Raw genomic sequence first — 54,705 nt, 5'->3', positions numbered from 1 at the left:
ACGCGGTTCGCGCGGCGTCCGGCCGGAAGCGCCGTACGGCGGCGAGAGGCGCCGCACAGGGAGCGAACGCCGACGCGGGCACCGCGCAAGGAGGCGCCCGCCGCCCCGGGCCGGATCCCGCGGGCACGGGCAGAGACGTGCCCAGGGAGCAGGCGGGACGCCGGCCACCCGCCGCTGTGCCGGCACGCTCACCGCGAGCAGTACGAACGCAAGCACAGGACCATGGGGGCGAACGGCCTCGGAGCGGCGTCCGGGACGGCGTCCAGCGCCGGCACGGGCCCGTGGAAACGTGAGCGCCGGAACGGCCTTCGAACGAGCGGGAGCGCGGAAACGGGCGCCCCACGGACGCACACAAAAGGTCAGGCAGCTCAGCTGCCTGACCGCACCGGCCCCGGCCCCGCGCGCTGACCCGGCCCCCCCCGAGCGCCGAGCACCGGCGGGCAGGCGGATACGCACTCCCCCGGCGTGGGCCGCCCTCCCGCCTTGCGCTCCAGGACCGTACAGCTCGGGTACGGGCCCACCTCTCATCCCCCCGGCACGGTCACCTCACGCGCCGAACTCCCCCGGTGTTTCCCCCACTTGCCCCCTACGCCTCCCTGACTTCCCGGCCTTCGCGGACCGGGTGCGCGTCTCCGTCCGGGCACACCGCCGCGCGGCGCTCGGAAGCGCCGCGCATGTGGCGTGGGTCCGGGGTGGCCGCCCGGTGGCATCGGACCCGTCAGGTCGTACAGGCGGTGTGCTCGCGGCTGCGGGCCGCCGGAATGGTGGCCGCGGACCGGGCGACCGCGGGGGCGCCGTGCGGGTCGTCCGCCGGGACGGTGCGCGAGGGTTCGGTCCCGGTGGCGAGGCGGCTGCGGGTGGTGGGTGAGGAGCCGTGCGCCTCGGCGCGGATGCGCTGCTTGAGGGTGGGCGGCAACTGCGGACCTTCGTAGGCGCGCAGCTCCGGTACGCGGGGGCTCGCGATACGGGGCGAGGGGAGGAACGGTGCCGCGGGCAGCAGCCGGGCGCGGGGCGCCGGTGGCGGTTCGGGGAGGAAGTGGTCCTCGGGCGCCCGGCGGGCGGCGGGGGTGACGATGGCGGGCGCGGTGACCGGTGCGGAGGTGGCGCGTACGGCGGGAGCGCATACGGAGGAGGCGCGGACGGAAGCGGTGCGGGCCGTGGGAGCCGTCGGGTGGCCGCCGGGGGCTGGGCCGGGATCGCCCGCCGCGACCGGTACCGCCGCCACCGCCACCCGCGGTGCGTACGCGGTGCGCGGGGCGCCGGGTGCGGTGCGTGGCGCCGGCGTGTACGGAGCGAGGGGGGCGCGCGTGGTGGTGCGGAGCGCCGGGGTGTACGGGGTGGCGCCGTACAGGGAGTCGCCGTACCGGGCGGCGCGGCGGCAGGCGGCCGCACCGGGGGCGGCGTAGCGGAACGTCGCCAGCAGCTTGCCGAGCACGGCAAGGCACACCGCCCAGAACTTCATGACCTTGGACGCAGCCATGGTCCCTCGCTTTCGTTCACGTACCGGCGGTCGGGCGCCGGAATGTCGGTCGGTACGGGATGCACCGCAGCCACCGGACCGGGAACGCGGCGGTGGGCCACCGCTTTTCGTTCTGCCGGTTCTGTGGTGCTTTCTCATGATGAATACGCAATGGGAGGATCGGAGGAGCGACGCACACGCGGTGCCGTTCTTCGGATCAACACCACCCGACCGCAGTAGCCACGGCGCCCGGTGTGCCACGGCGGGCGGCCCGCGGCGGCCTGTCAGCGGTTGCGGAGCGCGCGGGCGTCGCGTAGCCGGGCCGCCCCCGGGCGCTCCGGGCGGTGGGCCTCCGCCCCCTCACCCGGTACGGGCGCGTCGGCCGGCAGCGCCCCGGCGGCGACGCCGGCCAGGACGCGCACGGCCTCGTCCTCGGCGGTACGGGGCGGCAGTACGCGCAGGTCCCAGCGGCCGAGACCGGCGGCCACCAGGCAGAGGGTGGGCGGCCCGGGGCGGTCGGGGAGGCGGCGCAGGCGGATGACGTGCCCGGCGACGAGCGTGAGGGTGGGCAGCGGCGTCCAGAGCGCGCCGTTCGCGGTGACGTGGGTGATACGGGGCCAGTCGAAGGGCAACGCCGGGAGCAGTTCGGGGAGTTCGGCCTCCAGATCGGCCGAGTGCGGCCACCAGACGCCGTCGGTGCGGCGGGCGGTGCCGGTGGCGGGCGCGATGGCGAGCCGGGTGACGGGCGGCGGTGCCAGGTGGGCGGGACGGCGGGTGGTCCCGGTGGCGGCGGGGTTCATGGTGCGGGCGGCGGGTGCCGTGGTCAGGATCCGGCGGGCCGGTCGCCGCCGTGTCCGCCGGGGGTGGGCGGCGGGGGTCCGGCGGCGTGCGGTCCGGGGCGGCTGCCACCGCCGTGCGGCCACTTGCGCATCCGGAGGCGGAAGGAGGGTCGCAGCGTGGCGTACTTGTGGGTCGCCATCCGGCCCGCCCGTTGGGCGTTGACCCGGGCGAGGAACAGCACGCCCAGGGCGATCAGTGCCAGCAGGACGAGGACGCTCACCGCGGTCTGCATCGCGCTCACCTCACTCGGGGCCGGCGCTTCGGGCCTCGTGGCCGCGCGGCCCACCCCGCGGGTGGTGCGCCCGCCCGCGAGGGGCGCGGGCCGGGCTCCGCGCGCCGCCCCGTCTCCCGGAAGGAGGGCCGGGTGCACGCCTCGGCCGGCGCACACGGTCTCCGGTCACTCCACCGTAACCCCAACTTGCCCCGTATGAGACGGAATGTTCCGGGCGGAGACCGGCGCCGACGGGCGACGGGCCGAGGCACCGACAGGCGACGGGCCGAGGCGCGGGCGGCGCGCACCCGGGATGACGCCGGAGCACCCGGAGGCGGTCACCTCCGCCCTTCCCGGACTTTTACGGACCTCCCCGGCCGCGAACTTCTACATGCCTGTAGATTTTACCTACGCATGACCAAACCGGCTGCCGGCCGGCGGGGCGTGACGGTGCCCGCACCAGGGTCCGCGCGGCCCGCCCCAGCCGTCCGCCGGGACACCGGCACACGGAACAACGGACGACGACGACAAGGAGATCCCGATGGCCCTGTGGGACCGGATCAAGGATTCCGCCCAGACGATGCAGACCCAGCTCGTCGCCAAGAAGAACGACCTCAAGAGCGGCGCCTTCCGGGACGCCTCCATGGCGATGTGCGCGCTGGTGGCGGCCGCCGACGGCACGATCGACCCGTCCGAGCGGCGCCGGGTGGCGCAGCTGATCGCCACCAACGAGGTGCTGGCGAACTTCGCGGCGGACGACCTCCAGCGCCGCTTCGACGGCTACCTCGACAAGCTGACCGCCGACTTCGACTTCGGCAAGGTCGCCGTGATGCAGGAGATCGGCAAGGTGAAGAAGAAGCCGGTCGAGGCGCGTGCGGTGATCCAGATCGGCATCGTCATCGGCGGCGCGGACGGCGACTTCGACAAGACCGAGCAGGCCGTGGTCCGCGAGGCGTGCTTCGCCCTGGACATCAACCCGGGCGAGTTCGACCTCTGACGACCCGGACCCCGCCGGAGGGCAGGGCGGCGACCCAGCCGCCGGCCCCGTAGGGGACCGGCCGCCCCAGCCACCGGCCCCCTACGGGATGCGTACGGAAACCGCCCTCGCGTACGCGCCCGCCCGTTCCCGTACGGATTTCCCGTACGGGAACGGGCGTCGGCGGCCGGTTCTCCGGTCAGGCGGTGCGGCGGCGGCTCAGACGTTGACGCCGAAGTCGGCGGCGATACCGGCGAGGCCGGAGGCGTAGCCCTGGCCGACGGCGCGGAACTTCCACTCGCCGCCGTGGCGGTACAGCTCGCCGAAGACCATGGCGGTCTCCGTGGAGGCGTCCTCGCTCAGGTCGTAGCGGGCCAGCTCGGCGCCGTCGAGGCGGTTGATGACGCGGATGAAGGCGTTGCGGACCTGGCCGAAGCTCTGGCCGCGGCTCTCCGCGTCGTGAATGGAGACCGGGAAGACGATCTTCGCGACCTCGGCGGGGACGTCGGTGAGGTTGATGTTGATCGACTCGTCGTCGCCCTCGCCCTCACCGGTGAGGTTGTCGCCGGTGTGCTGGACCGAGCCGTCCGGGCTGGTCAGGTTGTTGTAGAAGACGAAGTGCAGGTCCGAGACGACCTTGCCCGCCTCGGTGCAGAGCAGGGCGCTCGCGTCCAGGTCGTGGTCGGCACCCGTCGTCGTCCGCACGTCCCAGCCGAGGCCGACGGTGACCGCGCTCAGGCCCGGCGCCTCCTTCGACAGCGAGACGTTGCCGCCCTTGGCCAGCGAGACTCCCATGGTTTACCTCCAGTGCTGTGCCGGTCCGCACCCGGGCCGGACGCACACGGCGCCCGGCCGCGCGGGCGCGCCGCGCACGGACCGGCGTATCGGGTTCAGAGCTATGAGGGCTATGAGGTGGGCACGGCGCCGCCCCGCCGGCGCCCAGGTGAACGGGCGGGACAGGTGCGGCACACCGAGTTAAAATCTACAGGACTGTAGAAGTTGCTGCGGCGAGCCGGGGCCGGTCCACCACGGACGTCCCCGCAGGGCCCGACCCGTAGGACCCGCCCCGTAGGGCTCCTCCCTTACGGAAGACCCGTACGGGGCCTGCCCCACGGAGCAGCCCCGGCCCGTACGGCGGAACCGGGCGCCCGGCGCGGGCCGCGGGGCGCGGTCGTAAGATGCCCCGACGTCCCGGCCCCGGGACGCCCGGCACGGCGGGAGGCGACGGCATGGGCGGGAAATCCTTCGGAAGAGCGCTCGGCGCTCCCTCCGGACGCGGCGGATCCGGCGGCGCGGACGCCTCCGGCGGGTACGGCGCGGGCGGCCCGGAGCGCGCCCGCCGCCGCGGTCAGGGTGAGCTGGAGGCGCAGGTGCTGACCGCGCTGCACCACGCGACGGAGCCGGTCTCCGCCGCCTGGGTGCAGGAACGACTCGGCGGCGACCTCGCGTACACGACGGTGATGACGATCCTGTCCCGGCTGCACGCCAAGAAGGCCGTCACCCGGGAGCGCTCGGGCCGCGCGTACCTCTGGACGCCCGCCGCCGACGAGGCGGGGCTCGCGGCGCTGCGGATGCGCCGGGTCCTGGACGGCGAGCCGGACCGCGACGCCGTCCTGACCAGCTTCGTCTCGGCGCTCTCCGCCCACGACGAGCAGGTGCTGCGCGCCCTGCTGGACGGCGCGGGGCCCGGCGGCCCGGCACCCGGCGGGGACTGACCGGTGGGCTTCTTCGTCTTCCTCCCGCTGGTCCTGCCGCTCACCGCGCTGCCGATCGCCAAACTCGCCGGCCAGCACCTCCACCCGCGCGTCACCACCCGCCTGCTGACCCTGCTCGCCGCCGTCCTCGCGGTGTGCAGCACGCTCTGCCTGGGGCTGCTGGTGGTCGTCGGGACGGCGCAGCTGCCCGGCAACCCGCTGCCGGACGGCTGGTCCGACCCGGAGGTCCGCGCGGCGGTGCCGGGCGTGGAGATCGCCGGGAGCACCGCCATCCTCGCGCTGACCGCCGCGGCGGTCGCGGTCGCCGGGGCGCTGCGCCGCCACCGCCGCATCCGGGCACGCGCCCACGACGCGCTGGCCGCGCTGCCCCCGGGGAGCGACCCCGCCGTCCTCCCGGACGCGGCACCGTACGCGTACGCCGTACCGGGCACCCCGGGCCGCCCGGGGCGGAGTGCCCGGCCGGGGCGGATCGTGGTGTCGCAGGGGATGCTGGACAGCCTCGGCGGCGCGGAGCGGCGGGCCCTGTTCGCGCACGAGCGGGCGCATCTGGACTGCCGCCACCACCGCCATCTGCTCGCCGTACGGCTGGCCGGCTGCCTCAATCCGCTGCTGCTGCCGCTCCGTTCGGCGGTGTCGTACGCCACGGAGCGCTGGGCCGACGAGGAGGCCGCGCGGGCCGTCGGCGACCGCCGGGTGACGGCGCACGCGGTCGGTAAGGCGGCGCTCGTGGGCCGGGCGGGCGCCCCCCATCCGCAGCTGGCGCACTTCGCCGCGGCGGAGGCCGGGCCGGTGCCGCGGCGGGTGGCGGCGCTGCTCGCGCCCGTACCGCCGGCCCGTGGCTGGCCGCACGCGCTGACCCCGACCGGCCTCGCCGCGCTCGTCGCCGCCGCCGGGACCGCCACGTCGGCCCTCGCCTCCCTGAACTCCACGATCGCCCTCGTCCTCATCCTCAAGGCCGCGACGCCGCTCTGAGGGGTGCGCTCCCCGGGGCGCGCACCCCGCCGCACCCGGGGGCCGCCCCCGTGAGGCGCGCGCCCGGCCTTCCGGTCCCGCCCCCAGCAAGTTCTACAAAGCTGTAGATACTGGCGGTACGCTGGACCTCCACACAGCGGCAACCGGCTTTTTCGGAGGGGGAGATGGCGACGAGGTGCACGCTCCCGAGCTGGGACTGTCCGCCGCCGGAGGCGGAGGTGCGATGGGTCTACCAGCCCGTCGAGGTGCGGTATCCGGACGGCCGCTGGTCGCTGGGCCGGATCACCGCCTGGTGGACGGACGAGGACGGCGACCGGTGGTGCCGGATGCGGACGACGGCCGGCGGCGGCCCGGCCCGGTGGTTCCGGTACGACCCGGACGCCATCCAGCTCCTCCCCAGCTCCGGCATCTGACCCGGAGGCGCCACGGAACGGCCCCGCGCCAGGGGCGTACGCGCCCCTCGCCGCGCGCCCCCCGCGCGCCGCTGCTCCCGGTGGCCACGGCGGCGCCACCGGGCCGCGAACCCGCGCCGGTGCGCGCCGCCGGGCCCGCCCCCGCCGCGCCGATCGTCCACCGCCCCCGGCCCGTCCGCCGTGGCCGGCACCTCCGCGTCCGGCGCCGTCACCTGCGACGCTCCCCTGAGCCGCGCTCCCCGACGTAGCATCCGCACGACGAGGAGGCCCAACGGCGTGCACGACAGGCAGAGTTCCCGGGGCGGCCCGCCCCTCCGGTCAGGATCCGCGCGCTCCGGCGCCCCGCCCGGCCGGGGTGTCCCCGGGCCCCGGCGCGGCCCCGCGTCCGCGCGCCGGGGCGCTCCGGGCGCGCCCGTCCCCCGGCCCCGTACGGGTGGCCCCTCCCGGGCGCCGCGTCCGCCCGCGCCGCCCGGGAAACTGCGGATGACGCGCCGCGGCCGGATCGTCGTCTGGGCCGGTGCCGTCCTCGCCGCGGTGCTGCTGGGCACCACCGGTGCGGGCGCCTGGGTCTACCAGCACCTCGACGCCAATATCCGCGGCGCCGACATCGACGGGCTCGGCGACCGGCCCGCCAACCTCAGCCCCGGCTCCAAGAACATCCTGGTCGTCGGCTCCGACAGCCGGGCAGGCGCCAACGCCGCTTACGGCAAGGGCCTGACGACGATGCAGTCGGACACGCTGATGCTGCTGCATCTCTCCGCCGACCGGCGCTGGGCGACCGCGCTGTCCTTCCCGCGCGACTCCTGGGTGCGCATCCCCTCCTGCGTCCGCGGCGACGGGTCCTCGTCCGCACCGCACCACTTCAAGATCAACGAGGCGTTCTCGATCGGCGGGGACACCGGCGACACCGGCAAGGCCGCGACCTGCGCGATCAAGACGGTCGAGGGCGCCACCGGGCTGCGCGTCGACCACTTCGCCTCCCTCGACTTCCAGGGCTTCAAGGGCATGGTCAACGCCCTGGGCGGGATCGAGGTCTGCCCGGAGCACGCCATCCACGACACCAAGGCCCGTCTCGACCTGCCGGCGGGCTGCCAGAACGTCCGCGACGAGCAGGCGCTCGGCTACGTCCGCACCCGGTACAGCGTCGGCGACGGCTCCGACCTCGGCCGCATCGGCCGCCAGCAGGAGTTCCTGAAGGCCCTCGGCACGAAGGCCCGCGCCCGGCTGACCAGCCCCGGATCGCTCTACGACTTCCTCGACTCGGCCACCCGGTCCCTGACCACCGACCGCGAACTGGCCGGGATCAAACCGCTCTACGACCTCGCCGCCACGCTCAAGGACATCCCCGCCGACCGGCTCACCTTCCTCACCGTGCCGAATTATCCGCGCGAGGCGGACGTCCCCAGCGACCGCGCCAACGTCATCTGGCAGTACCCGCAGGCCGGTGAGGTCTTCCGGGACCTCGCCCACGACCGGGAGATCGGCGCCGCCGCCAAGCGGCGGCTGGCCGCGGCCGCCACGCACCCCGTCACCGCGTCCGCCGTCCGCGTCCGCGTCCTCAACGGCACCGGCGTCCCCGGCCGGGCCGCCACCGCCGCCGCATCGCTGCGCGCCCTCGGCTTCACCGTCACCACCACCGGCAACGCCCCCGCGGCGGCCACCACGGCCCTCGGCTACCCGGCGGGCCTGCGCGACCACGCCGAGATCCTCGCCGCCCGCCTCCCCGGCCATCTCACACCCCGTCAGGCCGCGGACGCGGCACCGGGCGAGATCACGCTGACGGTCGGGCCGGACTTCCCGTCCGACGGGGGCGGCTGAGGGAGAACCCTTACGGGACGGGGGCGGTCCCGTAAGGGACGGGGCCTCCCTCACGGACCGAAGCGGCGCCCTTACGGGTACGGGGCCCGGCGCCCGTAAGGGACCGGGCCGTCCGGCAGTACCCGATGTCTCTCAGCCCGTGAACACCACACTCGCCAGGAACGTGTGGACGGCCGTGCCGCCGAGGATGCTCAGCAGGGCGTTGCGGCGCCACAGGTGCAGGCCGATGGTGACGGCCAGCGCGGTGAGCGGGGCCAGGGCACTCGCGTGGGTGACGGGCACGTCCCGCAGGGCGTAGACGAGCAGGATCACCATGACGCCGGCGGGCATCCGGGTGGCGAGGTACCGGGCGGTGGAGCTGTTGCGCAGCGGGGTGAGGGCCGCGAAGGGCAGGGCGCGCAGGCCCCAGGTGACGGCGGCGGAGACGAGGATCGCGGCGATCGCGTAGCGCGGGTCAGGCATGGTGCGCCTTCCTGCGGGCCGCGAAGTGGCGGACCAGAACCGCCGCGGTGAACAGTCCGAAGGCGACCGGCAGCATCTCGTCCGGGCAGAGCACCCGGGCGATCAGGGCGCTGAGCAGCGCGAGCACGGGCGTGGGCGGATCGCCGCGCAGATCGCGCACCGCGTCCAGCGCGAGGACGGTGAACAGCGCGGTGAGGGCGAAGTCCAGACCGGTGACGCCCTCCGGGATGAGGGAGCCGAGCAGCGCCCCGGCCACCGCGCTGCCCGCCCAGTACAGGTGCAGGTAGAGCTGGAGGCAGAGGATCCGGCGGCTCGGCCAGCTGCGCGCCTCCTCCCCGGTGGTCAGCGCGTACGCCTCGTCGCACAGGGCGAAGGTGCTGTACGTCTTGCCGAGGCGGCCGGTCACGCGGTGCAGGGGGAAGGACAGCGCGTAGAAGACGTGACGGACGTTCACCATGAAGGCGGAGACGGCGATGGACGCCAGCGGGGTGCAGGCGGTGACCAGGCCGATGAGCAGGAACTCGAACGAGCCGCCGAAGGCGAGCAGCGCGGACAGCCCCGCCCACCACCAGTCGAGACCCGACTGTGTCACCAGCGCCCCGAAGGCGAGGCCGAGCGGGACGAACGCCAGCCCGGCGCCCGCCGAGTCCTTGAACGCCGCACGCGCCGGGGAGGGCTCCGGAGAGGGCTGGGGCGGTATCGGGGAGGGTGGTGCGGGCGTGGCCGAGGGCGCCCGCACCGCGACGGCAGGACGAGTGTGCATGGCGCAATTTTAGGAAAAGGCGTGCCTCATTTGATTGCCGGAAGACCCTGTAATCTCGCGATATGAGCAAGGAAGTGCCACTCGATGCGATCGATCGAGAAATTATCTTTCATCTGCGTCAGGACGGCCGGCTGACCAACGTCGAACTGGCCAAACGCGTCGGTCTGACCGCACCGCCCTGCCTGCGCCGGGTCAAGCGTCTTGAGGAGTCCGGCGTCATCACCGGCTACCGCGCCGTCATCAACCGCGAGGCCATCGGGCGCGGCCTGGAAGTCATGATCGACGTCGAGATCTACGCGCAGGACCGCAAGAGCTTCGAGGAGTTCGAGACCATCGTCGCCTCCTTCGAGGAGGTCGTGGAGTTCCGCCGGATGTACGGCCGCCCCGACTACTTCATCCGCGTCGCCGTCGCCGACCACGCCGCCTACGAGGCATTCCTCACCGACCGGCTCAGCGGCCTGCCCGCCGTCCGCCGCCTCGAATCCCATCTGACGATGAAGGAGATCAAGAGCGTCCCGTAGGGCCGGGGTGCCGTGGGCGCGTGGTCCCGTGGACACGTGGCCCCGTGGTCCCGTAGAGGTGATCCGTACGGGGGCGGGGCCGCCCTCGGGGGCGTCCCGTACGGGGCGGAGCCCGGCCCGTACGGGAGGGGCCCGCGCTCGGGGCGTCCCGTACGGGCGGCCCGGCGCCCCGGCGGCCGTGGCCGCGCCCGGCGGCGGTCCGGCGCCGTGTCCCTTGCCCTGGAGCGCACTCCAGGGCTTAGCGTCGCGCCTGACCAGCGGCGGGCCACTCCGGGCCGCCGCCCGCCGCACCGAAAGGGACACCGTGCGATACACGCTCTTCGGCAGGACCGGTCTGCGGGTGAGTGAGCTGAGCCTCGGCACCATGACCATCGGTGACGACTGGGGCTGGGGCGCGTCCAAGGAGGTCAGCGCCCGGATCGTCGACGCGTACGCGGACGCCGGCGGGAACTTCCTCGACACCGCCAACATCTACACCGACGGCAGCTCCGAGACGATCCTCGGCGAACTGCTCACCGGACGCCGCGACCGCTTCGTCCTCGCCACGAAGTACACCTGCGCCACCCGGCCCGGCGACCCCAACTCGGCGGGCAACCACCGCAAAAGCCTGATCCGCTCCCTGGAGGACAGCCTCACCCGGCTGCGCACCGACCACGTCGACATCCTCTGGGTGCACGCCCGCGACAACTTCACCCCCGTCGAGGAGGTGATGCGCGCCCTGGACGACGTCGTCCGCTCCGGCAAGGTCCTGTACGTCGGCGTCTCCGACTGGCCCGCCTGGGAGATCGCGCAGGCCAACACCCTCGCCGAACTGCGCGGCTGGACGTCGTTCGCCGGCTCCCAGCTCCGCTACAACCTGCTGGAGCGCACCCCCGAACGCGAACTCCTCCCGCAGGCCCGCGCGTTCGACCAGGCCGTCCTGGCGTGGGCGCCGCTCGCCGCCGGAAAACTCACCGGCAAGTACCGGCGCGGCGAGACCGGCCGCCTCACCACGGAGAACGAAGGCACCGTGGCCCACGAGGACGCCGTCCTCGACACCGTCCTCGACATCGCAGGCCAAGGCGGCTGGACCCCCGCCCAGGTAGCCCTAGCCTGGCTCCGCTCCCGCCCCGGCAACGTCATCCCCCTCATCGCCGCCACCAAGGAATCCCAGCTCACCGACAACCTCGCCAGCCTCGACGTCACCCTCGACGCCGACGCCCTCACCCGCCTCGACACCGTCAGCGCCGTCCCCCTCGGCTTCCCCCACGACTTCCTCCGCGACCCCGCCATCACCACGAACGTCTACGGCGACCGCTGGGCCGCGATCGAGGACCGGCGGTCTGCGTACCGGAGGACGGTGCATGAGGTGAGGTAGGGCTCCTCGGAGGGGGCGGGACGTCGGCGGGGCGGGGTGCGGCGACGCGCCCCGCCCCGCCGACGCCCTACTCCTCCGCCGCGACCAACGGCGCCCCGAACTCTTCCTCCCCCTCATCGCCTCTCCCGGTGCAGGCCGCCCCCGCCCCCCTCACCAACCGCAGGAACCGCACCGGTTGCGCCGACCACTCCACCCACGTCGCGCCGCAGTCGAGCGTCAGCCCGCACGCCGCCCCCAGACGCAGCGCGAGCGCCGCCTCGGTCGCCTCCGGCCGGTCCAGCAGCCGCCGCACGCGGTCCCGTTCGTACGGCGCGCATCCGGCGCTCACCTCTCGCGCGTCATCGGTGATCCGGCGTACCGCCGCGGCCGGGGTCCGTACCGCGGCGGACGCCCACGAGGCGACGGCTTCGGCGTCCCCCGAGCGGTACACGTACCGCTCGCACCAGTACCCGGACGAGACGAGCCCCCGCTCCGTCACACGCCGCTCCACACCGACTCCCGCCCCCTCCGTACGCGGAGCCGTTCCCGCTCGGCGGGCCGCTCCGGGCGGACGGCGACCGTGTAGAGGCACCCGTACGCGTCCACCGTCCGCACCGTGACGCCGATGCCCGCCGCCAGCGCCTCCCGCGCCCCGTCCTGCTCGGCGGGGTCCCTCAGCCACGCCCGCACCACCCCGTCGTACGGGGCGCCCACCTGCTGCGCGACCTGCACCGCCCGTCGCCGCATCCAGGCCACCGCGCCTCCCGGCGAGTACGACACCCACCCGCCGAGCGGAATCTCCCCGCCGTCCGGCCGCCGGGCCGTGACCCGCACCCGGTACGCGACGAGTTCCGGCCGTTTCACCGTGCCCGGAGCGTCGGCCCCGGCCCCTCCGCAGGCGGGACGGCAAGCTCCGCCCACACCGTCTTCCCGATGACGTGCCGCACGACGCCCCAGCCCTCGGCCAACGCGTCCACCAGCATCAAGCCACGCCCACATTCCGCTTCCTCCCCTGGACATCCCTCACGCACGGGCAGCTCCGCACTCCCGTCCTGCACCTCCAGCCGCAACCGGCCGTCCCCCGACGCCCCGCACCGGACCCCGACCGCCCCCATCACCGGCGCCCGCGCCTTGACCGCGTTCGTCACCAGCTCGGACACCAGCAGCTCCGCGACTCCGGCCGTGTCCCGGCCGATCCCCGATGCCAGCAGCCGGGCCCGGAGGGCCAGCCGGGCCCGGCGGACACTGCGGGGGTCTGGGGGTAACTGGCAGGTGAGGTACGGGAGTTGGGGCGCCACTGGGACAGCGGTTACGGACACGGGGATCTCCTCGTAGAGGCACAGCAAGACGTCGCACCCCACTCACAGTGGGGCATCCACTGCGGTGAGTGACGTGGCGCAAGCATGCCCACCGCCGAAGGAGAAATGCAAGCATTGCATTCTCCGAGAATGCATTTTCGAGGAATGCATCGTCAGAGGATGCATACGATGAGGCTGCCGACCGAGCTGACACCTCCGACTCGCACCTGCGCGGGCCGCTGAGGTGGTGAAGGGACCGCACTGTGCCGGACAAGCGTCAACCACCCCCAACCGTCAGGCTTCGACGGCTTGCCGCTGAACTACGCAGACTCCGCGCGGCAGCTGGTCTGACGCGAGAAGAGGTCACGGAGAAGAAGGCGATCAACGCGGCGACGCTCTATCGCATCGAGAAGGCGCGGACCCGCCCGCAGAAGCGAACCCTCATCGCGCTACTGGACCTGTACGAGGCCACCGAGGAGGAGCGCACAGATCTCCTGGCGATCCAGAGTGGTTCCGCAGGTCAGGGCTGGCTGCGCCCCTTCCACTCCGAGTTGCCCGAGGAGTACACGGCCTATATCGGCTTCGAGGCCGAAGCCCGCACGGTGCGCAATTACGAATCGCTGTTCATTCCCGGGCTTGCCCAGACCGAGGACTACGCCCGCGCGGTGATCAAGGGCGTGTGGCCCACTGCCAGCCACAAGCAGGTCGAACAGCGTGTCCAAGCACGCATGGAACGGCAGGCACTGCTTCAGAAGGAGCAGCCCATACAGCTCTGGGCCATCATCGACGAAGCTGCCATCCGTCGTACGGTGGGCAGCCGCGAGGTGATGCGTGAACAAGCGCAACATCTGCTCCGGCTCATGGAGGAGCCGCACGTCGTGTTCCAGGTGATCCCCTTCGACAAGGGCGCGCACTCGGGCATGCCCGGCAGCTTCGTCCACATGGATTTCCGGGACCCGGCAGACCCGGAGCTGGTCTACCTGGACACCCCTGCCGGCGATCTCTTCCTTGAGTCCGAAGCGGAGATCCGGCGCTACAAGTCGATGTTCGAGCACCTTCAAGCCGTAGCGGTAGGGCCGAAGGAGAGCGCAGAGGTTGTCGCTAAGGTTGCACGAACGAAGGAGTGAGAGGAGGTGTTTTGGAATGCAGTACACCCTCCCTGAGACCGCGTGGCGGAAGAGCAGCTACAGCAGTGCCAACGGCCAGTGCGTCGAGGTCAACGATGGTCTGCTGACGGCAATATCGGTCCGCGACAGCAAGTCCCCCGCTGGGCCTCACCTCACCTTCGGCGCAACCACTTGGACCTCGTTCGTCCGGACGCTCACGGGCGACAACTTCCCCCGTTGAGGCAACACACTTCTCTTCTCGGAGCCCCTGGCCCTCTTGAAGGCCGGGGGCTCCTTCGTTGCAATGGCCTCATCGGACCGAGCCCCGCGACCCCACTCGGAGCACTGACCATGCAACCTGAGACCACCGCGCCCTTCCGGAAGTCGTCCCACTCGGGCCAGAACGGCGACTGCGTCGAGGTCGCCCACACCTCCACCGGCGGCCGCGCCATCCGCGACAGCAAGCGCTCCGCAGGGCAGCGACTCGCCTTCACCGCAGCCTCCTGGAACACGTTCCTCCAAAACCTCAAAGAAGACGGCGACACGCGTTGCTGAGAAAAGGCATGCCAATCGGCTGGAGGACTCATCGTGAAGTCTGAGATCGCCACCCCCTTCAGAAAGTCGTCGTACTCGGGCCAGAACGGCAACTGCGTCGAGGTCGCCCACACCTCCACCGGCGGCCGCGCCATCCGCGACAGCAAGCGCTCCGCCGGTCCTCGGCTCGCCTTCGGCGGAGTTGCTTGGGCCACGTTCGTCCAGAACCTCAAGGGCGAGGCCGACGCCAGCCGCTGACCAGCCCATTCCTCCCCCAGAGCCCCTGACCCTCTTGAAGGCCGGGGGCTCCATCGTTGAGATGGGTGCAACGGACCGATGCCTGCCGAGCTGACCGGAGGACTGGCCATGCACCCTGAGATCACCACTCCCTTTCGGAAGTCGTCGTACTCCAACCAGGAGGGCAACTGCGTCGAGGTAGCCCGCACCTCGACCGATGGCCGCGCCGTACGCGACAGCAAGCGCGCCGCCGGGCCCCACCTCACCTTCACCGCAGCCACCTGGGACACGTTTGTGCGCAACCTCAAGGGCAGGGGATCCGCCGACTGAGCGCCGTCGCGGAAAGAAGCCCCGGCTGATTTGCTGGGGCTTCGTCGTGTCCGACCAGGCCCCGGCCTTCGTCAGCTCTTCGTGGTTCGTCGTGTCAGACCTGGTACTTGTCGTGCGGCGTTCCGCGTTCCCAGACCGCCTCGAAAGCGGCCGAGGCCATGCGCGCCACGGCCGGCTCCGTCCGGATCTCCCAGCCGGGCTCGGACCAGTTGCCGTCGCCGGTGAAGTGATTGAAGAGCACCGTCTCGCCGTCGAAAATCCAGCAGTCGTTACCGGGCAACGCGATGTCCGAAGCCTGACGGCGTGGCAGCCAACGGACCTGCTCACCGGCGTGAAGATTGACCGGGGTACCGGCGTGCTCGTACCGGATGTACTCCGTGACCGGCTCCGAGACCACGCGTGCGCGACGGACGACAACCCCCCGGGCCACAGTGTCGCCGATCAGCTTCACCCAGGGCTGCCAATAGGCCGATACCGGATCGGCGTCCCGGTGGCCCGTGCGCTTCCAGTTCTCGAAGTCCCCTGCCTCGTCACCCACGCCGTACGCGTCGCGCATCTCCAGATGCACGGCCGAGTGCCGGGCTGCTGCCAGCAGCTCGCGGAAGCTTGGTTCCTTCTGCGACATCGCATGCCTTCCTGAGCATCGGCACCATACGTGCCGATATACGGATCACCGCTTCGTGCGGGGGAATTCCTGGTGCGTGGCCGGGCACCTCGAATGCGGCGCATTCCTCCTCCAGCCGTGCGTCCAGCCTTGGAACACCAGCTACCCCTGTGCCTCAGGCCCAGACCGTATCGGCCACGTCCGGCCCTTCACGAAACGGCGGCGGCCCGCCCCACCCCTCACAGGCGGAACGGGCCGCAACGGCACCCGCGCACGGCGTCAGGAAACCCCGCCGCCGTGCGAGGTCACTCCTCCCCCTCCAGCTCCCCCTCCGTCTCCAAGAACGCCTCGCGGAGTGCGGCGAGGGTTTCCGCGTCCGGCTTTTCCCACATGCCGCGGGACTCCGCCTCCAGGAGGCGTTCGGCGATGCCGTGGAGGGCCCAGGGGTTGGCCTGCTGGAGGAAGGCGCGGTTGTCGGGGTCGAGGACGTAGGTCTGGGCGAGCTTGTCGTACATCCAGTCGGCGACGACGCCGGTGGTCGCGTCGTAGCCGAAGAGGTAGTCGACGGTGGCGGCGAGTTCGAAGGCGCCCTTGTAGCCGTGGCGGCGCATCGCCTCGATCCAGCGCGGGTTGACGACGCGGGCGCGGAAGACGCGGGAGGTCTCCTCGACGAGGGAGCGGGTGCGGACCGTCTCCGGGCGGGTGGAGTCGCCGATGTACGCCTCGGGGGCGGTGCCCTTCAGCGCCTTGACGGTGGCGACCATGCCGCCGTGGTACTGGAAGTAGTCGTCGGAGTCGGCGATGTCGTGTTCGCGGGTGTCGGTGTTCTTCGCGGCGACGGCGATGCGCTTGTACGCGGTCTCCATCTCGTCGCGGGCCGGGCGGCCCTCCAGACCGCGGCCGTACGCGTAGCCGCCCCAGACGGTGTAGACCTCGGCGAGGTCGGCGTCGGTGCGCCAGTCGCGGGAGTCGATGAGCTGGAGCAGGCCCGCGCCGTAGGTGCCGGGGCGGGAGCCGAAGATGCGGGTGGTGGCGCGGCGTTCGTCGCCGTGGGCGGCGAGGTCGGCCTGGGCGTGGGCGCGGATGAAGTTGTCGGCTGCGGGCTCGTCCAGTCCGGCGGCGAGCCGTACCGCGTCGTCGAGCACGCCGATGACGTGCGGGAACGCGTCGCGGAAGAAGCCGGAGATGCGGAGGGTGACGTCGATGCGGGGGCGGCCCAGCTCGGCCAGGGGGATCGGCTCCAGGCCGGTGACGCGGCGGGAGGCGTCGTCCCAGACGGGGCGGACGCCGAGCAGCGCGAGGGCCTCGGCGACGTCGTCGCCGGCGGTGCGCATGGCGCTGGTGCCCCAGAGGGAGAGGCCGACGGAGGTGGGCCACTCGCCGTTGTCGGTGCGGTAGCGCTCCAGGAGGGAGTCGGCGAGCGCCTGACCGGTCTCCCACGCGAGGCGGGAGGGGACGGCCTTGGGGTCGACGGAGTAGAAGTTGCGGCCGGTCGGCAGGACGTTGACGAGGCCGCGCAGCGGGGAGCCGGACGGGCCCGCCGGGACGAAACCGCCGCTGAGGGCGTGGACGGCGTGGTCGATCTCGGCGGTGGTGCCGGCCAGGCGGGGGACGACCTCGCGGGCGGCGAAGTCGAGGATCGCGGCGACCTGTTCCGGCTGTCCGGCGGCGACCGCGGCGACGGCGGAGGGCGCCCAGTCGGCGTCCTCCATCGCCTGGACCAGCTCCCGGGCGCGGTCCTCGGCCTCGTCGGCGGTGGTGCGGGTCGCGGCGGACTCGTCCAGGCCCAGCGCCTCGCGCAGACCGGGCAGCGCGGACGTACCGCCCCAGATCTGGCGGGCGCGGAGGATCGCGAGGACGAGGTTGACGCGTGCCTCGCCCGTCGGGGCGGCGCCCAGGACGTGCAGGCCGTCGCGGATCTGGGCGTCCTTGACCTCACAGAGCCAGCCGTCGACGTGGAGGAGGAAGTCGTCGAAGCCGTCGTCGTCGGGGCGGGCCTCCAGACCGAGGTCGTGGTCGAGCCGGGCCGCCTGGATGAGCGTCCAGATCTGCGCGCGGATGGCCGGGAGCTTCGCCGGGTCCATGGCGCTGATCTGCGCGTACTCGTCGAGGAGCTGTTCGAGCCGGGCGATGTCGCCGTACGACTCGGCGCGCGCCATCGGCGGGACGAGGTGGTCGACGAGGGTGGCGTGGACGCGGCGCTTGGCCTGGGTGCCCTCGCCGGGGTCGTTGACGAGGAACGGGTAGACGAGGGGGAGGTCGCCGAGGGCGGCGTCGGGGCCACAGGCGGCGGACAGGCCCGCGTTCTTGCCGGGCAGCCACTCCAGGTTGCCGTGCTTGCCGAGGTGGACCATGGCGTCGGCGCCGAAACCGCCGTCGTCGGCACAGGCGGCGATCCAGCGGTAGGCGGCCAGGTAGTGGTGGGACGGCGGCAGATCGGGGTCGTGGTAGATCGCGATCGGGTTCTCGCCGAAGCCGCGCGGCGGCTGGATGAGGATCAGCAGATTGCCGCGGCGCAGGGCGGCGAGGACGATGTCGCCCTCCGGGTCGCGGCCCGGCTCGTCCACGTGGCTGCGATCGAGGAACATCTCGCCGGGCGGCGGGCCCCAGTGCCGCTCGACGGCGTCGCGCAGCTCCTGCGGGAGGGTGGCGTACCAGCGCTTGTAGTCGGCGGCGGGGATGCGGACCGGGTTCTTGGCGAGCTGTTCCTCCGTCAGCCACTCCTGGTCGTGGCCGCCCGCCTCGATGAGGGCGTAGATCAGCTCGTCGCCGTCACCGGACTCCAGACCGGGTACGGCCTCGTCGCCGAAGTCGTAGCCCTCCTCGCGCAGGCGGCGCAGGAGGGCGACGGCGGAGGCGGGAGTGTCGAGGCCGACGGCGTTGCCGATGCGGGAGTGCTTGGTGGGGTACGCGGAGAGGACCAGCGCCAGCTTCTTGTCCTGGGCCGGGATGTGGCGCAGGCGGGCATGGCGGACGGCGATACCGGCGACACGGGCGGCGCGCTCGGGGTCGGCGGCGTACGTCGGCAGACCGTCCTCGTCGATCTCCTTGAAGGAGAACGGGACGGTGATCAGGCGGCCGTCGAACTCGGGGACGGCGATCTGGGTGGCGGCGTCCAGCGGGGAGAGACCCTCGTCGTTCTCCTCCCAGGCGGCGCGGTTCCCGGTCAGGCAGAGCGCCTGGAGGATCGGCACGTCGAGGGCGGCGAGCGCGCCCGCGTCCCAGGATTCGTCGTCGCCGCCGGCGGATGCCTCGGCGGGCTTGGTGCCGCCCGCCGCGAGGACGGTGGTGATGATCGCGTCGGCGGGGCGCAGCGCCTCGATCAGCTCCGGTTCGGGCGCGCGCAGCGAGGCGACGAAGAGCGGCAGCGGACGGCCGCCGGCCTCCTCGATCTTGGTGCAGAGCGCGTCGACGAAGCCGGTGTTGCCGCTCATGTGGTGGGCGCGGTAGTAGAGCACCGGGATGAGCGGGCCGTCGATGTCCGTACGGGCCGCGGGCCGGGCCAGCTCGCCCCAGGACGGCGCGGGCTGCGGCGGTTCGAAGCCGTGGCCGGTCAGCAGGACGGTGTCGGAGAGGAAGCGGGCGAGGCGGCCGAGGTTCTCCGGCCCGCCGTGCGCGAGGTAGGCGTGCGCCTCGGCGGCGATGCCGACGGGGACGGTGGACGCCTCCATCAGCTGGGCGTCCGGGGCCTGTTCGCCGGTGAGGACGACGACGGGGCGGTGCTGGTCCTCGGCGAGAAGGAGGTTCAGGCCCTCCTCCCAGGCGCGGATGCCGCCGAGGAGACGGACCACGACGAGGTCGGCGCCGTCGAGCAGCGCGGGCAGTTCGGCGAGGTCGAGCCGGGCCGGGTTGGCGAGCCGGAACGGCACGGGGCCGCCGGCGGCGCGGGCGCTGAGGAGATCGGTGTCGGAGGTCGACAGCAGCAGAAGCATGCGAGCGCAGAGCCTTCCTCGGGGTATCCGCGCCCCGGGTGGTTCGTTGGACGGCGGGAGTTCCTGACTCACCCGGCGGCTGCCGGGCTCACAGTGGCGGGACCGCGCCGGACTCTCACCGGGCTTCCTCCCCTGAGAGCCGCCCCCTGACGGGAAAGCCCTCGTCGCCGTCGCCGGCGTCGGCGGGCCGGCTGACCCACCGCAGTGAATGGTAAGGGCTGCCCCGCCGCCACGGGAGCGGGCCTTCGGCTCGATGTACGAGGTCAGGCGGGCACCTTGGGGGAACGCCGCGTGGGGACGCCCGGGGGGCGTGCCGGGCGGGGCGGCTGCCCGGGGCCCCTTACGGGATGCCCTACGGGCGGGGCAGGGCGGCCGTACGGGCGGAGGGCTCGCGGCCGTACGGGGTGCGGATGTTCCTCGCCCGTACGGGGCACGCGGCGGCCGTGGGGCGTGGGTTCGGGCTCCGGTGGGGCGCGGGCGGGGCCGTACGAGGTGCGGGGCGTGGGGCCTGTGGTGGCCTTGCGGGCCGCGGGCCGCGGGCCCTCGGGGCAGCTCGGCCTTGGCGGGGATCGGCCTTACGGGGTGCGTGTCCGGGCTGGAGCGCCGGGGTGCCTGCACGTGAGCGGATCCGGAGGCGTGGCGTGGTGCGCGCGGACCGTACGGGCCGGGGCCGTACCCGTAGGGGCGAGGGCGGTGGCCTGCCCGGATGGGGCCGGGTCCCGTACGGGATCGGGGCCCGGCCCCGTACAGGTATCCCGTTCAGGGCCCGGTCCGGCCCGTACGGGTCTCGGAGGGCCGGGCCGGTGGCCGGGGCGGGCCCGGGGCGCCGTCGGGGTCCGGGGGGCGTCGGTATGCTCGCGGCCATGCCGCCCTCCCCCTCGAACCGGCCCTCCGGGGTCCAGCCGCCGCTGCGTGAGCGCGGTGACGCCTGCCCGGGAGCGCTGCGACTGCACACGGCGGCGGACGGCGCGCTGGCCCGCGTACGGGTGCCCGCCGGAGAGTTGACGGTGCGTCAGGCGACGGCGTTGGCGGACGCGGCGGAGCGCCTCGGGGACGGCGCGCTCTCCCTCACCTCGCGCGGCAACGTGGAGCTGCGCGGCCTCGGCGACGGCTGCGGCGGCGATCTGGCCGCGCTGCTGGCCGACGCCGGTCTGCTGCCCTCCGTACGCCATGAACGCGTCCGCAACATCGTCGCCTCACCGCTCGCCGGACTCGACGGCCGCACCCCCGCCGACGTGCGGCGCTGGGCCCGTGAGCTGGACGGATTGCTCTGCGCGCAGGAGTGGACGGCGCGGCTTTCGGGCCGGTTCCTCTTCGTCCTGGACGACGGCCGGGGCGATGTGACGGGCCTCGGCGGAGATGTGACCTTGGTCGCAGAAGACGCGGCGGACGCCGAGGGCGTCGAGGGCGCGGCGGGCGCGGCCGGCCCGGGGCGCGCTCCCGGGGGCGCCCCCTCCGCCCTCCTCTTCCTCGGCGCCCCCGAGGGCTCCGGCGGCACCGATGGTGCCACGGCGGCGCTGCGGGTCGCGGGCGCCGACGCCGCCCGTGCCGCGCTGGCCGCCGCCCGGGTCTTCCTCGACGCCGCGGACGCGAGCGGCAGCGGGGCCTGGCGGTTCCGGGATCTGCCGGGGGGCGCGGCGCCGGACGCGCGCGCCGTCGGCGAGCGGCTGCGCGCCGCCGGGATCCCCGCCGTGCACGTACCGCCCGGCGCCGTACCGGACCGGCCGGAAGGCGGTGCGCCGCCACCCGGACTCGTCGAGGGGCCCGACGGACGCCGCACGCTGAGCGTCCTGGCGCCGCTGGGGCGGCTGACCGGCGCGCAGTGGCGCCTGCTGACCCGTATCGCCGCCGAGGGGGAGGACACGCTCCGGCTGACCCCGTGGCGCGGCGTCCTCGTCCCCGGGGTCGCCAGGACGGTGGCCGCCGCTCGGTTGCGGGAGTGCGCGGACGCGCGACTGGTCACCGCCCCGGACTCGCCCTGGTACCGGCTCGGCGCCTGTACCGGACGCCCCGGGTGCGCCAAGTCCCTCACCGACGTACGGGCCGACGCGAGCGCCGTGGCGGCGGCCCTGGGGCGGGCCACCGCGCTGCCGGTGCAGTGGTCCGGCTGCGCCCGCCGCTGCGGCCATCCGCACGGCGCCTGGATCGACGTCCTGGCGACCGGTGGCGGCTACGACGTCACCGTGGTCCGGCCGGGGGCGCCACCGGAGCCGCTCGCGGCGGACGCCACCGTGCGGCAGGTGGCGGGAGCCGTCGCGCCCGGGGTGCCCCCGGCGGCCCCGGGCACCGCACCGTGACCGCCACCGGGCCACGCCCCGGGCCCCGCGCCCGTTAGCGCGTACCCCGTCCCGACGCAGCACCCGGACCGGACACCCCGATCCGGCACCCGTTTCCCACCCCACCACCGACCCACCACACCGAGGGCACCGTGTTCGACTACGAGAAGGACGGGGCGGCGATCTACCGCCAGTCCTTTGCCACCATCCGCGCCGAGGCGGACCTCGCGGGGCTGCCCGCCGACGTCAGCCGGGTCGCGGTCCGCATGATCCACGCCTGCGGCATGGTCGACCTCGTCCGCGACCTCGCCTACTCACCCGGCGTGGTGGCGAGCGCGCGCGCCGCGCTGCGCGCCGGTGCGCCGATCCTGTGCGACGCGAACATGGTCGCCAGCGGCGTCACCCGTAAGCGGCTGCCCGCGGACAACGAGGTGGTGTGCACCCTCGCCGACCCGTCGGTGCCCGCGCTCGCCGCCGAACTGGGCACCACCCGCAGCGCCGCCGCGCTGGAGCTGTGGCGGGACAAGCTGGACGGCGCCGTCGTCGCCGTCGGCAACGCCCCGACCGCCCTCTTCCGCCTCCTGGAGATGATCGAGGAGGGCGCGCCGCGGCCCGCCGCCGTGCTCGGCATACCCGTCGGGTTCATCGGTGCCGCCGAGTCCAAGGAGGCGCTGGCCGCCCACCCGTCGGGCCTGGAGCACCTGGTGGTACGCGGGCGGCGCGGTGGCAGCGCCATGGCCGCGGCGGCCGTCAACGCCCTGGCGAGCGAGGAGGAATGAGCGTGCCCGAGCAGCAGTCGGCCGCCCGCACCCCGGGCCGCCTCTACGGTGTGGGGCTCGGCCCCGGAGACCCGTCCCTGATGACCGTGAGGGCCGTGCGGGTCATCGCCGAGGCCGATGTGGTGGCGTACCACAGTGCCCGCCACGGCCGGTCCATCGCGCGCGCCATCGCCGCCGAGCATCTGCGCGCCGACCACATCGAGGAGGCGCTGGTCTACCCGGTGACCACCGAGTCGACCGACCACCCCGGCGGCTACCGGGGCGCGCTCGACGACTTCTACGAGGAGGCCGCGGCCCGGCTCGCCGCGCACCTCGACGCGGGCCGCACCGTCGCCGTGATCTCCGAGGGCGACCCGCTCTTCTACGGCTCCTACCAGCACATGCACAAACGCCTCGCGCACCGCTACCCGACCGAGGTCATCCCCGGCGTGACCTCGATCAACGCGGCCGCCGCCCGGCTGGGCAGGCCGTTGGTGGAGGCCGACGAGGTGCTGACGGTGCTGCCCGGCACCCTTCCCGAGGAGGAGCTGACGGCCCGGCTGGCCGCCACCGACTCCGCCGTCGTCATGAAGCTGGGCCGCACCTTCCCCGCCGTCCGCCGCGCCATGGAACGCTCCGGCCGCCTCCCGGAGGCCCGCTACGTCGAACGCGCCACGATGACGGGCGAGCGGACCGGGGCCTTGTCGGACGTCGACCCCGGTTCCGTGCCGTACTTCGCGGTGGCGGTGGTCCCGAGCCGGGTGGCGGAACAGCCCCCCGGAGGCGGCTCCGGGAGCGCCCCGGAGGACACGTCGGGGGCGCGCGACGGGGCTCCGTACACCCCCGAGAGCGGGCCCGGGGGCTTCCCCGAGAGCGGGCCCGGGGCGCACGACAATGCTGCGCACACCCCCGAGAGCGTGCCTGGGGGCGCCCCGGAGGACGCGTCAGGGGCGGCCGGAGGGACGGCGCACGCCCCCGACGGGGCGGCCGGTGCCGCGGCCGGGGCCGTCTCCGGTGAGGTGGTCGTCGTCGGCACCGGGCCGTCCGGGCCGCTGTGGCTGACGCCGGAGTCGCGGGGCGCGCTGGCCGCCGCCGACGACCTCGTCGGCTACACCACCTACCTGGACCGGGTGCCGCTCCGCCCCGGTCAGCTGCGGCACGGCTCGGACAACAAGGTCGAGTCCGAACGCGCCGAACTCGCCCTCGATCTGGCCCGCCGCGGCCGCCGGGTGGCGGTCGTCTCCGGCGGCGACCCGGGCGTCTTCGCGATGGCCACCGCCGTCCTGGAGGTCGCCGCCGAGGAGCGCTACCGGACGGTGCCCGTACGGGTGCTGCCCGGTGTCACCGCCGCCAACGCCGCGGCGGCCAAGGCGGGCGCGCCGCTCGGCCACGACTACGCGGTCCTCTCCCTCTCCGACCGCCTCAAGCCCTGGGAGGTGATCGCCGGACGGCTGCGCGCCGCGGCCGCCGCCGACCTCGTCCTGGCGCTCTACAACCCGGGCTCCCGCAGCCGCACCTGGCAGGTCGGCAAGGCCCGTGACCTGCTGCTGGAGCACCGTTCGCCGGACACCCCGGTCGTCCTGGGCCGCGATGTCGGCGGCCCGGAGGAGTCCGTCCGTACCGTGCGGCTGGCCGACCTCGACCCCGCCGAGGTCGACATGCGCACGATCTTGCTGATCGGCTCGTCGCAGACGCGGTCCGTACGGCGCGGCGACGGCACCGGGTCCGTGTGGACGCCGCGCCGGTACCCGGAGGGGTGAGCACGGCCCGTATCCGGGAGGATTCAGGGTCGGACGAGGGGTGAACACCGGTCGGCACGGGGGACGTTACGGACGAACGGCATCGCGGCCGGCGCACGGAGCCCGCCCGGACATCCGTACGGGCCCGCTCCCCGGGGGCGGGCCCCGGAGCCGCCCCGGGTCCTGCCGGGCGCTGCCCGCGAGGCCGGTCCGCCAAATTGACCGAACTGTCGGCTGATGTCCATGGACGGGTGGCACATTGTTGCTGTGCGCGTCCCGCCCCGGGGGCGGCGGCCCTCCGCCTCCGCCCCCGGGGAACCGCGCATCCACCCTGGGCAACGGCGGGGTGTGCCCTTGCCATCACGGCGCAGAACAGATGAAGTCGGAGAACCATGACCAGGTCTCACTCATGAGCCGTCGCACACGGCGACGCCGCACCCCGGCCGCACCCTGCCCGTCCTGCGGCGGCACCGACCTCCTCTGGGAGGACGAGGGCGTCTACGGCGGCGGCGAACTGCTGTGGTGGTGCGCCGACTGCCTCCACCAGTGGCACGCGAGCGACTACCCCGCCCCGGGCGCGGGTGCGCCGATGCCGCACGCCCCTACGCCCGGGGGCGGCCCCGCCACGCCGCCGCCCGGACAACCGCCGGGCGCCGGCCCGTCGTTGCCCGGCACGTACGGGGAGGCCCCGGGTCCGGGAGCCGCCGTGCCCGGCGCGTACGGAGAAGCGCTCGGCCCGGGACCTGGGGCGACGGTCCCCGGGCAGCCCCCGGGCACGCCCGGATCACCGAACCCTTACGGGGCGGCCGCGCCCCCGAACCCGTACGGCGGCGATGTGGCGGGGGGCCCGAACCCGTACGGGGGCGAGGCGCACGCCCCGAACCCGTACGCGAGCGGGGCGTCGGCACCGGGGCGGGCATCGGCCCCCGGTGCGGGTGCCGGTGCGGCACCGGGGCAGGTGGCGGCCCCGGGCGGGGCGCCGCTTCCGGGCCCGGACGCGGTATCGGAGCAGGGGGCGGGCGACGGGCCCGTGCAGGGCGCCGGGGCGGAGGCCGCAGCGGCGCACGCCGTTCCGCCGGCGGGCCCCGTGCGGGAGTTGCCCGGGGAGGACCCGGACGCCGCGGACGGCCCGGTGCGCCCCGAGCCCGCCGTGTCCCGGGAGCAGGAGCCCCGGGCAGCCCCGCGCCCCGCGGCAGACCCGTATCTCGCCCCGCCGGACCCGTCCGCGCGCCTCGCCCCGGCCGATCCGCCGGCGCCGGCCCCCGCACTGCCGGAACAGCCGCGTCCCACCCCGCCAACGGCCGAGCCCGCCGAGGAGACCGCTCGGCCCGCCGGGGCGGAGCATCCCACCGAGGAGGGCCACTCCGCCGAGAACGGCTTCCCCGCCGGGGAAGCCCCCCTCGCCGAGGAGGACCACCTCGCCGGGGAGGGCCATCCCACCCGGACCGACCGGCCCACGGATACGGGCCGGCCCGTGGACTCCGCCACGCCCGTGGATACCGAGCAGCCCATGGACACCGACCGGCCCGTCGGGACCGTCCGATCCGGCGGCACCGACCGGCCCGTTGACGCCGGTCGGCCCGCCGGCCCCGGCCCTCTCCTCCCGGAAACCGTCCGGGCGGCCCTCCCCGCGCCCGCCAGGCCCCTCCCCGGGCTCGGCGCGCCGCTGCCCGTCCCGGCCGTGAACGGCAGCACCTCGCTGCCGCTGCCGCCGCTCGCACCCGTCGCGGAGGACGGCGGCGGGGCGCACCCGGCCGCCGACCCGCAGGTCAACGGTGCACCGGCGGACGGCCTCGCGCCGCCGCAGGCCGGGCCCGTCGCCGCCGTTCCGTCGCCCGCGTCCGCGCCGCCGCACCTCGATACGCCGACCGGGCCGCCCCCGGGCGCCGAGGCGTCCGCCGGGCCGCGGCCACCGGCCGGCCCGCACCCCGCCGCGCCACCGTCGGGACAGCCCCCGGCCGGCCAACCGGCGACCGTCGCCGAACGCACCATGCACGCCGCCGGGTTCCTCCCCCTCGTGCCCTGCCCCGGCGCGTACGAGCCCTGGCCGTGCCGCTGCGCGCAGTGCGGCCGGGAGGCCACCCCCACGTACCGTCAGGTCCGCGACGAGGCGTTCACCTGCGCCTGCCGCGGTACGCGACGGCGCCGCCCGTCCCGTAGGCGCTGACGGCGGGCGGGCCGTCAGCCCAGCCGCTCCCGCAGCCACGCCACCGCTTCCGCGGGCCCCGGCACCGTCGCCACCCCGGCGGGCGCCGGAGGCCGGGTCACCAGCACGACAGGCACCCCGGCCTCCCGCGCGGCGGTCAGCTTGGGGGCGGTGGCGGCGGCCCCGCTGTCCTTGGTGACGAGGACATCGATACGGTGCGCCGCCAACAGGGCCCGTTCCCCCTCAAGGGTGAACGGGCCGCGGTCGAGCAGCGTCTCCATACGGGGCGGCCGGGGCCCCTCGGGCGCGTCCACGGACCGTACGAGGAACCAGAGACCGTCGAGGTGCGCGAAACGGGCGAGGCCCATGCGGCCGGTGGTGAGGAACACCCGCCGCCCGAGCGCGGGCAGTACGGCCGCCGCCTCGTCGAGCGACGCCACCCGATGCCATACGTCGCCGGGCCCCGGCTCCCAGCCCGGACGCCGCAACGCCAGCAACGGCACCCCGGAGGCAGCGGCGGCCCGCGCCGCGTTCGCGCTCATCACCTCGGCGAACGGGTGCGTGGCGTCCACCAGCGCGTCGACGCCGTGCTCCCGCATCCACCGCACCAGCCCCTCGGCCCCGCCGAACCCTCCGACCCGCACCTCCCCCACCGGCAACCGCGGCGCCGCCACCCGCCCCGCCAACGACGACGTCACCCGCACCCGGCCCCCCGCGACCAGCGCCGCGGCCAGCTCACGGGCTTCGGCGGTGCCGCCGAGGATGAGGATGTGGCACAGGCCCGGAGCGGCGGGGTGAGCGGTCATCAGGCCGGGGTCCTTCGGGGGGCTTGAGGTGTCTCAACGGAGAAAAGTGCCTTGGAAGGGTACGGGAGGGGCGGTGCGTACCGGGCGGGGGCCGGGGCGTGGGCCTTTGTGCGGCTACTTCGACCAGTAGGGGTCGCGGAGGTCGGGGCGGTGATCCGGGCTGCCGTTGGGGGCGGTGGGGAAGGTGTCGCCCTCACTGCCCTTGATTTCCGCACCGCGGCTCGGGGATATCGCGCCAACGCTGGCTCCGATGGATATGTTTCCGTAGTCACCTATCGAGAAGTTCACCACAGAGCCATCTGAAGACCTCCCGGAGAACGATGAATCACCGAGATGAAACTTCTTGACCTTGAACCCCGATGATGTCAAATGCGAAGAAACCTGATTCACCAGTTCACCGAGCTTCGCCTCAGAAACCTTGGTTCGCAGATAAGCGGACCTTCCAACTCTCGATTCACCATCCTCTTCATTAGTGAACGAGTTCCGCTTGTACGCCACCTCAGCATCCCCATTGCGCCACTTCATCCGCGGATGGATAGCAGCGAGCGTAGCATCCAAAATTTTGTCAGCACGCCGGAGAGCCACATCAGCCTGAATTTCCGGCTCCGACTCTCCCCCGCGCAGAGCCGAGCAGCCTCCCAGAGCACCGGAAACCACCACCACAGCGGCAATCGTGAGCAGGGCCATCCTCAGACGCATCTCCTCACCTCCTCTCCTGCAAGGAGACCCGCTCCGGGTGACCGGAAACAATTCTCCCCATATTCTTCAGCGATTCGGGGTCTCCCTCGCCCTCACTATCGAAATAGTTGGAATGCGAGTGTATCGGCTCGCCATCCGCAACACCGAAGCGAATGGCGCCAAACTCTTGACTTGCAGGATCACGCCCGAACCACAATTGATGCGGATCCAATATGCTGCCTATCCCTATCCCGATAGTCCCTCCCAGAGATTCTTTCTTGGCAGGCATGTGGGTGACCATGTCGCTCTCCGCCGCCCCCACCCAGACGTGCCCCCTCCCCACACCGAGGTCTTCCGCCCTCTCCGCCCCCGTGCCAGGGCTTCCCACAAGAATGATGTCGTCGGCGGCGATACCCCCCGGGCGTTGCGCTCCCTGCCCCACGGTGAAGGAGCCATAGCTGTGGCCGATCGCCGTGACGTGCGGCTTTTCTCCTTGATGGGTTGCCTGAACTCCGTCAAGAAAGGTGCCGAAATCTGCTCCACCCGCCTTGCCTGGGCCTTCGTCTGCAACTTCGACGCTCTGCGGGGCGTCGTACCCGAGCCAGACGATCGAAGCGGTTTTCTCGCCCGCATCCGCGTCGGTCGATGACTTCCAGACCTGCTGTGCCCGGTCTCCGTCGTCACCACCCACGCTCTCAAGCGTGGTGCTGAAACCGGGCACATACGCAGCCACATTGTCGGCCGTATCAGGGTTTCCGTACGACAGAATGGCCCGGCCATTGCCCTCTTCCCCGATGCCCAGGAGGAGCGGCTCAGGGGTCTTCCCGTCATCCCGGTCGAGACGGTCCCTGATGGCGCGGAATCCCTTCTGCTGTTCCGCTTCCCTTTCCGACATGGGCGAACCAGGCGGGTGCGCGTCGATCAGCCGGTCGAGGTTGACGCGGTTCGCTTCGTCACGGGTTTCGGCGGGTATGCCGTCGAGGTTTCCGATCGACTCGGGATTCAGCGCCAGTTGCTCGTCCCGTTCCTCTTGGCTCAGGCCGTTCCACCAGTCGTGGACCTTTTTGGGGTCCGTGCCCCGGTGCGGAGCGGTTTCCAGGCCGACCGCCGTGCCGGCGATCTGGGAGATGTCGGAGGCGTCCCGCCGGGATTCCCGGCTGTCAACCTTCAGACCACGGTCGGCATGGAGGCGCGCGATGGCGATGGAGTACCGGCCGTCGATCTCCTCGACGGTGCGCCGGACACCGAAGATGTGTTCTTCGAGGTCACGCCTTTCGATCTCCGCGTCCGGGGTGCCCCCGTCCGGGTCTCCCGTCGGAATGGAGCCCTCGTCCTTGTAGACCACTTCCCCGCTGGGCAACACCTTGAGCCCCTTCGCGGCCGCGTCATCGAGCAGTTTGCGGAGCCGCTTCTGCTGCTCCTTCATCTCGGTGACGAAACCGTCGATGGTGGCTTCGATGAGCGTGCATTCCTGGGAGCCGAACTGGAAATTCTGCCCGAGACGGCCCAGACGTACCTGTGCCGCGTCAGCCGCCTCACCGGACCAATCGCCCTTCAACGGGCGCCGCATATAGGTTTCCACCCGGTCCTGGTAGCCACCGAAGCGATGGGCCGACCTCGCCCATTCCTCCTTCGCCTCTTCCAGGGCGGAGAAGCGGAGGTCCTGGATTTCCTGCAGTGTGGGCATCAGGCATCATCCGAACGGGCTGGTGTCACGGGACTGTGCCGCGGGGCGGACCATGACCTGGCTCTCGGAGCGCCGGGTGAACGACCTTGCGGTGTTGTCGTCGTTCTGCTGGTAGTTGTCCGCGGACTTCCGGAGGGACTGGGCGATGTCACCGCATTCCTTCCGGATGTAGCCGAGCCTGGCCTGCCAGGAGTGGTGGGTGCGCAGGAGCTGCTGGGCGAAGGAGAATCCCGCGGTCTGTCCTGGAACGCTCCGGTGATGAGCGTCGAGTGCGCTGATGGCGGAGCCCGTCCCTGACTGCATTTCCTCGCTCTGGCCCGCTGCGGTGCGCAATGTCTGTGGCTGTACTTCGGTATCCGGCACGATGCCCCCCGATTCCCCGATTCCCCGATTCCCCGTTCACGTTTTCCGTCCGTCCCGTACGCGGGAGAGACAGCCGTTCACCCTAAGTGATGTGTGCAGACGGCACCTTTATGCGGCGTGATCCGGTCGATGGCAGGCCGAAAGGGGGCGGCGGATCCGTCCGGTGCCGGGCATTCCGGGCGGTGGCGGAGCGGTCGTTCCGTAGGGCCGTGGGTGACCCGGTCCGTGTGCCGTGGGGTGGGGCAGGAGAACATGGGCGGGCGGCTCGCGGGGCCGCGTACCGGTGGATCGGGTGGTGAGAGGGCAGGTGGCGGCGATGAGCGCGTCCGGGGCGAGCGCGCCGGGGCCGCAGGGGGCGGCGGGCCCGCAGGATGCCCGAGGGACGCGGACGCCCCAGGAGGCGCAGGCCACGCAGGGGCCCGCGGAGCCGGCGGGGACCCGGGAGGCGCAGGTTCCCGCCGGTGGCCGCGGTGCTCAGCTCGCGCACACCGGGTTGCGGTCGGGGTGGACCACCGGGGCGTGCGCGACGGCGGCGGGGGCGGCGGCGTACGCGGCGTTGTTGAGCGGGGAGTTCCCGGATCCGGTGCGGATCGCGCTGCCCAAGGGGCACACACCCTCGTTCGCGCTGGCGAAGGAGGAGTTGGCGCCGGACCGGTCGTGGGCGATGGCGGCGGTCGTGAAGGACGCGGGGGACGATCCCGATGTGACGCACGGGGCGCTGATCCGGGTGACGGTGCGGGAACTGCCCGCCGGATCCGGGGTGGTGTTCCGGGCCGGGCCCGGGGTGGGCACCGTGACGCGCCCGGGGCTGCCGCTGGAGGTCGGCGAACCGGCGATCAACCCCGTACCGCGGCAGCTGATCTCCGGGCATCTCGCGGAGGTGGCGGCCCGGTACGGCGGGCGCGGGGACGTCGAGGTCGAGGTGTCCGTCGATCACGGTGAGGAGATCGCGCGCAGTACGTGGAACCCGCGGCTGGGCATCCTCGGCGGGCTGTCGATCCTGGGGACGACCGGCGTCGTCGTGCCGTACTCCTGCTCGGCGTGGATCGATTCGATCCGGCGCGGGGTGGACGTGGCGCGCGCGGCGGGGCGGCGCCACGTGGCGGGCTGTACGGGGTCCACGTCCGAGAAGGTCGCGGTGGCGCTGCACGGGCTGCCCGAGGACGCGCTGCTGGACATGGGGGACTTCGCGGGCGCGGTGCTGAAGTACGTACGGCGGCACCCGGTGGAGCGGCTGACGATCTGCGGCGGGTTCGCGAAGCTGTCGAAGCTGGCGGCCGGGCACCTCGATCTGCATTCGGCGCGGTCGCAGGTGGACAAGGGATTCCTCGCGGAGCTGGCCGTCCGCGGCGGCGCGGACGAGACGCTGGCCGCGGCCGTCGCGGACGCCAACACGGGCCTCGGCGCGCTCCAGTTGTGCGCCGCCGCCGGTGTGCCCCTGGGCGATCTGGTGGCCGCCACCGCGCGGGACGAGGCGCTTGCGGTGCTGCGGGGCGCGCCCGTCACGGTCGATGTGGTCTGTATCGACCGGGCGGGGCTGGTGGTGGGGCGGTCAAAGCCCCGGGGGCCGGGGCGTACGAGGGAGCCGAAGGCGTAGGGGCACGCCGGGAAGCGGGATACGCAGAAGGCACGCGCGGCCGCTCGGGCAAGGGTGTCACGGTCCTCCGCCGGTGTGCGGCCGGTGGACAGCGTTCCGGGGCCCGGCCGGCGAACGGCGCTCCGGGCGGGGCGGTTCATCCGGCCCCGCCCGGTGCCGGATGCCGACCGGATGCCGACCGGAAGCCGAGCCCCCGGTGCCGGCCTGGAGCCGTACGTCCGTGCGGCCTCACCTGGCCGTGAAACGCTCTCCTCCGGGGCCGGTTTCCACTCTGTACGCTGCGGCCAATTCGGAAAATGCCCGCTTCTCGAATCCTTCGGGGACGGTCAGCTCCACCACTTTTTCCCAAGTGCTCCCGTCGGCCCGGGGCTCAATCGTCACACGCTCACCGTCTTCGACGATTTCGGACAGCGCCAGAATGTGCCCGTCCTTGTCGTACGCTGCGTACACACGCATGCGCTCACTCCTCTCAGCCGGATCGCGCCGCTCGGTCAGGTCACGGTGATCATGATGAGCGCGAAATCGTTGTTGTGCTCCGCGCGGAGGTTCATGGCGTACCTCTGTGGTATGCCCGAGGGGTTGTCCCATTCCCAGACGGCGGCTTCTTCCTGGATGTACAGAGTGGAGACCCGGTCGCTGAAGGGGTTCTGGTTGACACTCATCCGAACCCAGAACGACCCGCTCTGCGCGTTGGGCCAAGCCCAGCTCCACCAGCCCTGCTGGCCGTCCGCCATGAAGAGCCGGCCACTGAATATCCGGTACACGTCCGACGCCGCGAGCTGCGCCGATTTTTGATCTGACATGTCTCGCCCCTTTCATTGTTCGCCTGTTGCTTTCTCCTGTCGGCTTCGAGGCGGCTAGAACAGGTCGTTCGCAGGCCAGTCGGTGATGTGCCGGACCACCGTCCACATGATGTTGTCCAGGTCGGTACGCATCGCGTCCAGATGTGCGTCGTCCCGGGAATTGACCAGGACCGCCCAGCACTGCTGGCCGCTCGTGCGGACGAGGATCGAGGCGTTACCGGGGAGGTCGCCGTCGTGCCAGCGATTTCCCGCGGAATTGGTGATCCAGCCCTTGGCGTATCCGGTCGGGTCACCGGCGGGGGTGCGGGCGGTGGTCGGTGTGGACATCGTCGTGACGGAGCCGGACGACAGAATGTCCGGCTTGCCGGTGAAGCCGTCCACCCGGACGAGGAATCGCAGCAGCTCCGTCGGTGTGGCCAGCCAGCCACCGTGCGCGTCCATCCGCGAGACGCGGATGCCGTACGGGCTCACCGACCCCTGCTGCGTGTAGACCACCTCGTTGCTGCGCCGGTCGGCGAGGGTGTCGCCGGCGATGTGCATGTCGGTGATACCGCAGGGCGTCAGAACGAGTTGGCGTACCGCGTTCTCGTAAAGCAGCCCGGTGAGGGTCTCGATCACGCGTCCGAGCAGGCAGTATCCGAAGTTGAGGTATTCGAAGGTGGTGCCGGGGGTGTGGGTCAGCGGGGCGTTGAGGGCGCCCGTCGCGTCGCGGCCGAGCATCCAGTCGATCAGCTGACGCTGTGTGAGGCCGAGGTGGCCGAACATCGGGTCCTGCGAGCGCGCCCAGCCGCTCGTGTGTTCCAGGAGGTCCTGGATGCGGATCTGGGTGATGTTGGTCCCGTAGGGCTGGGTGCCGTAGGTGGTGCCGAGGATGCCGCCGGCGCCGAAGACCCGGTCGTTCATGGTGAGGCGGCCCTGTTCGATCAGCCGGAAGATCGCCACGGCGGTGATCGGCTTGGAGACACTGGCGATGCGGAACAGTTGGCCGGTGGTCACGGGGGCGTTGGTGGCCGGGTCGGCCACCCCGTACGACCGGGCGAAGATCAGCCGTTCGGAGTCGGTCAGTGCGAGGGAGGCTCCCGGCACGCGGTGCGTGGTCATGAACGTGGTCACGGTCTGCCGGATGAACGTCTCGTCGTCGTCGGAGAGATATGGCTTGTGCCAAATGCTGGCGAATGCGGTTGTGCCGCCCGCGGTATGACCGTTGATCTTCTGCAGCCGGTATCCGCGCGCCACGAGAGCGTCAAAAGCGGCTTGGTGGTCGGCGGAGGAAAGGCCGTGACGGGCCTGCCAGGTCACCGGAGGCCCTTTCACCCAGATCGCCGCATAGCGCGTGCCACCCGAGACCTCGTAGCCATTGACGCGCCACAGGGTGTATCCCTGGCCTGTCAGACGTGTGAATTCCGTCTGGAATTCGGCGGAGGTCAGGCCGTGGCGGGCGACCCATCCGGGAACGGGTGACTGGTCCCAGACCGCGGCGAACCGCACCTGCCCTGCGTCGAGGTAGCAGGAGAGGTCGACGGGACGGAATCCCCGGGCCGTGAACTGATCGATCGCCGTCTGGTACTGCTCCGTCGTCATACCGTGCCGGGCTTCGAAAGCCGGGCCCGGAATCTTCTGCCACAACGATGTGAAGCGCGGCTGACCGGCTCGGTCACAGCCGCTGACGGATACGGGCCGGAACCCCTGGACGGGAAGCGTCTGGAAAAGATTGTTGTGGTCCTGGCTGGTCAATCCGTGCCGGGCCACCCACGGCGGCCCCTGCGACTGCTCCCATACGGTGGCGTAATGATCCACCCCGCTGACGCTGTACCCATTGACGTCGAGAAGGCGATAGCCCTGGGCGACACGCGCATCGAATTCGGGCTGGTACTCACTGAGGGTCAGATTGTGTCGCGCCTGCCATGCCGGGTTCATGATGTCGCCTCACCCTTCAGCGCACCACGTCCCGGGTTCAGGGATGTCCGACCGCCCGGACGATCCCCGCTCCCTACAGGGAACGTCGCGTCGAGGGACGATGGCGCGTGGCGCACTCATCGCATCTCGCTTTCCAGCGTGTTCCCCGCCGGTGGGTGATCGCAACCGGCGGGGCCCCCTCAGTCCGCCCCCCAGGCGCCCCCGCGGCCGTCCGCCGGGCGTTCGCGGTCCGAGGAGTACAGGAAGCTGTCGCCGAACTGCTCCGCGGTCAGGGTGCGGCCGACGACGATGACGGCCGTCCGGACCACGCCCGCGGCCTTCACCTGGTCCGCGATGTCGGCGAGGGTGCCGCGCAGGACGAGTTCGTCGGGGCGGGAGGCGAGGGCCACGACGGCGGCGGGGCAGTCGGCGCCGTAGTGCGGCAGCAGTTCGGCGACGACCCGGTCCGCGTACCGGGCGGCGAGGTGCAGGACCAGGAGCGCGCCGCTGCGTCCCAGGGTGGCGAGGTCCTCGCCCTCGGGCATGGCGGTGGCGCGCTCGGCGATACGGGTGAGGATCACGGTCTGGCCGACCGTCGGCACCGTCAGCTCCCGCTTGAGGGCGGCGGCCGCGGCGGCGAACGCCGGGACGCCGGGCACCACCTCGTACGGCACGCCCGCCGCGTCGAGGCGGCGCATCTGCTCGGCGACGGCGCTGAAGAGGGACGGGTCACCGGAGTGCAGCCGGGCCACGTCGTGGCCCTCCTCGTGGGCGCGGATCAGCTCCGCCGTGATCGTGTCCAGGTCGAGCCGGGCGGTGTCGATCAGCCGGGCGCCGGGCGGGCACTCCGCCAGCAGCTCCCGCGGCACCAGGCTGCCCGCGTACAGGCACACCCCGCAGGCGGCGAGCGTACGGGCGCCCCGCACGGTGATCAGGTCGGCGGCGCCGGGGCCCGCGCCGATGAAGTGGACGGTCATCGTTCCTCGTTCTCCGGGGAGGTGGGGGTGGCGTCACCGGGGGGAGTGGGGGCGGTCGCCCCGGTGTCTCCCAGGGCGACGGGGGCGGCTTCCCCGGGTACGGCGGACAGGTCCTCTTCGGGGGCGGCGGGCGCGTCCTCTCCGGGCGGCGTGCCCGCGTCGTCTCCCGGGTGCTCCGGTTTGACCGCCGCCCACTGGGTCACCGGCATTGCCTGACGCCAGCCGGTGAAGCCGCCCACGGGGGTGGCGTGGGCGACGGCGAGGCGTACCAGGTCGCCGCCGTGGCGCCGGTACCACCGCGTCAGGAGCGCCTCGGACTCCAAGGTCACGGTGTTGGCGACGAGGCGGCCGCCCGGGGGCAGCGCCGCCCAGCAGGCGTCGAGCAGTCCGGGGGCGGTGAGGCCGCCGCCGATGAAGACCGCGTCGGGGGCGGGGAGTCCGGCGAGCGCCCCGGGGGCGGCGCCCCGCACCACCCGTAGGGCCGGTACGCCGAGGGTGTCCGCGTTCCGGGTGATGCGGGCGGCGCGGGCGGCGTCCCGTTCGATGGTGACGGCCCGGCAGGCGGGGTGGGCGCGCAGCCACTCGATCGCGATGGAGCCGGAGCCGCCGCCGATGTCCCAGAGGAGTTCGCCGGGCTCCGGGGCGAGCGCGGCGAGCGTCGCGGCCCGTACGTGACGCTTGGTGAGCTGCCCGTCGTGGTCGTACGCGGCGTCGGGCAGTCCGGGGACGACCGGGAGGCGCAGCGCGCCCGGTTCACGGACGCACTCGACGGCGACAACGTTCAGCGGGTCGCCGGGCGGGCGCTCCCAGGTGGCGGCGGTGCCCTCGGTCCGCGCCTCGGCGGGGCCGCCCAGCTGCTCCAGGACACGCATCCGGGACGGGCCGAAGCCGCGTTCGCGCAGCGCCCCGGCGATCCGCGCGGGCGTGTCGGCACCGGACGACAGGACCAGCACCCGGCGCCCGTGGTGCAGCACCCGCGCCAGGTGCGCCACCGGGCGCCCCACCAGCGAGACGACGTCGGTTCCCGCCACCGGCCAGCCGAGCCGGGCGCAGGCGTACGCGACGGACGAGGGGTGCGGCAGGACCCGCAGCCGGGGGCGGGGCGCCCCGGGGGCGTCGGGGAGGGCGGCCAGCACCTCGGTGAGGGTGCGGCCGATGCCGTGGAACATCGGGTCGCCACTGGCCAGCACGGTCAGCCCGCGCCCGGCGTGGGCGGCGATCAGCCCCGGTACGGCGGGGCGCAGCGGCGACGGCCAGGTGACGCGTTCACCGGCGCACTCCGGGGGCAGCAGGGCGAGCTGGCGGGCGCCGCCGAGGAGCACCCCGGCGGTACGCAGCGCGTCGCGGGAGGCGGGGGCCAGCCCGTCCCAGCCGTCGGCGCCGATACCGACGACGGTGAGCACGGGCGGGGCGGGGAGCGGAGGGGATGCCTGGGAGGTCACTGCCGAGTACCTCGAACCTCGGGAGCCGCCGGGCGGCCGGTGGGGTGGGGAGCGGCCGGGGGGCCGGGGACGTTCCCGCACTCTACTGAGGGGGGCGGGGGCGCCCTCCGGGCGGGGACGGGTGCGGCCCCATGGGGGAGGAGGAGCGGGACGGGTGCGGCCCCGGGGGAGGGCGGGTCCGGAGCCCCCTGGGGCGGGCCGGGGGGAAGCGGGGTGAGAGCCAGGAGTGCGGCCCCTCCCGGATCGAGCCGGGGGCCGGCGGCCAAGCCGGGCGAAACCCCGGCCGGGACGACCCCAAGCCCTTGTTGCCTATCATTCGCAACAACAACTCACCCGCAGAATCTCCCCGAGGAGTCCGCCCCATGCCCCCTTCCGCCCCCGTGGTGCTGGGAATCGAGTCGTCCTGCGACGAGACGGGCGCGGGGCTGGTGCGCGACGGGCGGCTCCTCGGGCACGCGCTGGCGTCGAGCATGGACGAGCACGCGCGGTTCGGCGGCGTCGTCCCGGAGATCGCCGCCCGCGCCCATGTGCACGCGCTGCTGCCCGTCGTCCACCGCGCGCTGGACGACGCGGGGCTGCGGATGGCCGACATCGGGGCGGTCGCCGTGACCACCGGACCGGGGCTCTCCGGCGCACTCCAGGTCGGGCTGGCCGGGGCGAAGAGCCTCGCGTACGCGCTCGGGGTGCCGCTGCACGGGGTGCACCACCTGGCGGGGCACGTCGCGGCCGACACGCTGGAGCACGGGCCGCTGCCCGACCCGTGCGTCGTCCTCATCGTCTCCGGCGGCCACACCTCGCTCTTGCTCGTCCGCGATCTGGCGCGCGATCCGATCGTCCACCTCGGGGACACCGTGGACGACGCGGCGGGCGAATGCTTCGACAAGGTCGCGCGCCTCCTCGGGCTGCCGTACCCCGGCGGGCCCGCCATCGACCGGACGGCGCGCGCGGGGGATCCGCGCGCCGTCCCCTTCCCCCGGCCGCTGACCTCCGGCGACCCCCGCACCCGGTACGCGTTCTCCTTCTCCGGACTGAAGACCGCGGTGGCCCGCTGGGCGGAACGCGAGCGCGCGGCGGGCCGGGAACTGCCGCTCGCCGACGGCGCCGCCTCACTCCAGGAGGCGGTCGCCGACGTCCTGACCCGTAAGGCAGTGGCCGCCTGCACCGCGCACGGCGTCGGGACACTGGTGGTGGTCGGCGGGGTCGCCGCCAACTCCCGGGTGCGGGCGCTCGCCGAGGAACGGTGTGCGGCGGCCGGCCTCACCCTCCGGGTGCCGCCCCTGCGGCTCTGCACGGACAACGGCGCGATGATCGCCGCCGTCGGCGACCTCCTCGTACGGGCCGGAGCCGCCCCGGCACCGGCGGACATCTCCATCGACCCGTCGGCGCCCCTGGAGTACGCGGCGCTGCATCCGGTGGCCGGAGGCGGACGGCGCGCGGCATGAAGCGGACGGCGCGCGGCCTGAGGGAGCAGCGCACGACCTGCGGGAGCGGGAGGGAGGCGGGCGGGCCGGAAGGGGAGCGAGCCGGCAGAGCGTCAGGAGGTGCGGCGGTCGGCACACTGGACGCCATCGCCCGGCAGCGAGGCCGGCCGAGGCCGCCCCGGGGCAGCTGGGCGGGCGCCGGGGACCGCCTCCGGGCGGGGGCCCACCGAACCCACCTCCAGGGTGCGGCCCCCACTCCAGACCCTCCCCGCCTGACGCGGCTTCACCATCGGGCCGACCCTGGGGTATCCCCCACTTCACCCCTAGGGGCACCCGCACCCGCACCGGAGCCGGCGACAAGGCAGTCGGCCCAGCCCCCTCTCACCGCACCCGGGGCCGCCCCTGCCCCCGCTCCGACTGCCGCCCCCTTCCCCCACTCCGGCTCCCGCGCCGAGCCCCCACTCCAAACCCTCCCCGCCCCCGCGCTCCCCACCCCGCCCACGACCCCGACCCATCCCTGACTCGCCCCTGACCCCACCCCCGAGAACCCACCCGGCACCTTTCAGCCGCGCCCAGGTGTCCCCGTTAAGGGCACCGCCCTGACACCCCATCACCCCATATGTCCGGACTGTTCCGGGGTCTTCTCCTACCGTGCCCCGGGGCGCCCCGGGGCGGGCCAAGCCGCCGCCCCCGGGCGAGGGTTGCCGGATCCAACCGAGCGGATAAAGTGCAGAAGATCTTCCGCTTCCGCCCGCGCCGCGCACCGGCCCGCGCCCCACCGCGACCCGGAGCCGTGCGGTCGGCCGGACGGCCCGTCAGGAACGTGACCGCGTCCCTGCCCGGCCCCTCCCCGTACCGCCGCCGCAAGAGCTCCGAGGACCCGTCCGATGTCACCGCAGATACCCTCCCGCCGTCGGGCAGAGCCCTCGCCGCTCGGCGCCGCGCTGCTCACCCTGGTGGCCACGCTCCTGATCACCGGCGGACTGTGCCTGTGGGCCGTCCTCACCGCCCCGGACACCGTCGCCACCGCCCTGGCCTGGGGAGGCGGCGCCACGGCCGTCGTCCTCAGCGGGGCGGTCGCCACCGCCGTCTACGGGATGCGGCAGGCCCGCGCGCACCGCGCCCGCGTCGAAGCGGTCCGCGCCGAGGCCGAGCACCTCGCGGACGAGACGCTGCCCGCCGTCGTCGCGCAGCTGCGCACCGGCGCCTCCGCCGACACCGCGCTCAACCGGGTGCCGCTGCCCACCGCCCCCGCCCACCAACGCATCATCCGCAACCTGGCCGAGGAGGTCGGCCGCGGGGAGCGGATGCGCGCCGCCGCCATGGCCGCCTGCGCGAACGCCGCCGGACGCGTCCAGGCACTCGCCACGAGCATGCTCGCCGACCTGCGCGAGATGGAGCACCGGCACGGTGAGGACGTCCTCGGCGACCTGCTCCAGCTGGACCACTCCACGGCGCAGGCCGGCCGGCTCGCCGACTCCATCGCCGTCCTGACCGGCGCCCGTTCGGGCCGCCGCTGGAACAAACCGATCGCGATGGAGAGCGTGCTGCGCGGCGCCATGGGCCGGATCAGCGCCTACCGCCGCGTCCAGCTCCACAACAGCAGCACCCTCGCGGTCGCCGGGCACGCGGCCGAAGGCATCATGCACGCCCTCGCCGAGATCATGGACAACGCCACGTCCTTCTCGCCGCCGTCGTCCGCCGTCCACGTCTACGTCGAGGAGACCCAGGCGGGCGTCGTCGTCAGCGTCGAGGACAGCGGACTGGTCATGGGTGAGACCGCGCTGCGCCGCGCCGAGGCCGCGGTCTCCGCCGACTCCCTGGACCTGATGTCGCTGTCCGGTACCCGCCTCGGCCTCGCCGTCGTCGGCTGCCTGGCCCGCAAGCACGGCCTGAACGTGTCGTTCCGCCCGTCGGCGCGCGGCGGCACCAGCGTCGTGGTGCTCATCCCGCAGCAGCTGATCACCGAGGGCCGGCCGCTGGTGCGGGAGCCGGCGCGGCCCGTCGTCCCGGACACCGTGCCCGAATCGCTGACCCGCGCCGCCGGGCCGCGCCACGCGGCGCGCCGCACCCCCTCGGAGTCCGCGCCGCGCCACGCCTCGCACCGCGGCCCGGCCGAACCGGTCGCGCCCCTCGACCCGTTCCCGCCGGCCGAACTGCGCTCCGCCGCACCCCAGCCGCCCGCCGCGCCCGAGGCCCCCGCACCGCGCGACGCCGTCCCGCCGCAGCAGCCCCGCCGCCCTGCCGCGCCCCCGCAGGAGTTCGGCGAGAGCGGACTGCCCAAGCGGCGCCGGGGCCAGACGCTGGCCGCCTCGTCGCTGCCCGGCGCCGCACCGAAGCCCGCGCCGCGGCCCGCCGTCCCCCGCCCGGCCCGCTCCCACGAGGAGGCCGCCGAGCGGTTCCGCTCCTTCCGCCGGGCCGTCCGGCGCGACGGCGAGGCGGACCCCGGCCACCCCGCGCCCGGCGACGGCGGCGCGGCCCACGGCGGCCCCGGGGCCCCCGGCGGCGCCCCCGACCCTTCGTAACACCCCCACCCCCGCTCCCCCCGGAGGACGAGAGCCGATGACGAACACGACCGACCGCAGCCTCGACTGGATGCTGGAGAACCTCCTCCAGAAGACGCCGGGCGCCCGCCACGCCCTGGTGCTCTCCCGCGACGGCCTGAAGCTGTGCCACTCCCCGGGTCTGACCATCGATCAGGCCGACCAGCTGGCCGCCATCGCGTCGGGCATCCAGAGCCTGTCGCACGGCGCGTCCGTGGAGTTCGGCGACGGCACCGGCGGCATCCGCCAGGCGATGACGGAGTTCCACGGCGGCATCCTCTTCATAGTCGAGGCCGGACACGGCGCCCACCTGGCCCTCCTCGCCGTCGAGGACGCCGACGTCGGCCTCATCGGCTTCACCATGAACGAGCTGGTCGAGCAGATCGGCGACTACCTCGCCGCCGCGCCGCGCGGTGAGGGCGGCCGCACCCTCAGCCCGGAGCAGCAGGCATGACGCGGCTCGGTCCCGACGACGATCCGGACCGGCTCTACACCGTCACCGGGGGCCGCAGCCGCGCCGCCGACGACCGCCACCTCGACGTGGTCACCCTGATCGTCAGCGAATGCGATCCGGCGCCCGGCATGCAGTCGGAGCACGCCCGGATCCTGTCCATGTGCCGCCACCCGATGGCCGTCGTGGAGGTCTCCGCGGAGCTGCGGATGCCGGTGAGCGTCGTACGGATCCTGCTGTCGGACCTGCTGGACACCGGCAAGGTGACCGCCCGTCACCCCCGGGCGGTCGCCGCGGACCACCTTCCCGACACCGACCTGCTGAAGGAGGTGCTCGTTGCACTCCACCGCCTCTGACCCGGTCCCCGGAGCCGTACCGGCGCCGGACGCCCACGCCGCCCCGTCCCGCACCCCGCTGCGGGCCACCGCGGACAACGGTCTGAAAATCGTCATCGTCGGCGGCTTCGGCGTCGGCAAGACCACCATGGTCAGGTCGGTCAGCGAGATCCGCCCGCTGAGCACCGAGGAGACCATGACCCGGGCGGGCGTCGGCGTCGACGACCCGACCGGCGTGGAGACCAAGTCCACGACGACGGTCGCCTTCGACTTCGGCCGCATCAGCATCAACGACAGCGCCGTGCTGTACCTGTTCGGCGCCCCCGGCCAGGAACGTTTCTGGTTCCTGTGGGACCGGCTGTTCGCCGGGACGCTCGGCGCCGTCGTCCTCGTCGACACCCGCCGCCTGGACGACTCCTGGTACGCCATCGACCGGCTGGAGGCGCACGGCATGCCGTTCATCGTGGCGTGCAACGAGTTCGGCGGGCCGCAGCACACCCTGGAGCAGGTCCGCGAGGCGCTGGACCTGGCGCCCGGGATCCCGCTGGTGCGGTGCGACGCCCGCGACCGCGCGTCCAGCAAGGCCGTACTGATCGCGCTGGCCAACCATCTCTACTCCCTGTCCGCCCCTCACGAGAGTGCGAAGGCCACCCCGTGACCGAGCAGTTCCCCCCGCCCGGCTGCCCCGCGCACGCCGCCGCCCACCCGTCCGGCGCCGTCCGGCTCTACGGCGAAGGGCTCAGCGGTGACCCGGCGCGGCTCTACCGTGAGCTGCGGCGCGAGCACGGGCCGGTCGCACCGGTCCTGCTGGACGGCGACATCCCCGCCTGGTTCGTCCTCGGCTACCGCGAGGTGCACCAGGTCACGTCCAACAACGAGCTGTTCGCCCGCGACTCGCGGCGCTGGCACGCCTGGGAGTCGATCCCCGCCGACTGGTCGCTGATGCCGTTCGTCGGCTACCAGCCGTCGGTGATGTTCGCGGAGGGCGCCGAGCACCGCCGCCGCTCCGGAGCGATCAGCGACGCGCTGCTCGCCATCGACCAGTTCGAACTGCGGCAGATCTGCGAACGGCTCGCCGACGGGCTGATCGACGCGTTCGCCGGCAGCGGCGAGGCCGACCTGATGGCCCACTACGCACTGCGGCTGCCGCTGCTCGTCGTCACCGAACTGTTCGGCATCGCGCCGACGGAGGTGCCGCAGCTGGTCCACGACATCTCCGAGTCGCTGGACGAGGGGCCCGGCGCCATCGACGCGCACCAGCGGGTCGCCGCCCGGATGGCCCGCCTGGTCCACGAACGGAAGGCCCGGCCCGCCGCCGACGTACCGTCCCGGCTGCTGACCCACCACGCGAAGCTGGCCGAGGAGGAGGTCGTCATCGACCTGCTGGTGGTGATGGCCGCCGCCCAGCAGCCGACCGCCAACTGGATCGGCAACACCCTGCGGCTGATGCTGACCGACGACCGCTTCGCGGTGTCGCTCTCCGGCGGCCGCCGCAGCGTCGGCCAGGCCCTCAACGAGGTGCTGTGGCAGGACACCCCCACGCAGAACTACATCGGCCGCTGGGCCGCCCGCGACACCCAGCTCGGCGGACGCCGCATCCGCGCCGGTGACCTGCTGGTCATGGGCCTGGCCGCCGCCAACAACGATCCGCAGGTCAGCCCGGACTTCACCGCGCCCGGGACGGACAGCAACCAGGCCCACATGTCGTTCAGCCACGGCGAGCACGCCTGCCCCTACCCGGCCCCCGAGATCGCCGAGGTCATCGCACAGGCGGCGGTCGAGGTGCTGCTCGACCGCCTGCCCGACGTGATGCTGTCGGTGCCCGCCGAGGACCTGGTGTGGCACCCGTCGCTGTGGATGCGCGGACTGACCGCCCTCCCCGTGGAGTTCACCCCCGCGTACGCGCCGCGGTGAAGCGGACCGGCAGCGCGTCCAGGCCCCGGGTGAAGGTGCCTTCCTCACGCGGGGCCGCGCCGTCGGCGAGGGCGAGGTCGGGCAGCGCGTCCAGCAGCAGGTTGACGCCGGTCTCGACCTCCGCCTTCGCCAGCAGCGCGCCGACGCAGAAGTGCCGGCCCAGCGCGAACGACAGATGGTCGGCGGCGGCGGAGAACGCGGTGGTGGCCGCCAGATCGCCTCGGTGGATGTCGAACGTGTCCGGGTCGGCGTAACGCCGTTCGTCGCGTCCGGCGGCGCCGATCAGGCAGGTCACGGTGGCGCCCGCGGGGATCGTCCCGCCGGCGATCTCCACATCCTCGGACGGCTGCCGCATGATCATGTGGACCGGCGGGGTGTACCGCAGGGTCTCCGCGAAGGCGGGCGCGATCAGTGACCGGTCCGCGCGTACCTCGGCCAGCTGGTCGGGGTGGCGCAGCAGGTTGTACATCAGCGCGGAGAGCGCCTTGTCGGTGGTCTCGCCGCCCGCGGTGAGCAGCAGGGAGCAGAACGCCTTGATGTCCTCGTCGCTCATCCGCGTCCCGTCGATCTCCGCGGCGCAGAGCGTGGACAGCAGATCGTCGCCCGGGTGCGCGCGGCGTTCGCGGATGACCGGGAGCAGGTAGGCGGCGAACTCGTCGCGGGTGCGCAGTCCGGCGGCGGCGACGTCCGGGTCCTGGGCGAGGTTGCCGAGGAAGCCCATGATCGCGGTGTACCAGCGGTGGAAGCGGTCGTGGTCGGCGCGGTCGAGGCCGAGCATGTCGACGATGACGTTGATGGGGAAGCGGGTCGCGAACTGCGCGACGAGGTCGGCGCCGCCGTCGTCCCGGAACGCGTCGACCAGTTCACGGGCGTTGCGCTCGATGACGGGCAGGAACGCGGTCTCCAGGGTCCTGCCGCGGAACGCCGGGGCGACCAGTGCGCGGCGGACGGCGTGTTCGCGGCCGCTCATCTGGAGGATGGTGCGGCCGTGCACCGGCTCCAGCTGCCAGTCGTAGTTGCCGGTGGTGAACACCGGGTCCTTGAAGGCGCGCTCGACGTCCTCGTAGCGGGAGAGGAGGTAGCTGTCGGTGGCCGCGTGGTGGACCAGCGGGAAGTCGTCGCGCAGGACGCGGTAGGCGCCGTACGGGTCGGCGCGGAATTCGGGCGACAGGATGTCCGGCGGCACTGCTCGGCTCACGGGCACGGCACTCCTCGATAGATGTAGACGACACGCAATGGGGTGCGGAGGTTCCCGCACACCCGGCGGCCGCCCCCGCGCCCCCGCGCGGGGCCACAGGCACACCCAAGATCGTCTCGGACCGGCCACTTATCAAGAGCTCCCGCCCGCCGCACGCCCCGGAAGCGGACGCCCCCACTCCTCCCGTACAGCGCGGTGAAGCGACCCCATCACCCACCTGACCTGCGATTTTACCCACTCCTGACGAAGTCGCGAGACGCCCGGCCCCCGCCTTTGGATCTTCCGCCGAACTCTGCCCGGCCCCCTCACATGGCGTCACGCGTCACAGTGACACAACGTGCCATACAGGCGTACGGTGGAACTCCTGGGTCGCCGACCCGGGAAGCCACGGAGCGGAACGGGGACGCGACCGGGACGGACAACGGGGACCGAACGGGGACGAAGGAGAAACACCATGAACCGCTACGAAGGGCGCCGCGCGCTGATCACCGGCGGCGGCTCGGGCATCGGCCAGGCCACCGTGCTCCGCCTCCTCGCCGAGGGCGGCACCGTCGTCGCCGCCGATGTCAGCGAGGACGGACTGCGCGACACCGAGGCGAAGGCGGGCCCGCACGCCGCCCGGCTCACCACCCTGGTGACCGACATCGCCGACGAGACCTCCGTACGCGAGGGCGTCGCCGCCGCCGTCGCCGCGCTCGGCGGACTCGACGCCCTGGTCAACGCGGCGGGCATCCTGCGCTCCTCGCACACCCACGAGACCTCCCTGGCGGACTTCACCACGGTCCTCGACGTCAACCTCGTCGGCACGTTCCTGGTGATCCGCGAGGCGCTGCCCGCCCTGCGCGCCGGCCACGCCCCCGCCGTCGTCAACTTCAGCTCCACCTCGGCGCAGTTCGCCCACCCGTACATGGCGGCGTACGCGGCGAGCAAGGGCGGCATCCAGTCCATGACGCACGCGCTGGCGAGCGAGTACGCCAAGGACGGCATCCGCTTCACGGCGGTACAGCCCGGCTCGGTCTCCTCCGGGATGACCGACGGCAGCGGCGCCAGCCGGCGCAGCGTCGGCCCCGGCCTGCCCGACGACGCCGACATGAGCCTCTACGCCAAGCTCTCCCCCGCGCTGAACGGCGGCGGCTTCGCCCCGCCGGAGACCGTCGCCTCCGTCGTCGCGATGCTCGCCTCCGAGGACGCCGCGTTCGTCACCGGTACGGAGCTGCGCATCGACGGCGGCACCCATTTCTGACCGTCACCGGCCGCCGCACGGCCGGGCGGCCGCGGACCGGCACCACCGGCACACCGTGCCGCGGCGCCGGTCCGCGCCGCGGTGTCGGTCCGCGCCGCGGTGTCGGTCCGCGCCGCGGTGTCGCCCCGTGTCTAAGGTGGCCCGGTGAACCTCACCGAACGCCGTAAGGCCGCCACCCAACTGGAGATCGCCCGCGCCGCCGCGGCACTGTTCGCGAAGGACGGCTCGGACGGCACGACCGCGGAGGCCATCGCCGCACGCGCCGGGGTCAGCCTGCGGACGTTCTACCGCTACTTCCGCACCAAGCAGGAGGCCGTCGCCCCGCTGCTCTCCTACGGCGCGCACCGCTGGCAGGAACTCCTCGCTGCCGTGGACCGGGACGTCCCGCTGCCGGACGCCCTCACCCGGGCCGCCGCCCAGGCGATGGCCGACGAGGAGACCGCGACCGCGGAATCCCTGGAGTGGACCCGCGGCCTGCTGCGCGCCGCCGCCGGAGATCCGGCGCTCGGTGCCGTCTGGGCCCGCGTCAACCACGACTCGGAGGCACGGCTCGCCCCGCTGCTCGCCGAACGCACCGGCGGCTCCCCCGACGACCTCGACGTCCGGCTCGCCGCCGCCGCCGCGACCGCCGCGCTCCGCGTCGCCGTCGAGACCTGGGCGCTGAGCGACACCCCCGCCGCACGGGCCACCCCCGTCGCCGAACTGGCCACCGGGGCGATGCGGACCTTGACGGCGGGGTTGCGGGCCTGACCGCACCGCCCGCTACGTTGGGTGCCTTTCCGGGTACGAGGAGTCGTCATGGGCATGTTCGAGGCACGCGGTAACAAGGACGGCACGTGGTACATCGTGCATACACCCGACGGGCACCTCGCCCACCTCTCCCACCCCGACGGCAGAACCCGCGCGGCCGTCGGCATCGCCACCAAGACCGAGGCCGAGGCCGCGGCGGACGCCCTCAACGACGAATACCACCGCGCCGTCCGGGCCGCCGGGACGACGAGGGACGGCACCTGACCCGTCCGGAACACGACGCGGCCCACCCGGCACGGGCGGGCCGCAGGAGCCGTCCGCCCCGCGGCTGTCCGGGCGGCCCCGCGTCACCGGGACGAACGGCGGGCCGGCCGGCGCATTCCACGCCGGCCGGCCCGCCGTTCGCCGTTCCCGGGGCCGAGTCGCGCCGCTCCCGGAGGCGAGCGGACAGGCGGCGCGGGCGCGTGGCGGGGCGCGCGCGACGGCGCGGGGCGCGGCGGGGCGATGCGGACACAGGGCGTACCGGAGTCTTCCGCTCCACTCCACATACGCCAGAACCACCGTCCTGACCTGCGGCTTTGCGCCGTTCGACGGGAATGACAACGGTCACCGGTGCAGCCTTTGGAGATCGGGCGGAAGTGCGGTTTGCTTCGCGTGGACGACCCAGGAGAACGACCCAGGAGGACGACCAGGAGGGAGCGCGCCTTGAGTGAGCACGCCCACGGGCACCACCCGGGCGGGGAACCGCCGCACGGCCACCGTCCGGATCATTCCCACGCCCACGGCCACGGCGGACACAGCCACGCGCACACCGTCTCGCCCGACGCCGACCGCCGCTGGCTGCGCGCCGCGCTCGTGCTGATCTGCGCGTTCATGGCCGTCGAGGTGGTCATCGGCGTCGTCGCCCGCTCCCTGGCGCTGCTCTCCGACGCGGCGCACATGCTCACCGACGCGGCGTCGATCGTGCTCGCGCTCGTCGCCATGCGGCTCGCCGCCCGGCCCGCCCGCGGCGGCTACACCTACGGCCTCAAACGCGCCGAGATCCTCTCCGCCCAGGCCAACGGCATCACCCTGCTCCTGCTGTCGGCCTGGCTGGCGTACGAGGCGGTGCGGCGGCTGATCGAACCGCCCGCGGTCACCGGCGGACTGGTGCTGGTCACCGCGCTGGCGGGCGTGGTGGTGAACCTCGTCGCGACGTGGTTCCTCTCCCGCGCCAACCGCTCCAGCCTCAACGTCGAGGGCGCCTACCAGCACATCCTCACCGACCTCTTCGGCTTCGTCGCCACCGCCGTCGCCGGGCTCGTCGTGTGGACCACCGGCTTCGCCCGCGCCGACGCGCTCGCCACCCTCGTCGTCGTCGCGCTGATGCTGCGCGCCGGGTACGGGCTGGTCCGCGAATCCGGGCGGATCTTCCTGGAGGCGGCGCCCGCCGGGATCGACCCGGACGCGCTCGGCGACCACCTCGTCGCGGCGGACGAGGTCGCGGAGGTCCACGACCTGCACCTGTGGCAGATCACCTCCGGACAACCCGCGCTCTCCGCGCACATCCTGGTGGCGCCGTCCGGCGACTGCCACAAGGTCCGCCGCCGCCTCCAGTCCCTGCTCGCCACCGACTACGGCATCACCCACGCCACGCTCCAGGTCGACCACGTCGGGGAGCAGGACGCCGACACCGTGCTGCACGTCGGCTCCGGACCCGCGCCCGAGGAAGCCCCCGGCCACTGCGAGGACGCCCACGGCCCGGTCCACCGGCGCGGGCCGCACCACCACTGAACCGCCGGCTCCCGGAAGGAACGCCATGCCCGTACCGCGTCCGGCCCGCGTCACCGACCACCCCGCGCTCGTCCGCTGCGTCCAGCACTGGTGGGGCGACTCCCGCACCCCCCAGGAGGCCCGCGAGCTCTCCCTCCTGCTGCCGCGGCTCTTCCTGCGGTTCTTCTCCCGGACGAGCCTGGTCCTGGAATCCCCCGAGGCGGGCGACGACGGCGGGGTACGGGCCTTCCTCGTCGGCCTGCACGCGCCGGAGAACACCACCGACGCGTACATCCACTTCGTCGGCGTCCCCCCCCCCCGGCTGCGGGGCCGGGGCGTGGGCCTCCAGCTCTACCAGGCGTTCTTCGCGCAGGCGGCGGAGGCGGGCCGCACCGACGTCCGCGCCGTCGTCTCCCCCGGGAACGCCGCCTCCCTCGCCTTCCACCAGGCGATGGGGTTCGCCCCCGAAGGCGCCGGTGACCGGACGGTCGGCGGGCTGCCGGTGCACACCGACTACGACGGGCCCGGGGAGGACCGGGTCTGCTTCCACCGGCGGATCGACGGGTGACGGCGGCGCGCGGCCCGGCTCGGCCGGTGCCGGGCCGGGGGCGCGCGCCGGACGGGGGACGGGGCGCGCGGGCGTGTCCTACGCGCTGTGGTCCTCCGTGCTGTGGAAGAGCTGGATCAGGTTGCCGCAGGTGTCGTCCAGGATCGCGGTGGTCACCGGGCCCATCGCCTGCGGTTCCTGGGTGAAGCGGACGCCGAGCCCGCTCAGCCGCCGGTGTTCGGCGGGCACGTCGTCCACGGCGAACGAGGCGGCGGGGATGCCGTCCAGGAAGAGCGCCGCTTTGTACGGCGGAACGGCGGCGTGTCCGGAAGGCTCCAGGAGCAGTTCGGTGCCCCCGGGGTCCTCCGGGGAGACCAGGGTCAGCCAGCGGTCCGCGTCCGGCCCCTCGCCCAGCGGTACGTCGTGCTTCGTCTCGAACCCCAGCACCTCGGTGTAGAAGCGCTGGGCCTTCGCCTGATCATCGACGAAGACGCTGGTCAGATGGATTCTCATGGAGTGCCCTCCGGTACCGGGACCTGATCCGCCGAGGCCACGGACCCCGGCGGCGCCGGACCCGCCACCCGCGAGAACCCGCCCGCCACGACGGCACGGCCCGCTGCTGCGCCCCGACGGTATGCACCGTAGGCGGCCCCCGTACGGCCATCAAACGGGGCTGGGCCGGTGGGGGGCGACAGGGTGCCTGGTAGCGGGGCGCGTGGGGGGACGGTCCGGGGGGGGGAATGGGGCGGGTGGCTGCGGGGCCGGTGGGCTGTTCGGCCGCCGGTGCGGCCGGTGGGACGCGGCGCTGTCGGAGCCGGCGGTCGCGGGGCCGGTGGGGCGGGTGGCTCCGGGGGCCGGTGGGCTGCCCGGTCGCGGGAGCGGGCCGGGTGCGGTCGGCGGGGCGCCCGCCGGCCGGGGGCGCCCGCACGGTGGCCGCGCTCCGGCGGGCGTGCGCTGCGTGCGGCTACGCCGCCGCCAGATGCCGGAGCAGGGGACGGTCGGCGGCGCGGGCCGGGTCGAGGAGGGCGGCCGTACGGCGTTTGGCGGCCAGATCGGCGAGGACCGGGCCGGGAGCGTTCCGTACGAGACCCGGGCCGCCCGCGATCAGCACACCGGTGTCCCAGAGGGGGCGCCCGGCGCCGTCGAGCACGGTGCCCAGCTCCTCGCCCTGGGCACGCAGGGCCGGACGCCAGGAGTACCACGCACCCGCCACCGCGGCGGCCTCCCGCGCCAGCCGCTCCTCCGCCGCCCAGCGCTCCCACGCGGCCCGCAGCGCCGCGTCCCCGACGGGGGCGGCACCGGGTGGGCCGGGGGCGCTCACCGGAGTGCCGGGGCGGCCCGGGGCACGGGGGCCGCCCGGTGCGGGGTCCGTGGCCGCCGCACCGGGACCGGTCGTCCCGCCGGGGTCCGCCGGGGTGGAGCCGTGCGGGGCACCGGCCTCGTCATCCGTGCCGAAGCCGGGCGGGAGCCAGGACGGGCGGTGGCCGGGGAGCCCGGCGTACGGGGCCGTCAGCAGCCGGAGGAGTGTGGCGTGGCCGGGGCGGGACGGGACGGCGGCGGCCCGCAGGGCGCGGCGCGCGGTCAGCTCCGCCGCCCACCGTTCCTGGCGCGCGTACAGGTACCGCGCCACGGCCTCCGGCACGTCGGGCACCTCCTCCATGTCCACCGCGCCCGACGCCCCGTCCGCCCGCAACCGCTCGTCGAGAAACCTCAGCACCACCTTCACGGGGCGCATTCAACCCCGGGCGGGGCACGCCCGGGAGCGGGGGGTACCCACCCAGGGACAGGAGGGTGCCCACCCGGGGGCCGCGACCCTGCCGGGCCTGGCCCGCATCCGGCCCCGTCGGGGCCCACCCGCGCGGGTGAACCGCGGCCGTGCCCCGGTGGGGGCGGGGGGCCGGGTGCGGTGGGCGGTGCTCGGATGGGTGGATGCGAACCCTCCTCCTGAGCGCCCTGCTGTGCACCGCCGCCCTCCCCGGACGCGCCGTGGCCGCCGGGCCCCCGGCGGAACCCGCACCGCCGCAGGTGGCGGTCGAGGTCAGCGACGGCATCGACGCGGCGGAGGCGGGCGACCGGCTCGACTACCGCATCACGCTCCGCAACCTCGGCTCCGTCCCGCTGCGCGGCGCCCGCGTCGAAGCCCGGCTGCCCGCCACCACCGAGTCCGCCGAGGCGCCCGAGGGCCGTGTCACCGCCGACCGCACCGCCGTCTGGCACACCGACCTCGCCCCGGGCGGCCTGCGGGTGCTGACCGCCGGCGTCGTCCTGGGCGACCGCGCCGACGGGCCCACCGGCGCGCCCGGCACGCTCCGCGCCGCCACCACTGTCTGCGTCCACGCCCCCGGCTCCGCCGCCCCCGCCGCCTGCTCCGGCGACATCGACGACCTGCCCGAGACCCACGGCGCCACCCCGGGCCCCTCCTGGGCGTCCTGGGGCCCGTGGCTGCTCGTCGCCGGACTGCTCGCGGGCGCGGGGCTGCTGCTGCGACGGCGCCGCGCCACGGCGGGGACCGCCGCCCCCGGTGCCACGTCCCCGGCCGGGCCCGTGCCCGGCCCCGCCACGGCGGGGGACGCCGCCGCGACGCCCGCCGGCGGCCCCGCCGCCACGGCGGGCGCCGCCACCGCGCCCGCGTCCACCACGGCGGCATCCGGATCCACCACGGCCCGCACCTGAGCGGCGGTCCGGTGGTCGCCGGGCCGGCCACGGAAGGAGCGACGACGTGACCGCGAGCGCGCCCCTGGGCGGGGGCGGCCGCCGTACGGCGCGCGAGGAGGCGCCCCGCGCCCCCCGGCGGCCGGGGCGGGCGGGCGCCGCCATCGTGCTGCTGCTCCTCGCCGCGCTGCTGGCACCGGTCGCCCTGGCCGGTGGCTGGGCCCGCGACCAGCTCACCGACACCGACCGGTACGTCGCCGCCGTCGCGCCGCTCGCCCGCGACCGCACCGTCCGGAACGCGATCGTCGACGACGTCACCGACGGGGTGATGGACCACGTCCACCTCGACGGACTGCTCTCCGCCATCCCCCGGCGGCAACGCCCCGCGCTGCGGGAGCGGTTCACCCGCGGTATCCGCGAGTTCGTCGACAAGCAGGTCCGGCAGGTCGTGACCGGGCCGGCCTTCCCCGGCCTGTGGCGGCAGGTGCACCGCACCGCCCACCGGACCCTCGACGCCGCCCTCTCCGCCCCCGGGAACGCCGCCGTCCGGCTCGACGTCGCCCCGGTCATCGAGCGCGTCAAACACCAGCTCTCCGCCAACGGGCTGGGCATCGACATCGCCCGCCGGGTGCCGCACACCGGCACCGAGATCGTGCTGCTGCACGCCGCCGATGTGCCCCGGGCCCGCGCCGTCCACCGGGCCGTACGGGCCACGGCCCGGCTGGCGCCCCCCGCCGCGGCCGGCTGCCTCGCCGCCGGACTGCTGCTGGCCCGCCGCCGGCGCCGCGCCCTGACCGCCACGGCGCTGCTCTGCGCCGCCGCCACCGCCCTCCTGTCCGTCGCCCTCGTCCCGCTCCGCTCCCGGGCCCTGGACGCCCTCCCGCACGCGGTCCCGCGCCCGGCGGCCACCGCGTACGCCGACGCCCTCACCGCCTCCCTGCACACCGGCATCACGGCGCTGCTCTGCGCGGCCCTGCTCACGGCCGGCCTGACGGCGGCGAGCGGCCCGGTGCTCCGGACCGTACGGGCCACCCGGCAGCGCCACCGGAACGACGCCGCACGGCGGCCGGAGGCCCCGCCGACGGAACCGGCGGCGACCGAGCGACCGGGCGGCTGAGCCGGTACCGTGCGGGGCCGTTACCGGGCCGCGCACCCGGAATCGGACGAGCCCGGCCGCCACACCCGAGGGGCCGCCCCCGGGTGGCGCACCCGAGGGAGAGACCGGCACCGGACCGGGCGCACGGCCACCGGGGTGCCGAGGCCGGGCGGCGCGAGGCCGGGCGGCGCGCCCGAGGGACGGCCGGGCGGGGCAGCGCACCCGAGAGCCGAGCGCCGCACCCGGAGGACAGACCCCGCCCGGCCCCGGGGAGCCGGGCCGCCGCCCCGGGGAGACGGCGGGCGCCCGGCCAGGGGCAGGGCAGGCACCCGGCCCGAGCGCCCGCCCGACAGGCACGGAACCGAGCGCCCCGTACGGGGGGGCGGCCGTCCCGAGCATGCCCTGCCGCACCGCGTACCGACCGGCGCGCCCGGAACCGGGCGGCGCCCGGACAACCACCGGCCGCCCCCGGCGCGCAGGACCCGCCAGGCGCCTGCCGCCCCAGCCCCGCACACACCGGCGCGGCCCCGCAGGAAGCTCCCGCGGGGCCGCGCCGTACCTCGGGTCGGTCCTTCGCGCCCCGGGCCGTACCGGGGCGCGGCGGGCCGCTTCGTGCCTACATGACCAGCACCGTCTTCCCCTGGGCCCGGCCTTCGCGCTGCGCCGCGACCGCCTCCGGGGCTTCCTCCAGGGGGATCTCCCGGCCGACCAGGACCGTCAGACGGCCCGCGTCGAGGTGCCCGGCGAGGATCTCCAGGAGCTGGGGGGACGGGCGGTTGACGAAGTTGAAGCCGCGGAGGTTGTGGTCAGTGAGGACGTCCGCGTCGGCCGCGCCGACCGTCGACACCGCCGTTCCGCCGTCCCGTACCGTCCGCATCGTCTCCGCGAAGGCGTCCGCGTCGCTGACCAGGTCGATCAGGACGTCGACGCCTTCCGGGTGGGCGGCCAGCACCTGCTCGGCGACGGGCCCCGCCGTGTGGTCGACGATCTCGGCGGCGCCCAGGGTGCGCATCAGATCGGCCAGTACCGGGCGCGCGGTCGCGATGACCTCGGCGCCGCGCCCGTGGGCGATCTGCGTGGCGAAGGAGCCGACGCCGCCGGTCGCCCCGACGATCAGCACCCGGCTGCCCTCCCCGATGCGGGTCTCCTCGACCAGGTTGTACGCGGTCATCCCGGCCGTCGGGACCGCCGCCGACGTCGCGTAGGTGACGCTGCGGGCCGCGTGGGCGAGGGAGTGTTCGTCGGCGAGGGCCAGCTCCGCGTACGAGCCGCCGCCGCGCTCGGGCCGCTGGAACGTGCCGAACACCGCGTCCCCGGCGGTGAAGCGCCGCACGCCGGTCCCCACGGCCAGTACCTCGCCCGCACCGTCCGCGCCCATGACGAGCGGGAACGACGCGCTGACGGCGTCGCCGAACATCCCGCCCGCGATCTTCCAGTCGATGGGGTTGACCCCGGCGGCGGACAGCCGCACCAGGACCTCCCCCGGCCCTGGTTCGGGCTGCGGCAGCTCAACGAGCTGCGGCTCGGCACCGAATGCGCTGACTGCTACGGCTCTCATCGTGTCCCTTCCACCCGTCCGACCGGAGGCCGGGCGCGATCGTAAGCACGCCGGACGGGCCCGACGCGGCAGGCGGAAAGGCGGCGCCCCCGAAGCAACTCGGACGGCCCCCGCGCCACGCCCCATCCGGGCGCCGCACCCGATTGCCGGGCGACCGCGCCACCGGGCGGGCCGCACCTCCGCGCCACCGGGCGGGCCGGGTGGCCGCGCCGCCCGGTGGCAGGTGGCCCGCCCACCCGATTGCGCGGATGAGGGGACCGGCGCGGCCGGGCGCGCTGGAATGGGCGGATGATCCGCTTCGAGTCCGTGACCAAGCGTTATCCGGACGGGACGACCGCCGTCGACGGTCTCTCCTTCGAGGTCGCGGAGGGGGAACTCGTCACCCTCGTCGGCCCGTCCGGCTGCGGCAAGACCACCACGATGATGATGGTCAACCGGCTCATCGACCCGACCGCGGGCACCATCTCGGTGGCCGGCCAGGACATCGCGGGCACCGATCCCGTCCGGCTGCGGCGCCGGATCGGCTACGTCATCCAGCAGGTCGGCCTCT

At 74.1% G+C, this 54,705-nt stretch carries 55 protein-coding genes, 1 pseudogene and 1 riboswitch; of the genes and pseudogenes, 31 read left to right on the top strand and 25 right to left on the bottom strand.

The features are described from left to right. Nucleotides 1-718 precede the first annotated feature (718 nt). The 3 genes from ACZ4M8_RS27640 to ACZ4M8_RS27630 all read right to left on the bottom strand — a co-directional run bounded on the left by ACZ4M8_RS27640 (nt 719) and on the right by ACZ4M8_RS27630 (nt 2,531). On the bottom strand, nt 719-1,480 hold the full coding sequence (locus tag ACZ4M8_RS27640) for a DUF6344 domain-containing protein (RefSeq protein WP_467612024.1): 762 nt from the start codon (nt 1,478-1,480) through the stop codon (nt 719-721). Nucleotides 1,481-1,743: 263 nt separating this feature from the next. Beyond that, nucleotides 1,744-2,259: a DUF5994 family protein gene (locus tag ACZ4M8_RS27635; RefSeq protein WP_467612021.1), complete on the bottom strand. Its 516-nt coding sequence runs from the start codon at nt 2,257-2,259 to the stop codon at nt 1,744-1,746. A 23-nt stretch (nt 2,260-2,282) separates the two neighbouring features. Further along, on the bottom strand, nt 2,283-2,531 hold the full coding sequence (locus tag ACZ4M8_RS27630) for a hypothetical protein (protein ID WP_467612019.1): 249 nt from the start codon (nt 2,529-2,531) through the stop codon (nt 2,283-2,285). 520 nt (nt 2,532-3,051) lie between these two features. Between ACZ4M8_RS27630 and ACZ4M8_RS27625 the strand changes: the two genes are divergently transcribed. Continuing rightward, the gene (locus ACZ4M8_RS27625) at nt 3,052-3,507 is read left to right on the top strand and encodes a tellurite resistance TerB family protein (protein ID WP_467612016.1); all 456 of its coding nucleotides are present in this window, start codon (nt 3,052-3,054) and stop codon (nt 3,505-3,507) included. A 198-nt stretch (nt 3,508-3,705) separates the two neighbouring features. On the opposite strand, the gene ACZ4M8_RS27620 is transcribed toward ACZ4M8_RS27625, so the two are convergent. Then, complete coding sequence (locus ACZ4M8_RS27620) at nt 3,706-4,281, bottom strand: TerD family protein (RefSeq protein WP_450956599.1); 576 nt, start codon at nt 4,279-4,281, stop codon at nt 3,706-3,708. Nucleotides 4,282-4,715: 434 nt separating this feature from the next. Here ACZ4M8_RS27620 and ACZ4M8_RS27615 point away from each other — a divergent pair, with 434 nt between their 5' ends. From ACZ4M8_RS27615 to ACZ4M8_RS27600, 4 genes are all read left to right on the top strand, one after another. Then, nucleotides 4,716-5,201 carry a BlaI/MecI/CopY family transcriptional regulator gene (locus ACZ4M8_RS27615; RefSeq protein WP_467612013.1) on the top strand — a complete coding sequence of 162 codons (486 nt, stop codon included), beginning with the start codon at nt 4,716-4,718 and terminating at the stop codon, nt 5,199-5,201. 3 nt (nt 5,202-5,204) lie between these two features. Then, on the top strand, nt 5,205-6,173 hold the full coding sequence (locus ACZ4M8_RS27610; RefSeq protein WP_467612010.1) for a M56 family metallopeptidase: 969 nt from the start codon (nt 5,205-5,207) through the stop codon (nt 6,171-6,173). Nucleotides 6,174-6,337: 164 nt separating this feature from the next. Continuing rightward, nucleotides 6,338-6,586, top strand: a complete 249-nt coding sequence (locus ACZ4M8_RS27605; RefSeq protein WP_467612007.1) for a hypothetical protein — start codon at nt 6,338-6,340, stop codon at nt 6,584-6,586. Between the two features lie 483 nt (nt 6,587-7,069). Next, nucleotides 7,070-8,404, top strand: coding sequence for an LCP family protein (locus ACZ4M8_RS27600; RefSeq protein WP_467612004.1), 1,335 nt, complete (start codon nt 7,070-7,072; stop codon nt 8,402-8,404). 132 nt (nt 8,405-8,536) lie between these two features. Here the strand turns inward: ACZ4M8_RS27600 and ACZ4M8_RS27595 are convergent, their stop codons facing one another. Both ACZ4M8_RS27595 and ACZ4M8_RS27590 read right to left on the bottom strand, forming a co-directional pair. Then, nucleotides 8,537-8,866, bottom strand: coding sequence for a branched-chain amino acid transporter permease (locus ACZ4M8_RS27595; RefSeq protein ID WP_467612002.1), 330 nt, complete (start codon nt 8,864-8,866; stop codon nt 8,537-8,539). Continuing rightward, nucleotides 8,859-9,629, bottom strand: coding sequence for an AzlC family ABC transporter permease (locus ACZ4M8_RS27590; protein ID WP_467611999.1), 771 nt, complete (start codon nt 9,627-9,629; stop codon nt 8,859-8,861). Before ACZ4M8_RS27590 ends, ACZ4M8_RS27595 begins: the two co-directional genes overlap by 8 nt. Before the next feature lie 62 nt (nt 9,630-9,691). On the opposite strand from ACZ4M8_RS27590, the gene ACZ4M8_RS27585 reads away from it, so the two are divergent. Together ACZ4M8_RS27585 and ACZ4M8_RS27580 are read left to right on the top strand one after the other, a co-directional pair. Further along, nucleotides 9,692-10,150, top strand: a complete 459-nt coding sequence (locus ACZ4M8_RS27585) for an Lrp/AsnC family transcriptional regulator (protein WP_467611996.1) — start codon at nt 9,692-9,694, stop codon at nt 10,148-10,150. 304 nt (nt 10,151-10,454) lie between these two features. Then, nucleotides 10,455-11,507, top strand: a complete 1,053-nt coding sequence (locus ACZ4M8_RS27580; RefSeq protein ID WP_467611993.1) for an aldo/keto reductase — start codon at nt 10,455-10,457, stop codon at nt 11,505-11,507. Nucleotides 11,508-11,574: 67 nt separating this feature from the next. On the opposite strand, the gene ACZ4M8_RS27575 is transcribed toward ACZ4M8_RS27580, so the two are convergent. Genes ACZ4M8_RS27575 through ACZ4M8_RS27565 form a run of 3 tightly spaced genes read right to left on the bottom strand, consistent with a single transcriptional unit; the run spans nt 11,575 to nt 12,805 of the window. Beyond that, nucleotides 11,575-11,985 carry a hypothetical protein gene (locus tag ACZ4M8_RS27575; RefSeq protein WP_467611990.1) on the bottom strand — a complete coding sequence of 137 codons (411 nt, stop codon included), beginning with the start codon at nt 11,983-11,985 and terminating at the stop codon, nt 11,575-11,577. Next, a complete protein-coding gene (locus ACZ4M8_RS27570; RefSeq protein WP_467611987.1) occupies nt 11,982-12,350 on the bottom strand; it encodes a hypothetical protein in 369 nt (122 codons plus the stop codon). Before ACZ4M8_RS27570 ends, ACZ4M8_RS27575 begins: the two co-directional genes overlap by 4 nt. Beyond that, entirely contained in the window at nt 12,347-12,805 is a 459-nt protein-coding gene (locus ACZ4M8_RS27565; RefSeq protein ID WP_467611984.1) for an ATP-binding protein, read from the bottom strand. The genes ACZ4M8_RS27570 and ACZ4M8_RS27565 overlap by 4 nt, the downstream gene beginning before the upstream one ends. Before the next feature lie 242 nt (nt 12,806-13,047). On the opposite strand from ACZ4M8_RS27565, the gene ACZ4M8_RS27560 reads away from it, so the two are divergent. The 5 genes from ACZ4M8_RS27560 to ACZ4M8_RS27540 all read left to right on the top strand — a co-directional run bounded on the left by ACZ4M8_RS27560 (nt 13,048) and on the right by ACZ4M8_RS27540 (nt 14,991). Beyond that, nucleotides 13,048-13,911 carry a helix-turn-helix domain-containing protein gene (locus ACZ4M8_RS27560; protein WP_467611981.1) on the top strand — a complete coding sequence of 288 codons (864 nt, stop codon included), beginning with the start codon at nt 13,048-13,050 and terminating at the stop codon, nt 13,909-13,911. A 16-nt stretch (nt 13,912-13,927) separates the two neighbouring features. After that, a complete protein-coding gene (locus ACZ4M8_RS27555; RefSeq protein ID WP_467611978.1) occupies nt 13,928-14,131 on the top strand; it encodes a DUF397 domain-containing protein in 204 nt (67 codons plus the stop codon). A 110-nt stretch (nt 14,132-14,241) separates the two neighbouring features. Then, nucleotides 14,242-14,445, top strand: a complete 204-nt coding sequence (locus ACZ4M8_RS27550) for a DUF397 domain-containing protein (RefSeq protein WP_467611975.1) — start codon at nt 14,242-14,244, stop codon at nt 14,443-14,445. Between the two features lie 33 nt (nt 14,446-14,478). Next, a complete protein-coding gene (locus ACZ4M8_RS27545; protein WP_467611972.1) occupies nt 14,479-14,682 on the top strand; it encodes a DUF397 domain-containing protein in 204 nt (67 codons plus the stop codon). A 108-nt stretch (nt 14,683-14,790) separates the two neighbouring features. Then, nucleotides 14,791-14,991 (top strand): DUF397 domain-containing protein, encoded by a 201-nt coding sequence (locus ACZ4M8_RS27540; protein ID WP_467611969.1) that lies wholly within the window; start codon nt 14,791-14,793, stop codon nt 14,989-14,991. A gap of 94 nt (nt 14,992-15,085) precedes the next feature. On the opposite strand, the gene ACZ4M8_RS27535 is transcribed toward ACZ4M8_RS27540, so the two are convergent. The 3 genes and pseudogenes from ACZ4M8_RS27535 to cobN form a co-directional block, all read right to left on the bottom strand. Beyond that, nucleotides 15,086-15,616, bottom strand: coding sequence for a DUF6879 family protein (locus ACZ4M8_RS27535; protein ID WP_467611966.1), 531 nt, complete (start codon nt 15,614-15,616; stop codon nt 15,086-15,088). After that, nucleotides 15,522-15,740: pseudogene (locus ACZ4M8_RS27530) on the bottom strand (hypothetical protein); the annotation flags it as partial. The gene ACZ4M8_RS27535 and the pseudogene ACZ4M8_RS27530, both read right to left, overlap by 95 nt. Before the next feature lie 160 nt (nt 15,741-15,900). Next, complete coding sequence (gene cobN, locus ACZ4M8_RS27525; protein ID WP_467611963.1) at nt 15,901-19,527, bottom strand: cobaltochelatase subunit CobN; 3,627 nt, start codon at nt 19,525-19,527, stop codon at nt 15,901-15,903. Between the two features lie 37 nt (nt 19,528-19,564). Beyond that, nucleotides 19,565-19,687: riboswitch (cobalamin riboswitch) on the bottom strand. 703 nt (nt 19,688-20,390) lie between these two features. Between cobN and cobG the strand changes: the two genes are divergently transcribed. The 4 genes from cobG (at nt 20,391) to ACZ4M8_RS27505 (ending at nt 26,467) form a co-directional block, all read left to right on the top strand. Then, on the top strand, nt 20,391-21,824 hold the full coding sequence (gene cobG, locus ACZ4M8_RS27520; RefSeq protein ID WP_467611960.1) for a precorrin-3B synthase: 1,434 nt from the start codon (nt 20,391-20,393) through the stop codon (nt 21,822-21,824). A 131-nt stretch (nt 21,825-21,955) separates the two neighbouring features. Beyond that, nucleotides 21,956-22,582: a precorrin-8X methylmutase gene (locus tag ACZ4M8_RS27515; protein WP_467611957.1), complete on the top strand. Its 627-nt coding sequence runs from the start codon at nt 21,956-21,958 to the stop codon at nt 22,580-22,582. Next, complete coding sequence (locus tag ACZ4M8_RS27510) at nt 22,579-24,321, top strand: precorrin-2 C(20)-methyltransferase (RefSeq protein ID WP_467611955.1); 1,743 nt, start codon at nt 22,579-22,581, stop codon at nt 24,319-24,321. The genes ACZ4M8_RS27515 and ACZ4M8_RS27510 overlap by 4 nt, the downstream gene beginning before the upstream one ends. 1,066 nt (nt 24,322-25,387) lie before the next feature. Beyond that, on the top strand, nt 25,388-26,467 hold the full coding sequence (locus ACZ4M8_RS27505; protein WP_467611951.1) for a hypothetical protein: 1,080 nt from the start codon (nt 25,388-25,390) through the stop codon (nt 26,465-26,467). Nucleotides 26,468-26,481: 14 nt separating this feature from the next. Here the strand turns inward: ACZ4M8_RS27505 and ACZ4M8_RS27500 are convergent, their stop codons facing one another. From ACZ4M8_RS27500 to ACZ4M8_RS27485, 4 genes are all read right to left on the bottom strand, one after another. Continuing rightward, nucleotides 26,482-27,252 carry a cobalt-precorrin-6A reductase gene (locus ACZ4M8_RS27500; RefSeq protein WP_467611948.1) on the bottom strand — a complete coding sequence of 257 codons (771 nt, stop codon included), beginning with the start codon at nt 27,250-27,252 and terminating at the stop codon, nt 26,482-26,484. 114 nt (nt 27,253-27,366) lie between these two features. After that, the gene (locus ACZ4M8_RS27495) at nt 27,367-27,939 is read right to left on the bottom strand and encodes a hypothetical protein (protein ID WP_467611945.1); all 573 of its coding nucleotides are present in this window, start codon (nt 27,937-27,939) and stop codon (nt 27,367-27,369) included. Between the two features lie 16 nt (nt 27,940-27,955). Next, nucleotides 27,956-29,617, bottom strand: a complete 1,662-nt coding sequence (locus ACZ4M8_RS27490; RefSeq protein ID WP_467611942.1) for an alpha/beta hydrolase — start codon at nt 29,615-29,617, stop codon at nt 27,956-27,958. Nucleotides 29,618-29,623: 6 nt separating this feature from the next. Continuing rightward, on the bottom strand, nt 29,624-29,980 hold the full coding sequence (locus tag ACZ4M8_RS27485) for a type VII secretion target (RefSeq protein WP_467611939.1): 357 nt from the start codon (nt 29,978-29,980) through the stop codon (nt 29,624-29,626). 316 nt (nt 29,981-30,296) lie between these two features. On the opposite strand from ACZ4M8_RS27485, the gene ACZ4M8_RS27480 reads away from it, so the two are divergent. Continuing rightward, entirely contained in the window at nt 30,297-31,577 is a 1,281-nt protein-coding gene (locus ACZ4M8_RS27480; protein WP_467611936.1) for a cobalt-precorrin-5B (C(1))-methyltransferase, read from the top strand. 228 nt (nt 31,578-31,805) lie between these two features. Here ACZ4M8_RS27480 and ACZ4M8_RS27475 read toward each other — a convergent pair whose 3' ends face one another. The 5 genes from ACZ4M8_RS27475 to cbiE form a co-directional block, all read right to left on the bottom strand. Further along, on the bottom strand, nt 31,806-32,033 hold the full coding sequence (locus ACZ4M8_RS27475; protein ID WP_467611933.1) for a hypothetical protein: 228 nt from the start codon (nt 32,031-32,033) through the stop codon (nt 31,806-31,808). Nucleotides 32,034-32,068: 35 nt separating this feature from the next. After that, entirely contained in the window at nt 32,069-32,380 is a 312-nt protein-coding gene (locus tag ACZ4M8_RS27470; protein ID WP_467611930.1) for a hypothetical protein, read from the bottom strand. A 54-nt stretch (nt 32,381-32,434) separates the two neighbouring features. After that, nucleotides 32,435-34,297, bottom strand: coding sequence for a serine hydrolase (locus tag ACZ4M8_RS27465; RefSeq protein ID WP_467611927.1), 1,863 nt, complete (start codon nt 34,295-34,297; stop codon nt 32,435-32,437). Between the two features lie 179 nt (nt 34,298-34,476). Beyond that, nucleotides 34,477-35,253, bottom strand: coding sequence for a precorrin-4 C(11)-methyltransferase (gene cobM / locus ACZ4M8_RS27460; protein ID WP_467611924.1), 777 nt, complete (start codon nt 35,251-35,253; stop codon nt 34,477-34,479). After that, entirely contained in the window at nt 35,250-36,695 is a 1,446-nt protein-coding gene (cbiE, locus tag ACZ4M8_RS27455) for a precorrin-6y C5,15-methyltransferase (decarboxylating) subunit CbiE (RefSeq protein WP_467611922.1), read from the bottom strand. The genes cobM and cbiE overlap by 4 nt, the downstream gene beginning before the upstream one ends. Before the next feature lie 362 nt (nt 36,696-37,057). Between cbiE and tsaD the strand changes: the two genes are divergently transcribed. The 6 genes from tsaD to ACZ4M8_RS27425 all read left to right on the top strand — a co-directional run bounded on the left by tsaD (nt 37,058) and on the right by ACZ4M8_RS27425 (nt 43,359). Beyond that, nucleotides 37,058-38,137 carry a tRNA (adenosine(37)-N6)-threonylcarbamoyltransferase complex transferase subunit TsaD gene (tsaD, locus tag ACZ4M8_RS27450; protein WP_467611918.1) on the top strand — a complete coding sequence of 360 codons (1,080 nt, stop codon included), beginning with the start codon at nt 37,058-37,060 and terminating at the stop codon, nt 38,135-38,137. Between the two features lie 866 nt (nt 38,138-39,003). Continuing rightward, nucleotides 39,004-40,641 carry a sensor histidine kinase gene (locus ACZ4M8_RS27445; protein ID WP_467611915.1) on the top strand — a complete coding sequence of 546 codons (1,638 nt, stop codon included), beginning with the start codon at nt 39,004-39,006 and terminating at the stop codon, nt 40,639-40,641. 37 nt (nt 40,642-40,678) lie between these two features. Then, entirely contained in the window at nt 40,679-41,113 is a 435-nt protein-coding gene (locus tag ACZ4M8_RS27440; RefSeq protein WP_399088623.1) for a roadblock/LC7 domain-containing protein, read from the top strand. Next, nucleotides 41,110-41,466: a DUF742 domain-containing protein gene (locus ACZ4M8_RS27435; RefSeq protein ID WP_467611912.1), complete on the top strand. Its 357-nt coding sequence runs from the start codon at nt 41,110-41,112 to the stop codon at nt 41,464-41,466. Before ACZ4M8_RS27440 ends, ACZ4M8_RS27435 begins: the two co-directional genes overlap by 4 nt. Continuing rightward, nucleotides 41,447-42,103, top strand: a complete 657-nt coding sequence (locus ACZ4M8_RS27430) for a GTP-binding protein (RefSeq protein ID WP_467611909.1) — start codon at nt 41,447-41,449, stop codon at nt 42,101-42,103. The genes ACZ4M8_RS27435 and ACZ4M8_RS27430 overlap by 20 nt, the downstream gene beginning before the upstream one ends. Then, nucleotides 42,100-43,359, top strand: coding sequence for a cytochrome P450 (locus tag ACZ4M8_RS27425; protein WP_467611906.1), 1,260 nt, complete (start codon nt 42,100-42,102; stop codon nt 43,357-43,359). Before ACZ4M8_RS27430 ends, ACZ4M8_RS27425 begins: the two co-directional genes overlap by 4 nt. Here the strand turns inward: ACZ4M8_RS27425 and ACZ4M8_RS27420 are convergent. Further along, nucleotides 43,334-44,557, bottom strand: coding sequence for a cytochrome P450 (locus ACZ4M8_RS27420; RefSeq protein ID WP_467611903.1), 1,224 nt, complete (start codon nt 44,555-44,557; stop codon nt 43,334-43,336). The genes ACZ4M8_RS27425 and ACZ4M8_RS27420 overlap by 26 nt on opposite strands. A 454-nt stretch (nt 44,558-45,011) precedes the next feature. On the opposite strand from ACZ4M8_RS27420, the gene ACZ4M8_RS27415 reads away from it, so the two are divergent. The 5 genes from ACZ4M8_RS27415 to ACZ4M8_RS27395 all read left to right on the top strand — a co-directional run bounded on the left by ACZ4M8_RS27415 (nt 45,012) and on the right by ACZ4M8_RS27395 (nt 48,870). Then, complete coding sequence (locus tag ACZ4M8_RS27415) at nt 45,012-45,800, top strand: SDR family NAD(P)-dependent oxidoreductase (protein WP_467611900.1); 789 nt, start codon at nt 45,012-45,014, stop codon at nt 45,798-45,800. 144 nt (nt 45,801-45,944) lie between these two features. Beyond that, complete coding sequence (locus tag ACZ4M8_RS27410; protein ID WP_467611897.1) at nt 45,945-46,550, top strand: TetR family transcriptional regulator; 606 nt, start codon at nt 45,945-45,947, stop codon at nt 46,548-46,550. A gap of 48 nt (nt 46,551-46,598) precedes the next feature. Continuing rightward, on the top strand, nt 46,599-46,814 hold the full coding sequence (locus ACZ4M8_RS27405; protein WP_467611894.1) for a hypothetical protein: 216 nt from the start codon (nt 46,599-46,601) through the stop codon (nt 46,812-46,814). Nucleotides 46,815-47,255: 441 nt separating this feature from the next. After that, nucleotides 47,256-48,323, top strand: a complete 1,068-nt coding sequence (locus ACZ4M8_RS27400; protein ID WP_467611891.1) for a cation diffusion facilitator family transporter — start codon at nt 47,256-47,258, stop codon at nt 48,321-48,323. Between the two features lie 25 nt (nt 48,324-48,348). Then, complete coding sequence (locus ACZ4M8_RS27395) at nt 48,349-48,870, top strand: GNAT family N-acetyltransferase (RefSeq protein WP_467611888.1); 522 nt, start codon at nt 48,349-48,351, stop codon at nt 48,868-48,870. Between the two features lie 78 nt (nt 48,871-48,948). Here the strand turns inward: ACZ4M8_RS27395 and ACZ4M8_RS27390 are convergent, their stop codons facing one another. Next, the gene (locus tag ACZ4M8_RS27390) at nt 48,949-49,362 is read right to left on the bottom strand and encodes a VOC family protein (RefSeq protein ID WP_467611885.1); all 414 of its coding nucleotides are present in this window, start codon (nt 49,360-49,362) and stop codon (nt 48,949-48,951) included. A 451-nt stretch (nt 49,363-49,813) separates the two neighbouring features. After that, nucleotides 49,814-50,575, bottom strand: a complete 762-nt coding sequence (locus ACZ4M8_RS27385; protein WP_467611882.1) for a hypothetical protein — start codon at nt 50,573-50,575, stop codon at nt 49,814-49,816. 203 nt (nt 50,576-50,778) lie between these two features. On the opposite strand from ACZ4M8_RS27385, the gene ACZ4M8_RS27380 reads away from it, so the two are divergent. Next, nucleotides 50,779-51,522: a hypothetical protein gene (locus ACZ4M8_RS27380; RefSeq protein ID WP_467611879.1), complete on the top strand. Its 744-nt coding sequence runs from the start codon at nt 50,779-50,781 to the stop codon at nt 51,520-51,522. Between the two features lie 46 nt (nt 51,523-51,568). Further along, a complete protein-coding gene (locus ACZ4M8_RS27375; protein WP_467611876.1) occupies nt 51,569-52,618 on the top strand; it encodes a hypothetical protein in 1,050 nt (349 codons plus the stop codon). A gap of 595 nt (nt 52,619-53,213) precedes the next feature. Here ACZ4M8_RS27375 and ACZ4M8_RS27370 read toward each other — a convergent pair. After that, nucleotides 53,214-54,155 (bottom strand): NADP-dependent oxidoreductase, encoded by a 942-nt coding sequence (locus ACZ4M8_RS27370; protein WP_467611874.1) that lies wholly within the window; start codon nt 54,153-54,155, stop codon nt 53,214-53,216. 288 nt (nt 54,156-54,443) lie between these two features. Here ACZ4M8_RS27370 and ACZ4M8_RS27365 point away from each other — a divergent pair. After that, nucleotides 54,444-54,705: ATP-binding cassette domain-containing protein (locus ACZ4M8_RS27365; protein WP_467611871.1), on the top strand; the 262-nt coding region annotated here is incomplete at its 3' end.

Source organism: Streptomyces sp. NPDC027185, assembly GCF_055567035.1.
Note: the sequence above shows the minus strand (reverse complement) of the source record. Positions and strands in the feature narration are given on the sequence as shown.

Bases quoted from the DNA above. Each gene is read 5' to 3' on its own strand.
- ACZ4M8_RS27640 (WP_467612024.1), bottom strand. From the start codon at position 1,480: ATGGCTGCGTCCAAGGTCATGAAGTTCTGGGCGGTGTGCCTTGCCGTG.
- ACZ4M8_RS27635 (WP_467612021.1), bottom strand. From the start codon at position 2,259: ATGAACCCCGCCGCCACCGGGACCACCCGCCGTCCCGCCCACCTGGCA.
- ACZ4M8_RS27630 (WP_467612019.1), bottom strand. From the start codon at position 2,531: ATGCAGACCGCGGTGAGCGTCCTCGTCCTGCTGGCACTGATCGCCCTG.
- ACZ4M8_RS27625 (WP_467612016.1), top strand. From the start codon at position 3,052: ATGGCCCTGTGGGACCGGATCAAGGATTCCGCCCAGACGATGCAGACC.
- ACZ4M8_RS27620 (WP_450956599.1), bottom strand. From the start codon at position 4,281: ATGGGAGTCTCGCTGGCCAAGGGCGGCAACGTCTCGCTGTCGAAGGAG.
- ACZ4M8_RS27615 (WP_467612013.1), top strand. From the start codon at position 4,716: ATGGGCGGGAAATCCTTCGGAAGAGCGCTCGGCGCTCCCTCCGGACGC.
- ACZ4M8_RS27605 (WP_467612007.1), top strand. From the start codon at position 6,338: ATGGCGACGAGGTGCACGCTCCCGAGCTGGGACTGTCCGCCGCCGGAG.
- ACZ4M8_RS27600 (WP_467612004.1), top strand. From the start codon at position 7,070: ATGACGCGCCGCGGCCGGATCGTCGTCTGGGCCGGTGCCGTCCTCGCC.
- ACZ4M8_RS27595 (WP_467612002.1), bottom strand. From the start codon at position 8,866: ATGCCTGACCCGCGCTACGCGATCGCCGCGATCCTCGTCTCCGCCGCC.
- ACZ4M8_RS27590 (WP_467611999.1), bottom strand. From the start codon at position 9,629: ATGCACACTCGTCCTGCCGTCGCGGTGCGGGCGCCCTCGGCCACGCCC.
- ACZ4M8_RS27585 (WP_467611996.1), top strand. From the start codon at position 9,692: ATGAGCAAGGAAGTGCCACTCGATGCGATCGATCGAGAAATTATCTTT.
- ACZ4M8_RS27555 (WP_467611978.1), top strand. From the start codon at position 13,928: ATGCAGTACACCCTCCCTGAGACCGCGTGGCGGAAGAGCAGCTACAGC.
- ACZ4M8_RS27550 (WP_467611975.1), top strand. From the start codon at position 14,242: ATGCAACCTGAGACCACCGCGCCCTTCCGGAAGTCGTCCCACTCGGGC.
- ACZ4M8_RS27540 (WP_467611969.1), top strand. From the start codon at position 14,791: ATGCACCCTGAGATCACCACTCCCTTTCGGAAGTCGTCGTACTCCAAC.
- ACZ4M8_RS27535 (WP_467611966.1), bottom strand. From the start codon at position 15,616: ATGTCGCAGAAGGAACCAAGCTTCCGCGAGCTGCTGGCAGCAGCCCGG.
- cobN (WP_467611963.1), bottom strand. From the start codon at position 19,527: ATGCTTCTGCTGCTGTCGACCTCCGACACCGATCTCCTCAGCGCCCGC.
- cobG (WP_467611960.1), top strand. From the start codon at position 20,391: ATGCCGCCCTCCCCCTCGAACCGGCCCTCCGGGGTCCAGCCGCCGCTG.
- ACZ4M8_RS27510 (WP_467611955.1), top strand. From the start codon at position 22,579: ATGAGCGTGCCCGAGCAGCAGTCGGCCGCCCGCACCCCGGGCCGCCTC.
- ACZ4M8_RS27500 (WP_467611948.1), bottom strand. From the start codon at position 27,252: ATGACCGCTCACCCCGCCGCTCCGGGCCTGTGCCACATCCTCATCCTC.
- ACZ4M8_RS27495 (WP_467611945.1), bottom strand. From the start codon at position 27,939: ATGGCCCTGCTCACGATTGCCGCTGTGGTGGTGGTTTCCGGTGCTCTG.
- ACZ4M8_RS27490 (WP_467611942.1), bottom strand. From the start codon at position 29,617: ATGCCCACACTGCAGGAAATCCAGGACCTCCGCTTCTCCGCCCTGGAA.
- ACZ4M8_RS27480 (WP_467611936.1), top strand. From the start codon at position 30,297: ATGAGCGCGTCCGGGGCGAGCGCGCCGGGGCCGCAGGGGGCGGCGGGC.
- ACZ4M8_RS27475 (WP_467611933.1), bottom strand. From the start codon at position 32,033: ATGCGTGTGTACGCAGCGTACGACAAGGACGGGCACATTCTGGCGCTG.
- ACZ4M8_RS27470 (WP_467611930.1), bottom strand. From the start codon at position 32,380: ATGTCAGATCAAAAATCGGCGCAGCTCGCGGCGTCGGACGTGTACCGG.
- ACZ4M8_RS27465 (WP_467611927.1), bottom strand. From the start codon at position 34,297: ATGAACCCGGCATGGCAGGCGCGACACAATCTGACCCTCAGTGAGTAC.
- cobM (WP_467611924.1), bottom strand. From the start codon at position 35,253: ATGACCGTCCACTTCATCGGCGCGGGCCCCGGCGCCGCCGACCTGATC.
- tsaD (WP_467611918.1), top strand. From the start codon at position 37,058: ATGCCCCCTTCCGCCCCCGTGGTGCTGGGAATCGAGTCGTCCTGCGAC.
- ACZ4M8_RS27445 (WP_467611915.1), top strand. From the start codon at position 39,004: ATGTCACCGCAGATACCCTCCCGCCGTCGGGCAGAGCCCTCGCCGCTC.
- ACZ4M8_RS27440 (WP_399088623.1), top strand. From the start codon at position 40,679: ATGACGAACACGACCGACCGCAGCCTCGACTGGATGCTGGAGAACCTC.
- ACZ4M8_RS27435 (WP_467611912.1), top strand. From the start codon at position 41,110: ATGACGCGGCTCGGTCCCGACGACGATCCGGACCGGCTCTACACCGTC.
- ACZ4M8_RS27415 (WP_467611900.1), top strand. From the start codon at position 45,012: ATGAACCGCTACGAAGGGCGCCGCGCGCTGATCACCGGCGGCGGCTCG.
- ACZ4M8_RS27405 (WP_467611894.1), top strand. From the start codon at position 46,599: ATGGGCATGTTCGAGGCACGCGGTAACAAGGACGGCACGTGGTACATC.
- ACZ4M8_RS27395 (WP_467611888.1), top strand. From the start codon at position 48,349: ATGCCCGTACCGCGTCCGGCCCGCGTCACCGACCACCCCGCGCTCGTC.
- ACZ4M8_RS27390 (WP_467611885.1), bottom strand. From the start codon at position 49,362: ATGAGAATCCATCTGACCAGCGTCTTCGTCGATGATCAGGCGAAGGCC.
- ACZ4M8_RS27380 (WP_467611879.1), top strand. From the start codon at position 50,779: ATGCGAACCCTCCTCCTGAGCGCCCTGCTGTGCACCGCCGCCCTCCCC.
- ACZ4M8_RS27370 (WP_467611874.1), bottom strand. From the start codon at position 54,155: ATGAGAGCCGTAGCAGTCAGCGCATTCGGTGCCGAGCCGCAGCTCGTT.